This window comes from Rhodanobacter sp. LX-99 (genome assembly GCF_018599185.1).
In the GTDB taxonomy this organism is placed as follows: Bacteria; Pseudomonadota; Gammaproteobacteria; order Xanthomonadales; family Rhodanobacteraceae; genus Rhodanobacter.
This window is the reverse complement of sequence record NZ_JAHFVL010000001.1, coordinates 609,807-665,749: the sequence shown is the minus strand read 5'-3', so window position 1 is coordinate 665,749 and position 55,943 is coordinate 609,807. Positions and strand designations below refer to the sequence as shown.

Below are 55,943 nucleotides of genomic sequence, written 5' to 3'. Positions count from 1 at the left end.
CGATACCTGCAAGCTGACCTTCCTCGGCCACTACACCCAGTTCGTGAACTACGCCTCGGATTCGTTCGTCGGATCGTTCGATTGAGCGCAAGAAAATCGCGCGACGAAGGCCGACAGCTTTTTCGTGTCGATGCGTCTCGCCGTTTGCGATGACCGCGTGCCAAGCTCGCTTCTTCCACGTATCCAGCCGGACAACCCCGCATGGCCAAAGCCAAGACCGCCTATGTCTGCACCGACTGCGGTGCCGAACACCCGAAGTGGCAGGGCTCGTGCGTCGAGTGCGGGGCATGGAACACGCTCAGCGAGATCGTGCTGGCGCCGGCCTCGGCGGCGAAGTCGTCGGTAGGCGCGCAGCGTTCCAGCTACGCCGGCGTGGCCGCGGGCGCACCGCGCGTCACGCCGCTGACCGCGGTGGCGCTGACCACCGAGGCGCGCACGCTGACCGGCATCGGCGAGCTTGACCGGGTGCTCGGCGGCGGCCTGGTGCAGGGTTCGGTGGTGCTGATCGGCGGCGATCCGGGCATCGGCAAATCGACCCTGCTGCTGCAGATGCTGGGCACGCTGGGCGCACACCTGCCCAGCGTGTATGTCACCGGCGAGGAGTCGCTGTCGCAGGTAGCCTCGCGGGCGCAGCGCCTCGGCCTGCCGCTGGAGCCGCTGCAGGCGCTGGCCGAGACCTGCATCGAGCGGATCCTCGAACAGGCGATGGCGACGCGCCCGCGGGTGCTGGTGATCGACTCGATCCAGACCATCTGGACCGAACTGCTCACCGCCGCGCCCGGTTCGGTGTCGCAGGTGCGCGAGTCGGCGGCCAAGCTCACCCGTTTCGCCAAGGAGACCGGCACCTCGGTGTTCCTGGTCGGCCACGTCACCAAGGAGGGCGGCATCGCCGGCCCGCGCGTGCTCGAGCACATGGTCGACGCGGTGCTGTATTTCGAGGGCGAATCCGGCTCGCGCTTCCGCGTGCTGCGCGCGTTCAAGAACCGCTTCGGCGCGGTCAACGAGCTGGGCGTGTTCGCGATGTCGGACAAGGGGCTGCGCGAGGTGCCGAACCCGTCGGCGATCTTCCTGTCCTCGCACTCGGGGCCCACTTCGGGCAGCGCCGTGATGGTCACCCGCGAAGGCACCCGGCCACTGCTGGTCGAGGTGCAGGCGCTGGTGGACCAGTCCTCGCTGGGCAATCCGCGCCGGGTCACCCTGGGGCTGGAACAGAACCGCCTGGCGATGCTGCTGGCCGTGCTGCACCGACATGGCGGCGTGGCGGCCTACGACCAGGACGTGTTCGTCAACGTGGTCGGCGGCATCCGCGTGCAGGAGACGGCGGCCGACCTGCCGGTGCTGCTGGCCGTGCTGTCCAGTCTGCGCGACCGGCCGTTGCCGGAGCATACGGTCACCTTCGGCGAGGTGGGTTTGTCGGGCGAGATCCGCCCGGTGCCGAACGGCGAGGAGCGCCTGAAGGAAGCCGCTCACCATGGCTTCCGCCGCGCGATCGTGCCGAAGGCGAACGCGCCGAAGAAGGGCAGGGTCGGCGAGATGGACGTGGTCGGGGTGGAGCGCTTGAGCGAGGCGATCGACGCCTGCCGCTGAACGCGCGGCTACATGCCGCGGTGCAGGACCAGTTCCAGCACCGCCTTGCTGCCGAAGAACGCCAGCACCAGCGCGGCCATCCCGATCAGGGTCAGGTTGACCGCGCGCGCGCCGCGCCAGCCGTGCCGCCAGCGTCCGTACAGCAACACGCCGAACATCAGCCAGGCCACGATCGACAGCACGGTCTTGTGCGCCAGGTGCTGGCCGAACAGGTCGTCGACGAACAGCACGCCGGTGAGCAGGGTCAGCGTGAGCAGCACGAAGCCGGCGCTGATCAGACGGAACAGCAGGGTCTCGGTCAGCGTCAGCGGCGGCAGCGCGCGCAGCCAGTGGCCGAACTGGCGATGGCGCAACGCGCGTTCCTGGATCGCCAGCAGGATCGCCAGCGCGGCGGCGATCGACAGCACGCCGAAGGCGACCAGGGCCACCGTGACGTGCAGCTTGATCTGCCAGTCCATCGGTTGCGGCAGGGTCGGCGGCGCCAGGAAGCTGTCCAGCGCAATGAGCGCGGCGGTCAGCGGGAACACGATCACGCCGAGTGCGGCGACCGGGCGCGAAGCGTTCACCAGCAGGGTCAGCGCCGAGACGACGAACGCTACCAGCGACAGCGCGGCGAAGAAGTGCAGGTCCAGCGCGCCGCGGTGCATGCCCAGCAGGATCCCGGCGTGGACGAGCACGGCGGCGCCAGCCAGCCCCAGCGCGAGCCGGTTCAGCGGTTTGCCGCCGCTCAGCAGCGGACGGGCCAGCCCCCCCGCGGCGGCGAGGTAGAGCGCGATGGCGATCAGGGCCAGGACGTGGATGGTCATAGCCGCGCAGTGTCGCACAGGGCCGTGCCGGCGTGTATGCGGAGCGGGGCGATCCGTCCGCTATAATCGTGCACTTTCCTGTTTTGCCGGTTCCGTCATGTTCGAGTCGCTAAGCCAACGCCTTTCCACCACGGTCAATCGCCTGCGCGGTCGCGGCCGGCTGACCGAGGAAAACATCCGCGAGGCCTTGCGCGAGGTGCGCATCGCGCTGCTGGAAGCAGACGTGGCGCTGCCGGTGGTGCAGGCGCTGATCCAGCGCATCAAGGTGCGCGCGGTCGGCCAGGACGTGATCAAGAGCCTGTCGCCGGGCCAGGCGCTGGTGAAGGTGGTCAGCGACGAGCTGACCGTGGTGATGGGCACCGCCAACACCGAACTGAACCTGGCCCAGCAGCCGCCGGCCGTGGTGCTGATGGCCGGCCTGCAAGGTGCCGGCAAGACCACCACGGTGGCCAAGCTGGCGCGATTGCTGACCGAGCGCAAGAAGAAAAAGGTGATGGTGGTCAGCTGCGACGTCTATCGTCCGGCCGCGATCGAGCAATTGCGCACGCTGGCCGAGCAGGTCGGGGTGAAGTTCTTCCCGTCCGAGGCGGGCCAGGACCCGGTCACCATCGCCAGGGCCGCCGTCGCGGCGGCCCGTCGCGAAGTGGTCGACGTGCTGATCGTCGATACCGCCGGCCGCCTGCACGTGGACGAGGCGATGATGGCCGAGATCAAGGCGCTGCACGCCGCGATTACGCCGATCGAAACCTTGTTCGTGGTCGACTCGATGACCGGCCAGGACGCCGCCAACACGGCCAAGGCGTTCAACGAGGCGCTGCCGCTGACCGGCGTGGTCCTGACCAAGACCGACGGCGACGCCCGTGGTGGCGCGGCGCTGTCGGTGCGCTACGTCACCGGCAAGCCGATCAAGTTCCTCGGCGCCGGTGAGAAGAGCGACGCGCTGGAGCCGTTCCATCCGGATCGCCTGGCCCAGCGCATTCTCGGCATGGGCGACGTGCTGTCGCTGGTCGAGGAAGTCGAGCGCAAGGTCGATCAGGACAAGGCGCAGAAGCTGGCCCAGAAGGTGATGAAGGGCAAGCGCTTCGACCTGAACGACATGAAGGACCAGCTGGAGCAGATGGGCAACATGGGCGGCCTGGCCGGCCTGATGGACAAGCTGCCGGGCATGTCCGGCCTGCCGGACAGCGTCAAGTCGAAGGTCAACGACGGCGAGATGAACAGGATGATCGCGATCATCTGCTCGATGACCCAGAAGGAACGCCGCCACCCGGACCTGCTGAACGGCTCGCGCCGCGCCCGCGTGGCGCGCGGCTCGGGCACCCAGCCGGCCGACGTCAATCGGCTGCTCAAGCAGTACATGCAGATGGAAAAGATGATGTCCAAGCTGTCCAAGGGCGGCACGAAGGGCCTGATGCGGCAGATGCGCGGCGCCATGAAGGGCATGGGCGGCATGGGCGGGCTGCCGCCGATGCGTTGAAAATCGTCGGAGGCCGTCCGAAGCCGGTCGTCATTCCCGCGAAAGCGGGGACCCATTTTGACTTTCGCGGCCAGCAGCAAGACGGATGACCAGCTTCGCTGTTGTGAAGCTCTTCCCGCTTTCGCGGGAATGACGCCGGTGACGTGGCTGCCGGGTCGCGCAGCTCTTCCCTTTTCCCGAAAAACCGCTAAAATGCCCCGTTTACCGCGCACGTCTCTCGTGTGCCTGCCGCTCATTCGGCAATTCTGGAGTTTTACCATGGTCAAGATTCGTCTTTCGCGCGGTGGCGCCAAGGGCCGTCCGTTCTACCACGTCGTCGTGACCGACCAGCGCAGCAAGCGCGACGGCCGCAACATCGAGAACATCGGCTATTACAACCCGGTCGCGTCGGGCAAGGACAAGCGCCTTGAGCTGAACGTCGAGCGCGTCAAGGAATGGGTGGGCAAGGGTGCGCAGCTGACCGACAAGGTCGCCGCCCTGGTCAAGGAAGCCGGCAAGCAGCAGGCTGCCTGAGTCATGGCTGCAGCCGGTCGGCGCGTCCTGATCGGACGCATCGTCGGGCTGTACGGCGTGCAGGGCTGGCTCAAGATCGAATCCTGGGCCGAGCCGCGCATGCGGATCTTCGACTACCAGCCGTGGCTGCTCAGTGCAGCGCCGGGTGTGGAGACGCAGGTCACCGGGGTGAAGGGTCGCACGCAGGGCAAGGGCATGGTGGCCCAACTGCCCGGAGTGGACGACCGGGAACAGGCGGCGGCGTTGATCGGTGCCGACATCCATGTCGCCCGTGAGCAGCTGCCGCCTCCGGCGGAAGGTGAGTATTACTGGGTCGATCTCGAAGGATTCGAGGTTGTCACCACGGAAGACGTGAAGCTGGGGCGGGTCAGTCACCTGTTCGCCACCGGTGCCAACGATGTCGTGGTGGTGAGGGACGGCGAGCGCGAGCGGCTGATTCCTTTCGTCCAGGGTTCGTATGTGCGGTCGGTGGACTTGTCCGCAGGGCGCATGGTGGTGGACTGGGATCCTGAATTCTGACGTCGCCGGGTTGCGGGACATGAGGACAAGGATCATGCGCATCGATGTCGTCAGCCTGTTTCCCGACTTCATGCGCCAGTGCGCCGCCGTCGGTGTGGTGGGACGCGCGCAGCAACGCGAGCTGCTGCAGGTGGAAACCTGGAACCCGCGCGACTACGCCACCGACAGGCACCGCAGCGTGGACAGCGGCTCGTATGGCGGCGGTCCCGGCATGGTGATGATGATCGAGCCGTTGCGCACGACCCTGGCGGCCATGCGCGCGGCGGCACCGGAACCGGTGCATGTGGTTTATCTCAGTCCGCAGGGAGCGCGGCTGACGCAGGGCAGGGTGGAAGCGCTGGCGAGGCTGCCGCGCATCGCGCTGCTCTGCGGGCGTTACGAAGGTGTGGACGAGCGTCTGCTGGCGCACGAGGTCGACGAGGAGCTCTCCATCGGCGATTATGTGCTGTCCGGCGGCGAGCTCGCCGCCGCGGTGATCATCGACGCGGTGGGGCGCTTGCAGGACGGCGCGTTGAACGACGCGCAGTCGGCCGAGCAGGATTCATTCTCGGATGGCCTGCTGGATTGTCCGCACTATGCGAAACCGGTGCACGATGCACTGGGTGATGTACCGGAGGTGTTGCTGTCCGGTGACCACGCGGCGATCGCCCGCTGGCGCCTCAAGCAATCGCTGGGACGAACCTGGTTGCGCCGCCCGGACTTGTTGTCACAGCGTGGGCTGGATGCTGCATCCCGTGCACTGCTGGAAGAATTCCGCCGCGAACATGCCTCACAAGGGCGAGCGCGGCAAGACGATGCGGCCAGGTGACGGCCGCAGCCCTTGATACCGATTTACGTGAACCGACAGGTGCGCCATGAACAAGATCATTGAACAGTTCGAATCCGAGCAGATCACCCGCCAGCTGCCGGAATTCAGCCCCGGCGACACCGTGGTGGTCAACGTCAAGGTGAAGGAAGGCAACCGCGAACGCGTGCAGGCGTTCGAGGGCATCGTCATCGCCAAGCGCAGCCGCGGCCTGCATTCGGCCTTCACCGTGCGCAAGATCTCGCACGGCACCGGCGTGGAGCGTGTGTTCCAGGCGCACAGCCCGGCCATCGACTCGGTGACCGTGAAGCGCAAGGGCAAGGTGCGCGGCGCCAAGCTGTATTACCTGCGTGGCCTGGAAGGCAAGGCCGCCCGCATCAAGGAAGACATCGCCGCCGCTGCCGCAGTCAAGGCGAACGCGAAGGCTGCCGCTGCCGAGTGATTCGCTCCGTCGCTGCTGCCGTCGCATGAAGAAACCCGCGGAGCGATCCGCGGGTTTTTTGTCTCTGGCACGGGGCGTGTCGCGGTTCGCCGGAAGGCGCTACTCCAGACGTTGCGGCTGCTGCAGGAAGTTGCCCTGCACGAAATCCACGCCGCAGGCGAACAGCAGCGAGGTGCTGGTGGCATCCTCGACCCATTCGGCGATGGTCTGGCGCTTCAATTCGCGTGCCTGCTGGCAGATCTCGGCAATTTTCTTCTGGCTTTCCGGGTGCCGCGGCAGGTCGGCCATGTAGCTGCGATCGATCTTCAGGTAGTCCGCGTCGATGTGGTTGAGCAACTGGAACGAGTTCAGGCCCGAGCCGAACTGCTCCAGAGCGAAGCGGCCGCCGGCTTTCTTCCAGCCGTTGACGAACTCCTGGGCCGGACGCAGCAGGGTCATCACCTTGCTCTCGGTCATCTCGAGCACCAGCTGGCCGCGCTTCAGCCCGGCCTGCTTGAGCCGATCGCCCAGCCATGCCAGCAGCGTGTCGTCCTGCAGCGAGGCGGCGGTGAGCTTGACGAAGAATGTGGTCTGCTGGCCCTGGCCTTCGCGCTCCTGCAGCGCCTTGATGACCTGGTCGAGCACCCAGCGGTCGATCGCACCGGTGAGGTTGTGCTTCTCGGCGATCGGCATGAAGAAGCCGGGCAGCACCTCGCCCTGCGGACCGTTCATGCGCAGCAGGATTTCCGAGTAGTCGCCTTCGGCGTCCTGCAGGCTGATGGTCTGCTGGTGATAGAGCACCAGGCCTTCCCCGGTCAGCGCCTTGCGCAGCAGCTCCAGCCAGTAGCGCTCGCGTTCCTCGTCGGCCTTCTCGCGCGCGGCGGGGTCGTGCAGCTCCACCTGGCTGCCGCCGAGGCTCTGTGCGGTGCGCAGGGCCTGGCTGGCCTGGTTGAGCAGCAGCTCGGTGTTCGCGTTTTTCTCGCCCAGCAGGCTGCCGCCGATGCTGGCGGTGACCGTGATCGAGCGCGAGCCGGCGTCGAAGATCTCGTTGCTGACGCTGTGCTGCAGCTTGGCGATCCACTCCTTGATCGCCTCGTCCGGGCGCGAATCGAGCACCACGCCCAGCGTGTGTTCGGCGAGCATGCCGGCCACATCGTCGGCGCCGAGCAGCATGCGGATGCGGTCGGCGAAGCCGGACAGCAGTTCGTCGGCCTTGCCCAGGCCGATGCCACCTACCAGCGATGCCCAGTTGTCGGGTTCGATCAGCAGCAGCGACTGGCCCTTCTTGCCCTTCGCCGCCGCGGTGACGGCGTCGTCGATCGATTCCAGCATGCGGGCGCGGTTGAACAGGCCGGTGACCGGGTCGCGCTGCAGCTGTTCCAGCACGGCCTGGTCGACCAGTTGCCGGCGGAACACGATCTGCAGGCAGGGTTCGCCCTCGAACGTGGCGGGTGCGAATTCCACCGTGGCGTCGAACTGGCTGCCGTCGGCGCGGCGCGCATGCAGGGTGAGCTGAGACGGCGTCTTCTCCTGCCGTGCGTGGCCGCGCAGCAGGGCCTTGAATTCGTCGGCATGGGTCGAGTCGATCATGTCCAGCACCGGCAGCCCGAGCAGGTCGTCGAAGCTGTCGTAGCCGAACGTTTCCAGGTAGGCGTGGTTGGCCCGCACGTGCATGCCCTCGTGCACGTAGGCGATCGCATCGGTGGAAGAGTCGAGCAGCGCGTCGCAGCGTCGCTCCGATTCGCGCAGCGCGGTCTCCAGGCGGCGCACCTGGCGGCGCGTCTGCAGCGACTCGAATTCGCGCTGCAGCACCGCGATCAGCTGCTTCGGCTGGCTGCGTGAGGCGACGCCGCGGGCGCCGTGCACGAACAGGTCCGCCACGATCTGGTTGTCGATGGCGTTGACCAGGCCCAGCAGCGAGTAGTCGCGGCCGTAGGCGTCGAGCACCTTGACCGCCTCTTCCAGGCTGATGCTGGTGATCGCCGGGTCGAACATCACCACATCCGGTTCCAGCTCGTTCACCGCAGCCTGCATCTGTTCCACATTGGTGGCGCGGGCCGGCCGCACGGCAATGCCGGTATTGCGCAACAGGCTGATGATCTGCTCGGCCTCTTCCAGCGAGCTTTCGACGAAGAGGATCTTGATGACGTAATCTTTTTTCATGGGGCGTGATGCTGTCCGTTGATCATCGCAGGCGGTACGAGGGAGGCTTGTGCGGTCAGCCGCGATCAGTGTTTGTAACGGATTCCGCCAGCAGCCGCCAGCGGAAAAGCCATGAAACAGCGACCGCTGCCCGGATTACAGGGGCCGTTTGGAGGCGTCGCCGCCCACCTCACGCACCAGCCGGGGCACCAGATAGCCCGGCAGGCGGGCGCGCAGCGCCTCCATCAACGCCAGTGCGCGGTTGTCGTTGACCTCGAAGTGCGCGGCGCCCTGCACCCTGTCGAGCTGGTGCAGGTAGTACGGCAGCACGCCGGCGGCGAACAGCCGCTCGGACAGGTCGGCCAGCGTGTCGGCGTCGTCGTTGATCCCGCGCAGCAGTACCGACTGGTTGAGCACGGTGGCGCCGGCCGCGCGCAGGCGGGCGCAGGCGGCATCGACGCTGGCGTCCAGCTCGTTGGCGTGGTTCGCGTGCAGTACCACCACCTTCTGCAGCGGCAGGCCGGCCAGCCAGTTGCTGAAGGCATCGTCGATCCGTTCGGGCAGCACCACCGGCAGGCGGGTGTGGATGCGCAGGCGGACGACGTGCGGCAGCTCGGCCAGGCCGCGGGTCAATTCCTCCAGCTTGTGCGTGGCCAGTGCCAGCGGGTCACCGCCGGACAGGATCAGTTCGCGGATCGACGCGTCCGCCTTCACATGGGCCAGCGCCTCGTGCCATTGCGATGCGGCGGCGATTTCCTCGCCATAGGGGAAGTGCCGGCGGAAGCAGTAGCGGCAGTTGATCGCGCAGCTGCCGCTGGCGATCAGCAGCGCGCGGCCGTCGTACTTGTGCAGGACGCCATGTCCGGCCTTCGAGGCCATGTCGCCGACCGCGTCGAGCGTGAAGCCCTCGGCCCGGTCGTGTTCGGCCCGCTGCGGGAGTACCTGCAGCAGCAGCGGGTCGAGCGGGTCGTTGTGGCGCATCCGCGCCACGAATCCGCGGGGAACGCGCAGGGCGAAGCCGGCGTCGTCCGGCGGCAGCAGGTCGGCACGGCCGCCCAGACCCACGGCCCGCAGCAGTTCCCCGGGATCGGTGATGGCGTCCCGCCACAGTTCGCGCCAGCCGGGTGTGGGCGACGATAGGCGGGCGTGGGGGCTTGCGGTTATCATGGCGGGCCTTGGAGCGGGCGCTGAAGCCCGTGACAGACACCTATTTTAGCCGCCCATCGGGCGAAATTGACTCCGGAGCACTAACGCATGGCGACCCTTGGCCTCAATGACGTCAAAATGGGCAAGAAGATCCTTCATAACGGTGACCCCTGGGTCATCACCGAAGCGGACTTCGTCAAGCCGGGCAAGGGCCAGGCGTTCACCCGCATCCGCATCCGCAACCTGAAGGACGGCCGCACCACCGAGCAGACGCTCAAGTCCAGCGATTCCTTCGAGGAAGCGGATGTCACCGATACCGACATGCAGCTTTCGTTCATCGATGGCATCGGCAAGGATCGGTTGTGGCACTTCATGAACATGGAGACCTTCGAGATGGTGCCGGCAACGCTGGCCGCGATGGGTGACGCATGGAAGTGGCTCAAGGGCGAGGAAGAATGCGTGGTCACGCTGTTCAATGGTGCGGTGGTCGCCGTGCAGCCGCCGAAGTTCGTCGAGCTGAAGATCATCGAGACCGATCCCGGCGTACGTGGCGACACCTCCGGCGGTGGCGGCAAGCCGGCCACGCTGGAGACGGGAGCGGTGGTGCGCGTACCGCTGTTCGTCAATCAGGACGAAGTCATCAAGGTCGATACCCGCACTGGCGAGTACGACAGCCGCGTCAAGTGACGTATCGGCCCGCGCGCTCGCGCGCGGCTTTGCCGATACGTCATCCCGGCGAAAGCCGGACGAGCGCGCAGCGCGAAGAACGTCCGAAGGACGGCCCCGAAGGGGCGAGCGGAGCGAGTCATCCAGTGAAGTACTCGTGCGCAGCACACAAATGCCTTTCGCAATGTTGCAATGGAAAGGCACTGGATGACCAGCTTCGCTGTTGTAAAGCGTCTCCGGCCTTCGCCGGAATGACGATGCTGAGACATGACGATTCTGGGGCGGGCGCCGCAAGGTGTGCCGCCCCATGTCGTATCCATCCTTTGCAGAGTGAGTGAGCGATGAGCCAGACCGCCCCACAGCCCGTCGACCTGATGATCGAAGCACGCTGGGTCGTGCCGGTCGAGCCGCACGCGGTGGTGCTGGAGAACCACGCGGTGGTGGTGCAGGACGAGCGCATCGTGGCGCTGCTGCCGATCACCGACGCGCGGCTTGCCTATGCGCCGCGCGAGCGCGTCGAGCTGGGCGAGCATGCGCTGATCCCCGGCCTGGTCAACAGCCACACGCACAATCCGATGACCCTGCTGCGCGGCCTCGCCGACGATCTGCCGCTGATGGTGTGGCTGCAGCAGCACATCTGGCCGGCCGAGGCGAAGGTGATGGGGCCGGAGTTCGTGCGCGACGGCGTCGAGCTGGCGGTGGCCGAGATGCTGCGCGGCGGCACCACCTGCGCCAACGAGAACTACTTCTTCCCCGACGTGATCGGCGCCACCTACCGCAAGCTGGGTTTCCGCGCGGTGGTCGGCTTGCCGGTGATCGAGTTCCCCACCGCGTGGGCGAAAAGCCAGGACGAATATTTCGAGCGCGCCAGTGACGTGCACGACAGCTTCCGCGGCGACCACCTGGTCGGCACCGCGTTCGCGCCGCACGCGCCGTACACGGTGTCGGACGAGAGCTTCGAGCGCATCCGCATGCTGTCCGACCAGCTCGACATTCCGGTGCACCTGCACACGCACGAGACCGCGCACGAGGTCGAGGACGAAAAGGCCAGGAGTGGCCTGCGCCCGTTCCAGCGTTTGCAGAAGCTGGGTCTGGTCAACGACCGCCTGATCGCCGTGCACATGACCCAGCTGACTGACGGCGAGATCGCCGCCTGCGCTGCCGCCGGCGTGTCGGTGGTGCATTGCCCGGAGTCCAACCTGAAGCTGGCCTCCGGCTTCTGCCCGGCGGAGAAGCTGCGCCTGGCCGGCGTCAACGTGGCGTTGGGCACCGACGGCTGCGCCTCGAACAACGACCTGGACATGTTCGGCGAGATGCGTACCGCCGCGCTGCTGGCCAAGGCGGTCGCCGGCGACGCAGCGGCGTTCGACGCGGCGTTCGCGCTGCGCGCGGCCACGCTCAACGGCGCGAAGGCGATCGGACTGGAAGCGAAGATCGGCTCGATCGAGGTCGGCAAGCAGGCCGACTTCACCGCCGTGCGGCTGAACGAGCTGGAGACTCAGCCGATGTTTCACGTCATCTCGCAGCTGGTCTACGCTACCGGCCGCCACCAGGTCAGCGACGTGTGGATCGCCGGTCGACGCAAGCTGGCCGGGCGCGAGTTGGTCGGCATGGACACCGCCGCGATCCTGGAGCGCACGCGCGCCTGGCGCGAGCGCATTGCCTCGGCCTGACCCGGAGTTTTCGATGAACCGTTACCTGGTCCTGCTGATCCGCCGGCCGCACCTCGACCCGGCCGTGGTGCCGCTGCACCTGGCGTTCCTGGAGGGTTTGCGCGAGGAAGGCCGGGTGGAACTGTCCGGCGGATTCAGCGACAAGTCCGGCGGTGCCTACCTGCTGCATGCAGCCGACCTGGCCGAGGCGACCGCGATCGTGCACGACGACCCGGCCCATGTCAGCGGAGGCTGGGATATCACGGTGTACGAGTGGCAGGTCTGAACTTTTGCGCTCATCCGTGAGCGCAAAAATCAAAAGGCGGCCATCCTTGGCCGCACTCTTCAATCAAAGAGGTTTGTGCTCGTCAATGAGTGCGAAAATCAGGGAGCGGCCATCCGTGGCCGCACTTTTCAATAAACTCGTGTACTCACCCTGGACTCGAACATGATCGCCGCCAACGTCAGCCCCGAGGAAATCGCCCGCTTCGATAGCCTGGCGGCGCGCTGGTGGGATCCCGACGGCGAATCGCGCCCGCTGCACGACCTCAACCCCGTGCGCGCCGCCTATATCGCCGCGCGCGTCGACCTGCGCGGGGCGAAGGTCGCCGACGTCGGCTGCGGCGGCGGTCTGCTCAGCGAGACGCTGGCACGCGCCGGCGCGAAGGTTACCGGCATCGACCTGGGCGCCAAGGTGATCGACGTCGCGAAGCTGCACCTGCATGAGTCCGGCCTCGGCGTCGACTACCGCGTGCAGTCCTCGGCCGGGTTGGCCGCCGCCGAGCCGGAAAGTTTCGACGCGGTGTGCTGCATGGAACTGATCGAGCACGTGCCCGACCCGGCCGCGCTGGTGAACGACCTGGCCGCGATGCTGAAGCCGGGAGCGCGGCTGTTCATGTCCACCATCAACCGCACGCCGGCCGCGTTCGGCGCGGCGATCGTGGGCGCCGAATACGTGATGCGCATGCTGCCGCGCGGCACCCATCACTATGCGCAGTTCCTGAAGCCGTCCGAGCTGAGCCGACTGCTGCGCCACGCCGGGCTGGAGCTGGAGGACGTCTCCGGGCTCGCCTACAACCCGCTCAACCGCAAGGCCTGGCTGAGCCGGATCACCGCGGTCAATTACGTGCTCAGCGCACGAAAACCCGCATGAAGTCGCTACCCGAAAACATCCAGGGCGTGCTGTTCGACCTGGACGGCACCTTGCTCGACAGCGCTCCCGATCTGTACGCCGCCTTGCTGGCGCAGTGCGCGGAACAGGGCACGCCGCCACCGCCGTACGCGCCGGTGCGCGAGGTGGTCTCGCGCGGCGCGCGTGCCGTGCTGCGCTGCGCGTTTGCCGATCGCGGCGAGCCGGCGCTGGAAGCGCTGGTGCCGCGCTACCTGCAGCTGTACCAGGACGTGATGGCGCAGCAGACACGCTCGTTCGACGGCGTCGACGAGCTGCTGGCGCGGATCGAGGCGCATGGACTGCGCTGGGGCATCGTCACCAACAAGGCCGCTTTTCTCACCGACGAACTGGTCGCCCGCATCGGTTGGGCACAGCGCGCCAGCGCGGTGGTTTCCGGCGATACCCTGGCGGTGAAGAAACCCGACCCGGCACCGGTGCTGCTGGCCTGCGAACGCGCCGGCGTGGCGCCTGCGCAAAGCCTGTTCGTCGGCGACGACCGCCGCGACGTCCTGGCCGGCGCCGCCGCCGGCCTGTACACGGTGGCAGTGAGCTGGGGCTATCTCGATGGCGGCGATCCGCATGCGTGGGGCGCCGACAAGGTACTGGACCATCCGGCCGAACTGGCCGAACTGCTGCAGCTGCAGCCGGTCACGGCATGATCGAGCTGATCGAACAAAATGCCGTGCTGCAGGGCTTCATCGACAAGTGGCTGGCGGTGCAGCCGCAGCAGCGCGTCGCGCTGGTATTCGTCGATGGCCGGCGCTATCCCGGCCACATCGCGCTGGCTGCACTGGAGCAGGAACTGCTCGGCGCCGCCTACGGCATCCGCGAGCCGCAGGTGGCCGCGGCCAAGCTCAACTGGTGGGCCGAGGAGCTGGCCGGTGCGCCGGCCAGCGGTGGCCGCCACCCGCTGACCCAGGTATTGTTCGACGACGAGCGCGCGCATGCCATCGCCAGCAACCTGTGGCTGGCCCCCGTGCTGGCGGCCATGGCGCAGCTGGAGCAGGGCACCGCCGCGGATTTTGCCGCGCAGATCGATGCGGCGATGCCGCTGCATGGCGCGCTGGCCGCGCTGGAAACCGCCTGGTGGTACGGCGCCGAGGCGTCGCCGATACGGGCGTCGCGGGTCGCCGTGCTGAATCACCTGCTGCATGCGCTGCTGCGACTGGAGCAGGATGCCGAACGCGACCGCCTGCCGCTGCCGATGGCGCGGCTGGCGCGACATGGCCTGAGCCGCGCGCAATTGCGCAGCCACGGCACGGCGCGGCAGCAGGCGGTCAAGGCGCAGCTGGACGACCTGCTGGCCAGCTGGGCGGAGTCGGCCACGCTGGCCGGGCCGCTCAGCGTGTTCCGCGCGCTGGAATCGCGCCACGCGAGCACGCTGGCGCAGCGCGCGGTGCGGGCCGGCGATGCGCTGGCGGTGTTGCAGGCCGGCCAGTCGCGCACCGGGCTGGCGACCTCGCTGCAGGCGTGGCAGGCCGCACGTGCGTGGCGCCGGTACGTGGCGTAAAACGACCCAGGACGCAGTGTTTCCGTCACATCACTATTGCGCGGCGGCCTGCTTGCCCCAAGATTGTCTGCTTCGCGGCGACCTGTTCGCCGATGTCAGGACTCCTATCATGCCGAACCAGGAAAATACCGCCCGCCTGCTGCCCGACGTCGCCGTGCACGCGCAGCCGCATCTTGCCGGCGCGCTGGACTGGGTCGGCATGGCCGACATCCAGGTGCCGGTGCTGTTCGATGCCGGCGACGGCCAGGCGCAGCGCGCCAGTGCCCGGGTCGGTGCCTTCGTCAACCTGAACCGGCCGGACAAGCGCGGCATCCACATGTCGCGCCTGTACCTGCAGGTCGAGCAGGCGCTGAGCACGCAGACGCTGAGTGCCGACATGCTGCACGCGCTGCTGCGCGGTTTCCTCGACTCGCACAAGGACCTGTCCGACCGCGCCTGCCTCAGCATCCATTTCGAGCACCTAGTGCGCCGCCCGGCCCTGAAAAGCGCCAACAGCGGCTGGCGCGCGTACCCGGTGTGCATCGAGGCCAGCCTCACCGGCGACGAGTTCCTGCTCGAGTTCGGCACCGAGGTGGTCTACTCCTCGACCTGCCCGGCCTCGGCCGCGCTGTCGCGCCAGTTGATCCAGGACCAGTTCGCCAGCGATTTCGATGCCGGCAAGCCGCTCGACCACGCCGCGGTGCTGGCCTGGCTCGGCAGCGAGCATGGCATCGTCGCCACCCCGCACGCCCAGCGCAGCGTGGCGCGCCTGCGCATCCGCACCGCGATCGGCGCGGGCTTCCACCTCATTGGCCTGATCGATCGCGTCGAGCACGCGCTCGGCACGCCGGTGCAGACCGCGGTGAAGCGCGAGGACGAGCAGGCCTTCGCGCTGGCCAACGGCGGCAACCTGATGTTCTGCGAGGATGCCGCCCGGCGCATCCAGAAAGCGCTCGATACCGACGCCGCGCTGAGCGACTTCCACATCCGCGTCGAACACCAGGAAAGCCTGCATCCGCATGATGCGGTGGCGTACGCGAGCAAGGGCGTGGAAGGCGGTTACGGCTCCACGCCGTGACGCCCGCTTCGTAGGGTGGATACCACCGTCCGCCGCTGCCGTCTGCCGAAAGCCGGCGATCGCCTCGATGCAGTCGTGCTTCACGCGAGGTTGGCGTGGAGGCGAGGACCTTGCGTCGACGAGTTCGGCATTCCCGAACAGTCAGTGGACCTCGGGGGAATCTTCCTGGGAGCGGCAGCGGGAAAAATGGAAGTGCTCGGGCACCGGGTCGTGGCCGCCCGTGCACAATGGCTGGCAGCGTAGCAGCCGCCAACCGGTCAGCAGGCTGCCGCGCCACGGGCCGAAGCGGGTGACCGCAATCCGTGCATAATCGGAACAAGTGGGGTGGAAGCGGCAACGCGGGCCAAGCAGGGGACTGAGCCAGCGCTTGTACAAACGCAGCATCCACAGTATCAATCGGGTCAGGACATTCACGGTGCCGGAGCGGCTTGCGACAGGTAGTGGTACAAGTATTCCAGAAGCAAGCTTGCTGGTGTAGGGCACTTGGGCTATAACACCCGGCCGCCAAGGCCAAAAACGGTGAAGGGATATGGCGAAAACAACGCGTAATTCGACCGCTGCCAAGGCGCAGAAGGGCAAGACTTCGGCTGACGTCAAGGCCGGCAAGTCGAAGGCAGCTGGAGGCAAGGCGCGGACCGCGAAGAACGCCGGCAAGGTGCCCGCAAAGACCGGCCGTAGCGCGGCCAGCAAGACTGCGGCGAAGAAAGTCGCGGCCAAGTCGGCCGCTGCCAGGAAACCGGTCGCCAAGTCCGCGGTCAAGAAAGCCGCCGCCAAATCGCCAGCGAAGAAGGCCAGCCCGGCGAAGAAGCCTGTCGCGAAGAAGGCGGCCGTGAAGAAAGTGGCCGTGAAGAAAGTGGCGGTCAAGAAGGCCGTTGCGAAGAAGCCGGCGCCGAAAAAGGCCGCCGTCAAGAAGGCCGCCGTCAAGAAGGTCGTCGTCAAGAACACCAGGCCAAAGGCTGCCGCAGCCCGGAAACCGGCAGCGAAACCGGTGGCAAAGGTGGTCGCCAGGAAATCGCCGCCGGCCAAACCCGTGGCCAGGCATGCCGCGAAACCGGTGGCCAAGCCGGCGACCAGGCCGGCCGCGAAACCCGTTGCCAAGCCGGCACCGGCAGCAGTGGTTGTCAAAAGCGCATCCCCGGCACCCGCCAGCACCCTGTTCAAGGGCAAGGTGGCGAGTGCAACCGCCATGGTGACACCGCGTGCAGCCCCGGCCGCCGCGCATCATGCCTCTTCCCACAAAAATCAGAAAAACTCGTCGTCCTCAATGAATAGACTTGCTTCAAAAAAACTCGATAACGGCATCACCCGCGAAGACGGGCGGTACGCGTTACCTTCCACCAGCAACATCACGTTGCCCAAGGGTTATCACCCCTCGCCGAACGAGGAGTACATGAACCCGATGCATCTGGCCTACTTCCGCAACAAGCTGCGCGACTGGCGCGACCAGCTGGTGGAAGAGTCGCGCCAGACCATGGACAACCTGCGCGAGGAGGTGCGTGACGTCGGCGACGAAGCCGAACGCGCCACCCGCGAGACCGAAAATTCGCTGGAGCTTCGCACCCGCGACCGTTACCGCAAGCTGATCTCGAAGATCGACAAGGCGCTGCGCCGGATCGAGGAAGGCAGCTACGGTTTCTGCGAGGAGACCGACGAGGAGATCGGCATCGACCGCCTCGACGCGCGCCCGATCGCGACGCTGTCGCTGGATGCGCAGGAGCGCCGCGAGCATCTGCAGAAGCAGATGGGGGATTGATTTCTGCGCTCCTCCGCGAGCGCAAGGATCAAGCCCGGCATCCATGCAAAAGCCCCGCTTCGAGCGGGGCTTTTGCATGGAGCGAAGCGAAAGGCGTGCCGCGTCGCTTGCTCACTCCTCAGCTTGCGGCCGCCGCGGCGTAGCCTTTCAACTTCGCCAGCATCGCCGCCAGCCCGTTCGAGCGCGTGGGCGAGAGATGCTTGGCCAGGCCGATCATGCCGATGAAGGTGGGTTCGGTGGCGACGATCTCCGCGGCCGGGCGGTCGGAATAGACGCGCAGCACCAAGGCGATCAGGCCGGACACGATCGCCGAGTCGCTGACCGCCTCGAAGTGCATCTTCGACGCATTGCCGCTGGGCACCAGCCAGACCATCGACTGGCAGCCGTGCACGCGATGTTCCTCCGTCTTCCACGCCTCGGGGAAAGCAGGCAGCTGCTTGCCGAGATCGATCAGGTACTGGTAGCGCTCGGTCCAGTCGCCGAAGAACGCGAATTCCTCGGCGATGTCCTGCTGGGCCTGCTCGGCGCTGATGGTGGCAATGGCGTTCATGCGGACATTATCGCGCGGACAAGCTGAATTCACGAATGCACGCAGGCGTCGCTCAGCCCTTCGCCACACTCCAGCGCGTGCCCTGGGCACTGTCCTCGATCGCGATGTGCATGGCCGCCAGCTCGTCGCGGATCGCGTCGGCGCGCGCGAAATCGCGGGCGGCGCGGGCAGCCTGGCGCTGTTGCAGCAGATCCTCGATGTGCGCCGCGTCGACCGTGCTCTCGCCGCGCCTGAACCAGGCTTCCGCGTCCTGCTGCAGCAGGCCGAGCAGGGCGCCGCCGCCGAGCAGGGCGGCTTTCGCCTCGGCGCTGCCGGACTGGCGCGCGGCATCGGCCAGCACGGACAGCTCGGCCAGCGCCTGCGGCGTGTTGAGGTCGTCGCACAAGGCGGCCTCGACGCGTTCCGGTACCGGCAGTTCGCCGGCCGGCAGGTCGACCCCGGCCAGGTCGCGCAGCACGCGATACCAGCCGTCCAGCGTGCTGGTCGCCTGGGCGATGGCCGCCTCGGACCAGTCCAGCGGCTGCCGGTAGTGGCCGCTCAGCAGGCGCAGGCGCAATGCCTCCGGCGGATGCAGCTGCAGCAGCTCGTGCACCAGCAGCACGTTGCCCAGCGACTTGGACATCTTGCGGCCGTCGAAAGTGAGCATGCCGTTGTGCATCCACCAGCGCGCGAACACCTTGCCGCCGTGCGCGCAGGTGGACTGGGCGATTTCGTTCTCGTGATGCGGGAACAGCAGGTCGACGCCGCCGGCGTGGATGTCGATGGTGTCGCCCAGGTGCGCTGCGCTCATCGCCGAGCATTCGATGTGCCAGCCCGGGCGGCCGAGGCCCCACGGGCTGTCCCAGCCGGGCAGCTCCGGCGTGGACGGTTTCCACAGCACGAAATCGCCGGCGTTGCGCTTGTACGGTGCCACCTCGACGCGGGCGCCGGCGATCAGTTCCTCGGGATCGCGGCCGGACAGCGCGCCGTAGGCGGGGAACGAGCCGACGTCGAACAGCACATGGCCTTCGGCGGCATAGGCGTGGCCGCTGTCCAGCAGGCTTTCGATCATCGCGATGATCAGGCCGATGTGGGTGGTGGCGTGCGGCTCCACGTCCGGCGGCGCCACGCCGAGCCCGGCCATGTCCTCGCGATACGCCTGCGCGAAGCGGCCGGTGATCGCGCCGATCGGCACGCCCTGCTGCTGCGCGGCGGCATTGATCTTGTCGTCGACGTCGGTGATGTTGCGGGCGTACAGCACCTGCGGGTAGTGCCGGCGCAGCAGGCGCACCAGCACGTCGAACACCACCGGCCCGCGCGCATTGCCGATGTGCACGTAGTTGTAGACGGTGGGGCCGCACAGGTACATCGTCACGCGCTCGGGATCGAGCGGGGCGAACGGTTCGGTGCGGCGGGTCAGGCTGTTGTAGAGCGATATCGGCATCGGTGGAATCCGCAACATGGAGCCGTGCAGAGCGTGGCGCGGCCAGCCCGGCATCTTAACAAGGTGTAAGCGGCCGAGTCGCGCAAGTCCCGCCGGGAGCGGGTTCTAAGCGTGTATTCAGCGTGAATTTGCTGGAATGCTGCCAGTACGCGTGCAAACGCGCCTGTGGTTCCGAGATTGGGAGGTCGTGATGACCAAATTGTGGCTTTCCGCACTGGTGCTTGCCGTGATGGCTGCCGGCGTCCATGCGCAGGACGCGCGCTACGCCAATGCCGATGACAACGCCCACTACGGCTGGGCCGACGTGCTGCGCGCGGACCCGGTGCAGGGGGTTACCCGCACCGAAGTGCCGCGACAGGAGTGCTACGAGCAGCCGGTGGTCCGCCGCGAAGGCGGCAACAGCACGGCCGGCACGGTGCTGGGCGCCGTGATCGGCGGCGTGCTGGGCAACACCGTGGGCAAAGGTGACGGGCGCAAGGCCGCCACCGTCGCCGGTGCCGTGGCCGGCGGCGCGGTAGGCAACCGGGTGTCCAGCCGCGGAGGCGAGTATGAGAGCACCCAGACCGAATGCCGCCAGGTCAGCTCGGTCAGCGAGCAGCGCCGGATCATCGGTTACGACGTGGAATACCGCTATCGCGGCGAGGTCTACACGTCGCGCTTGAGCTACGACCCGGGCGAGCGCCTGCGCGTGCGCGTGCGGGTCGATCCGGCCGACTGATCTTCCCTTGCCAGCCAGATGCAGCGCCGCCACCTGTTGGCGGCGCTGTCGTTCAGGGGTTCGATTTTTTTGTTGCATGGCAGCGAAATTGCCGCCATCATGCGCACTCGTCACTCGGAATCCGCATGTCCACAGCCGTCTATACCGCCACCGTACTGACCAGCGCCCGCGCGGCTGCTGGTATGACGTCGCGTGCGCGCCGACCGTTGTATGGACACTCGGCCGGGTAGGCAGTCGCACGCGTTTCATGTGCATCGACGATAAAACCCGGCTCTTGAGCCGGGTTTTTTTGTTTTGATTAAAGGCTGGCCGGCCTGCGTGCCGGGTTTTTTGCTGGTTCGTTTCACGTGGGTCCATCCGCAACACCCCGGTCGTCCATGGCCGGACCACACAATCTGGCGCGAATCCGTTCGCAACACCCCGGCCATCCATGGCCGGACTCTTCAATAAGGCATCGACTTCATGACCATTCGGCATTTCTTGACCACCCAGGATTACAGCCGCGCCGAGATCGACGCGCTGCTGGAGCAGGCTGCCGCGTTCAAGCGTTCGCCGCGCGGCCAGCAGCTCGCCGGCAAGTCGATCGCATTGCTGTTCTTCAATCCCTCGATGCGCACCCGCACCAGTTTCGAGCTGGGTGCGTTCCAGTTGGGCGGCCACGCCATCGTGCTGGCGCCTGGCAAGGACGCGTGGCCGATCGAGTTCGAGGTGGGCAGCGTGATGGACGGCGATACCGAGGAGCACATTGCCGAGGTGGCACGGGTGCTGTCGCGTTACGTCGACCTGATCGCGGTGCGCGCGTTCCCGAAGTTCCAGGATTGGACGGTGGACCGGCAGGACAAGGTGATCAAGGCGTTCGCGCAATACGCCACGGTGCCGGTGATCAACATGGAGACGATTACCCATCCCTGCCAGGAGCTGGCCCACGCGCTGGCGCTGAAGGAGCACCTGGGCGACCTGCAGAACAAGAAGTACGTGCTGACCTGGACCTACCACCCGAAACCGCTGAACACCGCGGTGGCGAACTCCGCGCTGCTGATCGCGACCAAGCTGGGCATGGACGTGACCTTGCTGTGCCCCACGCCCGATTACGTGCTGGACGAGCGCTACATGGCGTTTGGCCGTCTGAACGCCGAACAGAACGGCGGCTCGCTGAAGGTCAGCCACGACATCGAGGAAGCCTACGCCGGCGCCGACGTGGTCTACGCCAAGAGCTGGGGCGCGTTGCCGTTCTTCGGCCGGTGGGAGCAGGAAAAGCCTGTCCGCGAAGCGAGCAGGCACTTCATCGTCGACGAGGCGAAGATGGCGCTCACCAACCACGGACTGTTCAGCCACTGCCTGCCGCTGCGCCGGAACATCAAGGCCACCGACGCGGTGATGGATGCGCCGTACTGCATCACCATCGACGAGGCCGAGAATCGCCTGCACGTGCAGAAGGCGGTAATGGCTTCGCTGATCGGGCAGGGCTGAGCCGTCATGTACACGCCGAAGCATTTCGCGGAAACCCGCGTCGAAGCCCTGCACGGGCTGATCCGCGCGTACCCGTTCGCCACGCTGGTGACCCGCGCGGCCGATGGGCTGGCGGCCAATCACCTGCCGTTCGAACTGGTCGGCGAGGTGCTGCACGGCCATGTCGCCCGGGGCAACGAACTGGCGCGACTGGACGGCGCCGAAGTACTGCTGGTGTTCCAGGGGCCGGACGGCTACATCAGCCCGAACTGGTACCCGAGCAAGCACGAGACCGGGCGCGAGGTGCCGACCTGGAACTACGCGGTGGTGCACGTGCACGGCCGGCTGCGGGTGATCGACGACGCAGCGTGGCTGCGTCGCCTGCTGGAAACCTTGACCGATCACCATGAGGCCGGCCAGCCGCAGCCGTGGAAGATCACGGATGCGCCGGACGACCACATCGAGAAGTCGCTGCGCGCGATCGTCGGCCTGGAAGTCGCGGTCGATCGCATCGAAGGCAAGTTCAAGCTGAGCCAGAACCATCCTGCGCGCAACCGCGCGGGCGTGATCGCCGGGCTGCGCGAGCGCGGCGGCGATGGCGACGCGGAACTGGCCGCGCTGATGACGCAACAGGAGGAATCGATACCGTGAACCACCAGCATCACTATCGCGTCGGCGTGGAATGGACCGGCAACCTCGGCAGCGGCACGGACGGTTATCGCAACTACAGCCGGGAGCACGTGATCCGCATCGACGGCAAGACGGCGATTGCCGGCTCCTCCGATCCCACGTTCCACGGCGACGCCACCAGGCACAATCCCGAGGACATGCTGGTGGCTGCGCTGTCGACCTGCCACATGCTGTCCTACCTGCATATGGCCACCGTGGCCGGCGTGGTGGTGACGGCGTATAGCGATGCCGCCGAAGGCACGATGGCCACCGAAGGCGATGGCGGCCGCTTCATCGAAGTGGTGCTGCGCCCCACGGTGACGATCAGCGCCGCCAGCGACCCGGCCAAGGCCGAGACCGCACACGAGGCGGCGCATCACGCCTGCTTCATCGCCAATTCCGTGAATTTCCCGGTGCGCTGCGAGCCGCGCATCGTCGTCGAATCCGCCTGACCCTCTTCTTTCCAGGATCTGCAAGCCATGAGCAAAGACATCGTCCTCGCCTTTTCCGGCGGCCTCGACACCAGCTTCTGCGTACCCTATCTGCAGGAGCGCGGCTGGGCCGTGCACACCGTGTTTGCCGATACTGGCGGCGTGGACGCCGCGGAGCGCGCCTTCATCGAGAACCGCGCGAAGGAGCTGGGCGTGGCCAGTCACGTCACCGTGGACGGCGGCCCGGCGATCTGGAACGGTTTCGTCAAGCCGTTCGTCTGGGCCGGCGAGGGCTACCAGGGCCAGTACCCGCTGCTGGTGTCCGACCGCTACCTGATCGTCGAGGCCGCGCTGAAGCGCGCCGCGGAGCTGGGCACGCGCGCCATCGCACACGGCTGCACCGGCATGGGCAACGACCAGGTGCGCTTCGACCTGGCGGTGAAGGCGCTGGGCGACTACCAGATCGTGGCGCCGATCCGCGAGATCCAGAAGGAACACACGCAGACGCGCGCCTACGAGCAGAAGTATCTGGAAGACCGTGGCTTCGGCGTGCGCGCCAAGCAGCAGGCCTACACCATCAACGAGAACCTGCTCGGACTGACCATGTCCGGCGGCGAGATCGACCAGTGGCAGGCGCCCGGCGCCGGCGCGGTGGGTTGGTGCAAGCCGCGCGCCGAATGGCCGTCCAAACCGCTGCAGGTGAAGATCGGCTTCGTCAACGGCGAGGCGGTGACGCTGGACGGCGAGGCGATCGCCGGGCACACCATGCTGGCGAAGCTCAACAGCCTGTTCGCGCCCTACGGCGTGGGCCGCGGCCTCTACACCGGCGACACCACGATCGGCCTCAAGGGCCGCATCATCTTCGAGGCACCGGGCCTCACCGCGCTGCTCGCCGCGCACCGCGCGCTGGAAGAGGCGGTGCTCAGCAAGCAGCAGAACCGCTTCAAGCCCGAGGTGGCGCGCAAGTGGGTGGAACTGGTCTACGAGGGCTTCTTCCACGACCCGCTGAAGACCGACCTGGAAGCGTTCCTGGCCTCCAGCCAGTCCACCGTCAACGGCACGGTGACGCTGGAGACGAGCGGCGGCAGCGTCGGTGCGGTCGCCGTCGAGTCGAAGCACATCCTCAATGCCAAGGGCGCCACCTATGCGCAGTCGGCCGACTGGGGCGTGGAAGAGGCCGAGGGCTTCATCAAGCTGTTCGGCATGAGCAGCACGCTGTGGGCCGAGGTCAACCGCGGATGAGCGCACTGCTCGATGCCACGTTGAAACACTTGGAGGCGCTGGTCGGTTTCGACACGCGCAACCCGCCGCGTGCGATCGATACGGGCGGCATCTTCGACTATCTGCGCGCGCAGTTGCCCGGCTTCGAGATGACGGTGACCGATTTCGGCGCCGGCGCGGTGGCCTTGCACGCCGTGCGCGGCGAGCCGAAGTATCTGTTCAACGTGCACCTGGACACCGTGCCGGATTCGCCGGCGTGGACCGCCGACCCGCACGTGCTGCGGGTCACCGCCGATCGCGCGATCGGCCTGGGCGCGTGCGACATCAAGGGTGCAGCGGCGGCGTTGCTGGCGGTGGCGAATGCCAGCGATGGCGATCTGGCGCTGCTGTTCTCCACCGACGAGGAAGCCAACGATGCGCGCTGCATCGCCGGCTTCCTGCGCGAGCCGCGTGCCTATGAGGCGGTGATCGTGGCCGAACCCACGAAGGGTGAAGCCGTGCTGGCGCATCGCGGCATCCAGTCGGTGCTTATGCGCTTCGCCGGCCACGCCGGACATGCCTCGGGCGAACAGAAGCCCAGCGACAGCGCGCTGCATCAGGCGGTGCGCTGGGGCAACGCGGCGCTGGATTTCGTGGCGGCGCAGTCGCACGAGCGCTTCGGCGGGCTGACCGGCCTGCGCTTCAACATCGGCCGCATCGAGGGCGGCATCAAGGCGAACATGATCGCGCCCACGGCGGAAGTGCGCTTCGGCTTTCGCGCGTTGCCGACAATGGATCCGGATCAGTTGCTGACGCGTTTCCGCACCTTGGTGGAGCCGCAGCCGGCGGAGTTCGCCGAGACCTTCCGCGGCGCCTCGCTGCCGGCCGGCGACACGGCGAACGCCGAGGCGAACCGTTTGGTCGCGCGCGACCTCGCCGACGAGCTGGGCATTCCGGTCGGCAATGCGGTGGATTTCTGGACCGAGGCCGCGCTGTTCTCCGCCGCCGGCTACACCGCCTTCGTCTGCGGCCCCGGCGACATCGCCCAGGCGCACAGCGCCGACGAGTGGGTCGCGCTGGAGCAGCTCGAACGCTATGCGCAAACGGTTTATCGAATCATTGAGAAGTCCGGCGAGGGACGGCCGGTTTTTGACTCTGGCGTTCACGGATGAACGCAAGGAATAAACATGGAAACGCATAAGCACACTCGCAAGACCATCGTGCGCCTGCTTTCGAGCATGGGCAGCGCGAAGGAAATCCAGCAATACCTCAAGCGCTTCTCCGAGCTGGACGCCAAGCGTTTCGCCGTGGTGAAGGTCGGCGGCGCGGTGCTGCGCGACGAACTGGCCGACCTCGCCTCGTCGCTGACCTTCCTGCAGCAGGTGGGGTTGACCCCGATCGTGCTGCACGGCGCCGGTCCGCAGCTGGACGAGGAGCTGGCCGCCGCCGGCATCGAGAAGCGCACCATCGACGGCCTGCGCGTGACTTCGCCGAAGGCGCTCGGCATCGTGCGCCGCGTGTTCCAGCAGCAGAACCTGAAACTGGTCGAGGCGCTGCAGTCGATGGATACGCGCGCCACGTCGGTGGCGACCGGCGTGTTCATGGCCGACTACCTGGACCGCGATATTTACGGTCTGGTCGGCAAGGTCCGCAGCATCAACCTGGCGCCGATCGAGGCCAGCCTGCGCGCCAACTCCATCCCGGTGATCGCCAGCCTGGGCGAAACCGACGAAGGGCAGATCCTCAACATCAACGCCGACGTCGCCGCGAACGAACTGGTGCGCGTGCTGCAGCCGTACAAGATCGTGTTCCTCACCGGCACCGGCGGCCTGCTTGACGAAAACGGCAAGCTGATCGATTCGATCAACCTCAGCACCGAATTCGAGCAGCTGATGGCGCAGCCGTGGATCAATGGCGGCATGCGGTTGAAGATCGAGCAGATCGCCGACCTGCTGGCCGACCTGCCGCTGACCTCGTCGGTGTCGATCACCCGTCCGTCCGAACTGGCCAAGGAGCTGTTCACCCACAAGGGTTCCGGCACCCTCGTGCGGCGCGGCGAGAAGGTACTGCGCTTCGATTCCTGGGAAGGCGTGGACCGCGCGCGCATGCGCGGACTGATCGAATCCAGCTTCGGCCGCACCCTGGTGCCGGACTATTTCGAGCGCACCAGGCCGATGCGCATCTACGTCAGCGAGAACTACCGCGCCGCGATGATCCTCGTCGAGGAACATGTCGATAACGAGCGGGGCTTGCCGTATCTCGACAAGTTCGCCGTGCTCGACGACGCGCAGGGCGAAGGCCTGGGCCGCGCGGTGTGGCAGGTGATGCGCGAGGAAAACCCGAAGCTGTTCTGGCGCTCGCGCCACGGCAACCCCGTCAACCACTTCTACTACGCCGAATCGGACGGCTGCATCAAGCAGCCGCGCTGGAAGGTGTTCTGGTACGGCATCGGCGAGCTCGACACGATTTCCCGCTGCGTGGCGCATTGCGCGCAACGCCAGCCGACACTGGTGGATTGAGCCATGGACACGAACAGGAAAACGGCAGGCATCGTCGGCGCGCGCGGCCATACCGGCATGGAGCTGATCCGCCTGATCGCGGCGCATCCCGTGCTGCAGCTGGCCTTCGTCTCCTCGCGCGAACTGGATGGCCAACGCGTGGCCGATCACGTCGACGGCTACGCCGGCGAACTGCGCTATGCCAGCCTGGACCCGGCCGCCGTGGCGGCGCAGGGTGCCGACGTGGTGATCCTGGCGCTGCCGAACGGCAAGGCGGCTCCGTACGTGGCGGCGATCGACGCGGCGAAGCCGGACACGCTGATCCTCGACCTCTCCGCCGACTACCGCTTCGATCCGTCGTGGTACTACGGCCTGCCGGAACTCACCCGCGGGCAGTGGCGGGGCGAGAAGCGCATCAGCAACCCCGGCTGCTACGCCACCGCGATGCAGCTTTCCATCGCACCGCTGAAGGATCTGCTGGCCGCGCCGCCGGTGTGCTTCGGCGTCTCCGGCTACTCCGGCGCCGGCACCACGCCGTCGGACAAGAACGATCCGGACAAGCTGCGCGACAACCTGATGCCGTATGCGCTCACCGGGCACATGCACGAGAAGGAGGCGAGTTTCCGGCTCGGCGTGCCGGTGGAGTTCATGCCGCACGTGGCGCCGCATTTCCGCGGGCTCACCGTCACCACCAACCTGTACCTCACCCGCCCGCTGAAGCGCGAGGAAGTGCTGCAGCGTTTCCATGCCGCCTACGACGGCGAAAAGCTGGCCGTCGTGACCGACGAGGCGCCCTGGGTCAGCCGCATCGCGCACCGCCACCACGCCGAGATCGGCGGCTTCGCGGTGTCGGCCGACGGCAAGCGGGTGGTGATCGTGGCCACGCTGGACAACCTGCTGAAGGGCGCCGCCTCCCAGGCAATGCAGAACATCAACCGCGCGATCGGCGTGGACGAATACACTGCCGTTCCGGTGACTTGACCGTCATTCCGGCGAGAGCCGGAATCCAGTGTCTCTGCTGGACAAGACACTGGATCCCAGCTTGCGCTGGGATGGCGAGCCAGGTGATTGAACCATCTTCCGCAAGCAGGACATCTCCATGACCCAACCCCTCTGGCAAAAATCCGGCATCCAGATCGACGCGAAGATCATGCAGTTCCTCGCCGGCGACGACGTGCTGCTGGATCGCGAGTTCTTCCTGCACGACATCACCGCCAGCAAGGCGCACGTGGAAGGGCTGGCCAACATCGGCGTGGTCAGCGCCGGCGAAGCCGCCGCGTTGAAGCGCGAACTGGATGCGCTGGCCGAGGATTTCACGAGCGGCGCGTTCGTGCTGGACGAGCGCTATGAGGACGGCCATTCGGCAATCGAGGCGCGGCTCACCGAGCGCCTCGGCGACGCCGGCCGCCGCGTGCATACCGGGCGCAGCCGCAACGACCAGATCCTGGTCGCCACCCGACTGTGGCTGAAGGACAAGCTGGCTGCGCTGGAATCGCATTGCCGTGCCATCGCCGAGGTCTGCCTTGAGCGCGCGTCGCAAGAAGCCGTGCCGGTGCCCGGTTACACCCACCTGCAGCGCGCGGTGGTTTCGTCCACCGCGATGTGGTTCGCCGGCTTCGCCGAAGGCTTCATCGACAATGCGCTGCGCGCGCGGCAGACGATGACGCTGATCGACGCCAATCCGCTCGGCACCGCCGCCGGCTACGGCGTGAACCTCAAGCTGGACCGCGCGCACACCACCCGGACGCTCGGCTTCGCGCGCATGCAGCTCAGCCCGATCTACGCGCAGCTGTCGCGCGGCAAGTTCGAGATGGCCGTGCTGGAGGCGATCGGCGGCGCGCTGCTCGACCTGCGCCGGCTGGCCTGGGACCTGTCGTTGTTCACCACCGCCGAATTCGACTTCGTCAAGCTGCCGGCCGAGTACACCACCGGCAGTTCGATCATGCCGAACAAGCGCAACCCCGACGTGATCGAACTGCTGCGCGCCAGCTACGCCAGCGTGGCCGCCGCGCGCACCGAGATCGAACAGCTGCTGTCGCTGCCGTCCGGCTACCAGCGCGACCTGCAGTTTTCCAAGGGCTCGCTGTTCCACGGCGTGCGCCACGGCCTGGGCGCGCTGGAGCTGGTGCCCGACCTGCTGGCACGACTTGAGTGGAACGCGGGCGCCATGCGCGCCGCGATCGAACCGGCGATGTACGCCACCGACGTGGCGATCGAGCAGGCCGCCGCCGGCGTACCGTTCCGCGATGCCTATCGCGCGGCGGCGGAAACCGCGGCATCCGCGGGGCAGGGGCGCACGCCCGAAGGCAGCCTCGCCGCCCGCGTCTCGCCAGGCGCCGGCAACGACTTGCGGCTGGACGAATTGCGGGCACGGCTGGATCAACTCGATCGTTGAAGAGGGCACGACATGGCGGCGGTCAGCACGGCGAACGCGCAGCACTACCACTGGGGTGACGCCTGCGACGGCTGGCACCTGCTGGCCGGCGACGACCTCAGCGTGATCGAGGAACGCATGCCGCCGGGTACCGCCGAGCAGCGGCATCGACATGCGCGGGCGCGCCAGTTCTTCTACGTGCTGGAAGGCGTGGTCACGCTGGAACTGGAAGGCGTGATGCACCGTTTGCAGTGCGGTGAGGGCTTGCATGTGCCGCCCGGTGCGGCGCATCAGGTGCGCAACGACAGCGCGGCGGACGTCCGCTTTCTCGCGGTCTCCGCGCCGAAGAGCCACGGCGACCGCACTCCCGCGCCGCCGGTGGATGGTGTCGCATGAACACGCTGCCCGAACAGGTGCTGCCGCACTGGCGCCGTGCCGTGCTCAAGGTGGGCAGCAACCTGCTCGCCGCCGACGGCGGCGGCCTCACACCGCGCTACGCCGAAGCATTGGCCGTCTTCGTCGCAGCCAGCCATGCCGAAGGCCGCGAGGTGGTGCTGGTCTCCTCCGGCGCGGTGGCGGCCGGGCGCGCACTGCTGCGCCAGCATGCGCGCGACAGCGGCGGCCTCGCCGCGCGGCAGGCGCTGGCCGCGCTGGGCCAGGCGCGGATGATCGCGCTTTGGCAATCGCTGTCCGCGCGGCCGGTGGCGCAGGTGCTGCTGACCCATGACGACCTGCGCAACCGCCGCCGCTACCTCAACGCGCGCGCCACCTTGCGCGAACTGCTGCAGCTCGGCGTGCTGCCGGTGATCAACGAGAACGACACCGTGTCGGTGGATGAGTTGAAGCTCGGCGACAACGACAACCTCGCCGCCATCGTGGCCGCGCTGGTCGACGCCGACCTGCTGCTGATCGCCTCCGACGTCGATGCGCTGTACAGCGCCGACCCGCGGCGCGACCCCGCAGCCATGCCGATCGCGCAAGTGGCCGCGCTGACCCCCGAGATTGTCGCGATGGCCGGCGACAGCGGCAGCGCGGCCGGCACCGGCGGCATGCGCACCAAGCTGCAGGCGGCGGCGAAGGCTGCAGCCGCCGGCATCCCCACCGCCTTGTTCAGCGGGCGCGAGGCGGCCACCGTGCAGGCGCTGCAGCGCGGGCGACTGCGCGGTACGCTGATCGCCGCGGCTTCCACACGATTGCAGGCGCGCAAGTACTGGCTGCGCCACGCACCCGCCGCGCCGGGCCGCATCCGCATCGACGCCGGTGCGGTGAAGGCGCTGGCCGGCGGGCGCGTCTCGCTGCTGCCGGGTGGCGTGCTTGGCGCCGACGGCGAGTTCCACCGCGGCGACCTGGTGGAGATCGTCGACGCGGACGGTGCCGCCGTCGCGCGCGGACTCAGCCAGTACGGCGCCGCCGAGGTACGCCGTCTGGCCGGCCGGCACAGCCGCGAGATCGACGGCGTGCTCGGCTACAGCTACGGCGACGAGGTAGTGCATCGCGACGACCTCGTCAGCATGAATCGCCCGGTCGCGTCCGGGCAGGAGATCAACGCATGAGCACGATCCGCGAACAGGCACTGGCTTGCCGCGACGCCGCCCAGGCCGTGGCGGCGCTGGGCAGCGAGGCGAAGCGCGCGCTGCTGCGCGACATGGCCACGGCGCTGGAGGCGCAGTCCGCCGCGGTGCTGGCAGCCAACGCCGAGGACATGCGCCAGGCCGCGGCGAAGGGCGTGCAGGGCGCCATGCTCGATCGCCTGCGGCTGGACGAGGCACGCGTGGCCGGCATCGCCGGCGCGTTGCGCGAGGTGGCCGAACTGCCCGATCCGGTCGGCGTGACGACCCGCCGCGAGACGCGGCCGAACGGCCTGTCGGTGGAGCGCGTGCGCATCCCGCTCGGCGTGGTCGCGATGATCTACGAGGCGCGCCCCAACGTCACCGCCGACGCCTCGGCGTTGTGCCTGATGGCCGGCAACGCGGTGATCCTGCGCGGCGGCTCCGAGGCGATCCACTCCAACCTCGCCATCGCTGCCGCGCTGCACGCCGCGCTGCGCGCGCACGGCGTGCCCGAGGCGGCGGTAACGGTGTTGCAAGACCTCAGCCGCGAGGCCATGGTCGAACTGCTGCAACTCAGCGACCTCGTCGACCTGGCTATCCCGCGTGGCGGCGAAGGCCTGATCCGCTTCGTCGCCGAGCACGCGCGCGTGCCGGTGATCAAGCACTACAAGGGCGTCTGCCACCTGTACGTGGACCGCGCCGCCGACCTCGACCTTGCGCTGAACCTGCTGCTCGACGGCAAGACCTCGCGCCCCGGCGTGTGCAACGCACTGGAGACGCTGCTGGTGCATCGCGACGTGGCCGCCGCCTTCCTGTCGCGCGCGGTGGCTGCCTTGCGCGAACGCGGCGTCGAACTGCGCGGCGACGAACGCAGCCGCGCCCTGGTACCCGATATGCACACCGCCACGGAAGACGACTACGCCGCCGAATTCCTCGACTTGATCCTCGCCGTGCGCGTGGTCGACGACTTCGACGCCGCCATCGCCCACATCCGCCGCTACGGCTCCGACCACACCGAAGTGATCGCCACCGCCGACCAGGCCGCCGCGCAACGCTTCGTGCAGGCGATCCGCTCCGCGGTGGTGATGGTCAACGCCTCCTCCCGCTTCAGCGACGGCGGCGAACTTGGTCTGGGCGCCGAAATCGGCATCTCCACCACCCGGCTGCATGCCTACGGGCCGATGGGGGCCGAGGCGCTGACGGTGGAGCGCTTCGTGGTGCGCGGGGAAGGGCAGGTGAGGCATCCGCAGAGTCGGGCGTGATGTCGGATGTCCACTTTCGGCCAAGAGCGGACTGTAAACGCAGGAGTTAAGCGGTGGCGAAGCCGTCCGCCTTGAACAAGATGTTAGGGTACGGCAAGGTTTGAACCTTCGACAATTTCAACGCCATTATTTCCGATGCGACAAGTGAAGACATGCTTGTCGGACGGCTTGACCGATCGAGAGAAGAACCTGTGTAGCTCACTTGGCTCGTCCATCTCAATGTGAATGGCAACGGAGTTGATCTTGTTCTTCGCAGACAGTCGTTCCAGGCTGTTTTCAAGTTCAGATTCCTCGTTCTTCTTGTTTATCTCCTGCGTTTCAGTGCCGAAATACTTGATTAGTGCTTTCTCGATGATGCGGCCTTCATCATCCACCTTTATCTCATCGACCATTGAATTTGCGACGCAAAAGTTGATTGGTGCAGTTGGATTCATTCCGATGGACAGCACCTTGAACAGGTTGTAGAAAACAAAGAAGTCATGCTCTTCGTTGGATACTCGGTACAGCATGTCAGACAAGCCACGATGAGCCCCATTAATTGGGCGATCCGAAGGGTTCTTGGTGTAGCCGATGTAATGAACTTCCGTGTTGATTCCAACTTCGATGCCACTGTTTTGCAGGAAGTCGTGAATCGACATAGATACTTTGTGGTTTGGCTTGTAGCGAAATGTTATGAAGCGGTCGGAGACTTCAACGGGCGGTTTAATCGGCCTTAGCGTCTGGGCATCGAATATTTTTGTAGTGACCTTCCGCCGTATTTTTTCGCGTCCCATCTCAACATAGAAGACCAGGTCGTTGCTGAGGAAGGAGTACCTTGGCTTTTTCGACACGCAAAATCGGAGCTTCTTTCTTGCGGCGAGGAAGTATATGAAGCGCTTGTCCAGTTGGCTCTCGACCATTGCCTGCAATTGCTTTAAGTAATCTGTGATTTGTTGCTTCGTATCGAAACCCTGTGGTGGATGAAGAAGCAGGTCATACCATAAACAGGTTGAGTGACTTAGCTCCACATACCAGTCCTTGTCCGATCCTGTGTAAGTTGGTTCGCGCTGTAGAAAGTCGAACATGCCGCGGGTCACGGGAATTAGTCTCCGTAGGTATAACTACCGATTAGACGGACCCTAGGATCCGGTTGTACGATCTCCGATCGCGCCAAGAAACTCTGACGCAACTCCTTGTTCTGGCGGGAGCTTATCTTTGCCGGGTCCGGCCAACAACCAGATGTATAACCGGACGGAGAGCTATGCCCCTCGAGTGGCTGCTTTGAGTCGGAAGCGGACGTTTTCAGGTGGTCATTTAGCCTCAAAGACGACGTTCTTGAGCGCGTGCACATCAATGGCCGGCATGGGGTACGGACGAACAGGCGCCTTTGCGTGAAATGACCCCTCCACAGTTGCCGTTGCCCGCATACCGTACTTCCGGACGTTATGCTCGAATGCACGAATGTCCTTGCGACGATGCGCTTCGTCGCGCACGGATAACTGGATTGCAACGCCCGGACAGCCTGGATCACTGATGTTCGTCACATCCATGCCAACGTAGATGGATCCGTGGACCGATACTTCGGCACCTTCAAACCTCCCCGGATTCGCGTTGATCTCACAAACACTCGTTGGGACAGGCTCAGTTCCGAACACTGATGTTGCGCAAGTGACAAGTAACAGGAAAAGCGCGGCCGCATAGATCATCGGGCGCATAGCCACTCCGATGCTTTCGTTGGGTGTCTCGACCGTAATATCCATTTCAGGTCGATAGCGGGCATAGGCAATCAACGTGCCGGGTGTATCAGCCTTGACTCCACTCTCGCACCGCCTCCGCAAACGCCAGACAATCCGCAAACCGGTTGTACAGCGGCGCCGGCGAGATGCGGATCACGTCGGGTTCGCGCCAGTCGCCGATGATGCCGTGGGCCATCAGGTATTCGAACAAGGCGCGGCCGCGTTCGCGGCCGCCGATGACGCGGATCGACAGCTGGGCGCCGCGGCGTGCGGGTTCGGTGGGGGTTACTACCTGCAGCACGTCGGACAGTTGGGTCTGCACCAGCCATTCGAGGTAGCCGGTGAGCTGCAGCGATTTTTCGCGCAGGCGCTGCATGCCGGCGCGGCGGAAGATTTCCAGCGACACGCGCAGCGGCGCCAGCGCGAGGATCGGTGGGTTGGACAGTTGCCAGCCGTCGGCGCCGGGGGTGGGCACGAACTCGGGGCCCATCTGGAAGCGGGTGGTCTTGTCGTGGCCCCACCAGCCGGCGAAGCGCGGCAGCACTGCCTTGGCATGGCGCTCGTGCACGAACGCGCCGCCGATCGCGCCGGGGCCGCTGTTCAGGTACTTGTAGCTGCACCAGATGGCGAAGTCGGCGCCGCTGTCGTGCAGTTGCAGCGGCAGGTTGCCGACCGCGTGGGCGAGGTCGAAACCGACCGTGCAGCCGTGCCGGTGCCCCAGTTCGGTGGTCGCCTTCAGGTCGAACGCCTGGCCGGTGCGGTACTGCACGCCGGGCAGCATCACCAGCGCGATGCGCGAGCCGTGCTCGGCCAGTGTGCGTTCGATTGCGGCAAGCGAGGTGGTGCCGTTCGGCTCGTCGGGCTGCAACTCGATCAGCGTAGTGGCGGGATCGAAGCCGTGGAAGCGGATCTGCGATTCCACCGCGTAACGGTCGGTGGGGAAGGCGCCGCCTTCGATCAGGATCGCCGGGCGTTCGGCGGTGGGGCGGTAGAAGCTCACCATCATCAGGTGCAGGTTCACGCCCAGGGTGTTCATCGCCACCACTTCGGCGGGCCTGGCGCCGACCACCGCGGCGAGGTCGTCGCGCACGAATTCGTGGTAGTCCATCCACGGCAGGCGGCCCTTGAAGTGGCCTTCGACGCCCAGTTCGCCCCAGTAGTCCAGTTCCGCGTTGACTGCTTCGCGCACCGCGCGCGGCTGCAGGCCGAGCGAGTTGCCGCAGAAGTACACGCTGTCAGAGAGCCGGTTGTCGCGGCCTTCGTGCGGCGGTATCAGGAACTCGTCGCGGAACGCGCGCAGCGGATCGGCGGCGTCCCGGGCGTTGGCCCAGTCGAGGGTGGCTTCGAAACTTGCGGGCATCGGGTATCTCTTTGCAGTGTTGATCCCTCCCCCGCGAAGCAGAGACGGGATCGACGCGGGCTTACTTCAGTTGCGCGGCGATCGCGTCGCAGCCCTTGTCGAAGGCGGCCTTCCAGTCGGCGCCGGCTTCGGTCTGGCTGGGGCGCATGCAGCGTAGCTGGATCGCGTGGCCGTTCTTGAACCAGTAGTGCTCGGTGTAGCTGAAGCCGGTGGCGTTTTCCTGCGCGGTATAGACGTTGCTGTTCGGGCTCGGCGGCACCGCGGCGGCCTTGTAGCCGGGCAGCGCCATGGCCTTCGCGGTGGCTTCGCTGCGGTACTGGTTGAAGCCGTTGACGTCGGCCACCTGCTTCACGGTGACGGTGACGCGGGCGAGGCTGTTCCTGCCGGTGGGCGAGGGGTCGGGCACCTGGAACACGCGGGCTTCGGGGTCGCCCTGGGTTTCCATGATGCCGAGCCAGTTGTCCGGCGTGCTGAAGTGGACACTGCCGTTGGCCATGCTGACGTCGGTGGCGTGCACGACGCCACCGGCCAGCAGGGCGGTGGCGAAGGCGATCGCGAGGGTGGTGGTGCGCAGGAAGCTCATGCGGATTCCTTCGGGAGGGGATCGGGGACAAAGCGGTGGCGGGGCAGGCCCAGCCATTCCAGCGCCGTGCCGTGGAACAGCCGCGCGCGGTCGGCTTCGTCCAGGCCCAGCGCCTCGATGCCGCTGCCGGGTTCCTGCTCCCCCAGCGGGAAAGGATAGTCGGTGCCGAGCATCACCTGGCGGGCGCCCGTCACATCCAGCAGATAGCGCAGCGCCTGGTCGTCGTGCACGCAGGAGTCGAAGTAGAAGCGCTTGAGGTACTCGCGCGGGTTGCGCGGATTGTCGGTGGCGACCAGGTCCGGGCGCATCCGGAAGCCGTGCTCGATGCGGCCGATCGTCGAGGGGAAGCTGCCGCCGCCGTGGGCCAGCATCACGCGCAGCTTCGGCAGCCGCTCCATCACGCCGCCGAAGACCAGGCAGCAGGCGGCGCGCGACTGTTCGGCGGGCATGCCGACCAGCCACGGCATCCAGTATTTCGGCATGCTGGCCATGCCCATCATGTCCCACGGGTGCACCAGCACCGCGGCGCCGAGATCGGCGGCGGCCTCGAAGAACGGGAACAGTTCCGGCGCATCCAGGTTCCAGTCGCCGCAGTGCGAGCCGATCTGCACGCCTTGCAGGCCCAGTTCGTCGATGCAGCGTTCCAGCTCGCGCACGGCCAGCTGCGGCGCCTGCAGCGGCACCGTGCCGATGCCGGCGTAGTGGCGCGGGTGGTCGCGGCAGATGCCGGCCATGTGGTCGTTCAGATGGCGATGCAGCTCCAGCGCCTGGTGGCCCGGCGCCCAGTACGAGAACAGCACCGGCACGGTGGAGATCACCTGCACGTCGACGCCGAAGCGGGCGTAGTCGTCGATGCGCGTCTGCGGGTCGAACGCCGAGTCCCACACTTCGCGGAAGAACCGGCTGTCCTTGTAGATGCGGTGGCGCCCGCCGGTATGGGTCATCACGGGGAAGCGGTCGTCGCCGTACTTGGCCGCCAGGTTCGGCCAGTCGCGGGGCAGGATGTGCGCGTGGGTGTCGATCTTGAGCATCCGCGCAGTGTAAAACCTCCGCACGATGGCGTCGCGTTGCGCCCGCACATGCTGCGGCGCGGCTTACACCGGCGGCGGTTCCGCGGCGGCGGGCTCCGACAGGCCGCGCTTCGTCACGTGGGCCAGCGTATCGACGTTGTCGACCAGGCGGTCGCTGATGCGCGCCAGCAGCTCGAACGCGGCGCGGTCGCCGACGCCCTGCATCGAGGTGACTAGTTCGCGCTGCATGGCGCGCAGCTCGGGCAGGGCGCCCAGCGGCTGCTGTTCGCGCAGCGCCGTGGCGATGGCCTGCACGGCGTCGGCGTTGTGCTGGACGAAACGGCCGATGGCGTCTGCCGCCGGCAGCGTGGCGAGATCGTCGAGGGTGGCTTCCAGCGCCATCGCGGTGCGCGCCAGGCGGTTGCCGTTGGCGAACAGCGCGCGGGCCAGCGCCAGCAGTTCCGGCGGTGTGGCCGGCTCGGTGCGCATGCGGTCGATCGAGGCCTGCGCGTTGGTGCGGGCGGTGCGCGCCGCGGTGCGGGTGTCGTTGCGGTTGCCGCCGCGGTCGGGTTGCGCCAGGGCGCGCAGGTAACTGGCGTAGGCGTCCAGCATCACCGCCAGCGCGGCGCGGGCGCGGCCGCGCTCCCAGGTCGGCCAGGCCACGTAGGCGAGCAGGGCCATGCCGCAGCCGAGCGCGGTGTTGAGCACCCGGTCCGACACCGCCAGGCCGGGACTGACGCCTTCGAACGACAGCAGGATCACCACGGTGCCGGTCAGCGTCGCCACCGCGATGCCGTAATGCGCGCCGGCCAGGTAGCGGAACGCCATGCACAGCACCGCCATCAGCGCCAGGTGCGCCCATGGTTCGTCCGGCGTGATGTGCAGCAGCACCGTGGTGAGCACCAGCCCCAGCACCGTGCCGAACACGCGCAGCAGGCCGAAGTTGAAGGTGGCGGCGAAGTCCGGGCGCAGCACGATCGCCGCGGTCATCGGCAGCCAGTAGCCGTGCGGCAGGTGCAGCAGGCGCGAGATCCACAGCGCCGCGCTGAGGCAGACCGCCATGCGCACGGCGTGGCGGAACGCCACCGAACGCGGCGTGAGGTTGGCGCGCAGGGTGGCCCAGGTGGAACTGCTGCGAAGCGAATCGGGCAGCCGGGTTTCCGCTGCGCTGGCGCGCAGTTCGCCGCGGCTGCCGGCCCAGTCGGCGTTGCGCACCGCGGCGGCCAACTGGCCGGCCAGCGCATGGATGTGCGCGGCCAGGCCGTCGGCGTCGCCGCCGCCGTCGAGCAGGGCGCGCTCGCTGGCGCGCAGGGTCTGCAGCGCGCGGTCGGCCCGCTCGGGCGGGTCGCCCTGCTGCAGTGCCTCGGCGATCGCCGCCAGCACGCGCGCGGCGTCGTCGCGGAACATCGCGTGGATGGCCGGGTTGGCGTGCAGCTCGTTCATCGCGGTGAGCTCCAGCCGGATCCGCTCGGCCAGCTCCAGCAGCACGCCGAAGGCTTCCATGGCGCGGCCGTGCGCGCGATGACGGCCCAGCAGGGTGCGCTGCAGGCTGGTCATCGCCTCGGTCAGCGCCGGCACCTCGGCATCGTCATGCGCCTGCTCGCGGGCCAGTGCGGCCAGCCCGGCGTATACCCGCGCCAGCTCGATGCGCTCCGGCCAGTAGCGCTGCAACGGCCACGCCGCCAGCGAGAACGCGGTGAGCAGCATGCCGCCGGCGAAGATCAGCGCGGCGCCGCCGAGCGCGTGGCTCAGCGAGGCCGGCGTCGATGCGGTGATCACCAGCAGGATCATGCTGGTCATGCCGACCCGCGCGGTATCCGCGCCGAACACCACCAGCATGCCGCCGAAGAAACCGCAGGCGGCAGTGGCGAGAAGGATCGGCAGCAACTGGCCGCCGATCAGGAAACCCACCAGCGCGGCGAGGCCGGCCGCCAGCGACGCCAGCAACAGTTGCCGCATGCGCTGGCGATACGGTCCGGGCTGGTCGGAGAACATCGTGTCCAGCGCGCCGGCGGCCACGCCCAGGCCGATCTGCGGATGGCCGGTGGCCATGCCCACGGCCAGCGGCAGGATCACCGCGGCGGTATTGCGCAGCACCACCCGCAGCGGCACGTCCGGCCGCTTGATGTCGGTCAGGCTCTCGATCGCATGGGCGCGCAGCGAATAACCGGTGGGGGGCATCGAGGTTCCTGGTCGCACTTGTGAGTTCAGTGCAGAACGCAACTTCCGTTCGCACCCGGATCAGGTCCAGGGCAGGTCCTGAGCGTAGCGCAGCGGAGTCGAAGGAAGGTCCTTCGACTAGGGTCCTGCGGACCCATGCTCAGGATGAACGGTAACCGGAACTCGAAGCTCAGGCCCTGCCGGCGAACTCGCCGGTGAGCGTGTTCACCCACACCTTCTCGTCGTTGCTGATGTACTCGGGCACCTGGATTTCGATGCCGGTGTCGAGCTTGGCCGGCTTGGTGCGCTTGGTGGCGCTGGAGCCCTTCATTTCCGGGGCGGTGTCGACCACGGTCAGCACCACGCTGGTCGGCACCTGCAGGCCAACCGGCGCGTCGTCGATCAGCTGCACGTAGTAGCCCTCGACGCCTTCGACGATGTAGCCGGCGTTGTCGCCCACCAGTTCCGGCGACAGCGGGTACTGGGTGTAATCCTCGGCATCCATGAACACGAACGCGCCGTCGTCCATGTAGGAAAAATTGGCGGCGCGGCGCACCAGGTCCATTTCGCGCAGGTCGTCGTCGGCACGCAGGCTGAGGTCGTACTTGCGGCCGCCGGGGATCGAGTACATGGTGAAGCGGAAGGTCACGTTGCCGCCACGCGCGGTGGGTGCGCTGCGCTCGATGTCGCGCACCTGGTAGACGGTGCCGTCGTGTTCGACCACGTTGCCTTTCTTGACGTCGGAAGCTTTCATGGGTGTAGAACCGGGATTCGTGATTGGGGATTCGGGATTCGGAAAGAGCGAGGAGTGCGGGATGCGGGCTTTTCGAATCCCGGGCTACTTCGCCGCCAGCCGCACCGCGCCGTCGAGGCGGATCGTCTCGCCGTTGATGTAGCGGTTGCCGAGGATGAAGGCGACCGTGGAGGCGAACTCCGCCGGCTGGCCCAGCCGCGAGGGGAACGGGATCGAGGCGCCGAGCGACTGCTGCACGGCCTCGGACATGCTGTCGACCATCGGGGTCCAGAAGATGCCCGGCGCGATGGTCGCCACGCGGATGCCGAAGCGCGCCAGCTCGCGCGCCATCGGCAGGGTCATGCCGACCACGCCGCCCTTGGAGGCGGAGTACGCGGCCTGGCCGATCTGGCCTTCGTAGGCGGCGACGCTGGCGGTGTTGATGATCACGCCGCGCTCGCCGTCCTCGCCCGCCTCGTTGCCCTGCATCAGCGCCGCGCCGGCCTTGGCCACGTTGAAGCTGCCGACCAGGTTCACCATCACCGTGGTGGCGAAGTTGCCCAGCGGCATCGGGCCTTCCTTGCCCAGCACGCGGCCGGCGCCGAGGATGCCGGCGCAGTTCATCACCACGTTCAGGCCGCCCATCGCGTGGTGCGCGGCGGCCGCGTTGGTGGCCACGCCGTCTTCGGAGGTGACGTCGGTGCGGAAGAAGCGCGCCGCGTCGCCCAGCTCCTTCGCGGCGGCCTGGCCTTTGTCGTCGTTGACGTCGAACAGCGCGACCTGGCCGCCGTGGGCGACGAGGTGCTGCGCCACCGCGTGGCCGAGACCGGAGGCGCCGCCGGTGATGATTGCCTTGACCTGATCGAGCTGCATGGGGAATCCTTGATGGCCGGTGCCGAAAAGCCGCCATGGTAGCCGACCGGCACATGCGGCTGCAGGCTGAACGCGAAACTTGTGGTGGCGGCGGATTCACGCCGCGTTGGGGTAGCGCTGGCCATCGTGGCCTCGAACCGCCGGAACGAACCGGTCAGTGCCGGGAGCGGCCGGGCGGTTCCAATTCCATCGAGTGTGGGGGAACAACGTATGAAGAAGCTGCTGAGTCTGTCTGCCGTATTGGGTGCGATGCTGATGCTGGCCAGCGGCTCCGTGCTGGCGCAGGGGCACGGCCATGGCCGGGGTCACGGGAACGGGAACGGAAACGATCGCTACGACCAGGACGATGGCGATCGCGGCCATGGGCGCGATGACGATCGTGGCCGCTATGTGCGGTACGACAATGATGATGACCAGGGTCATGGCCGCGGCCACGCCTACGGCCACTACAAGAGCTGGCACGATCGCGGCCGCCACGAGGGCTGGTACAAGCGCGGCGGTTACCTGCCGGTGGAATACCGCACCCGCTACGTGGTGACCGACTGGCGCCGCGACCGCCTGCGCGAACCGCCACGCGGCTATCACTGGGTGCGCAGCGACAACGGCGACTTCCTGCTGGTGGCGATTGCCACCGGCGTGATCGTCGACCTGCTGCTCAACCAGTAAGCCGCTTCGTCGGCACGACGGCGCGTCCGCACCGCGGGCGCGCCGTTTTCATGCGCGCGGTTCAGCCCAGCAGGGCGCGCAGCGCCGGCGTGTCGGCGAGTGCCGGAAACGGCGTCACCGCCGGCGGGGGAGTCGCGGCTGGCTGCAGTTCCTTCTGCCATACCCCCACGTCCCACCATTGCCCCAGTTTGTAGCCGCACTGGCGCCATACGCCGGCGGAAGCGAAGCCCATCGCCTGGTGCATCGCCACGCTGGCCGTGCCGGGCAGGGTGATCACGCCGACCGCCTGGGTGATGCCCTGCAGCCGCATCACGTCCAGCAGCACGCCATAGAGGCGGCGCGCGATGCCGCGGCGCTGCGCGTCGGCATGCACGTAGATCGAGGTCTCGGCGATCCAGTCGTAAGCGGCGCGCTCGCGGAAGCGCCCGGCATAGGCGTACGCGAGCACCTCGCCAGCTTCGTCCCACACCAGCCACGGATAGTGCTGCAGGCGTGCGCGGAGACGTTCGCGCATCGCATCCACGCCGGGCAGTTCGGTCTCGAAGGTGGCCACGCCGGCGCTGACCGAGGGGGCGTAGATCGCGTGGATGGCGGCGGCGTCTTCGTCGCGGGCGGTGCGGATCATCGGGCGGTGGCCTTCAGCATTTCTCGTATTTCCAGTGGCGCCGCTTGCCTTCGGCCAGCCACTCCAGGGTGGTGGCGAGGCGCTTCTGGCGGGTGGCGTCGGTTTTCGCCTCGGCGATCCAGTCGACGTACTCGCGCTGCGCGCCGGGCGGGAAGCTTGCCCATGCCTGGCGCGCGGCGGCGTGCTGCCGCTTGGCGAGCAGGACGGACAGGTCGTCCGGCAGCGCCGGTGCGGGTTTCGCGGCGGCCTTCGGGCGCGCCTTCTTCACGCCGGCCTCGTTCAGCGCCATTGCCTTCTTCAGGTGGGCGGCGAGCTGCCTGTCCGAGGGCAGGTCCTTCAGCGTGGCGAGTTTGCCGAACTGGCCCATGCCTTCCTCGTCGCTGCCGCCGGTGACTTCCTTCGACAACCAGAAACCGAAGCTGCAGTGCTGCTTGAACGCGGCCATCATGCACATCGGCGCGTCCTTGTAGCTGAAGAACGGCATGCTCCACTTCAGGCTTTCCTCCACCTCGGGGCAGGCCTCGTGCACCCGCGCGCGCAGGTGTTCCAGGATCGGCCGGGCGAAGCCGGCGGATTTCGCGATGTAGGCGTCGATGCGGGGATCGTGGTTCGCCATCACCTCACCTCACAGCTCGCGGATGAAGTAGCGGTCGCAGCCGTGGTGGCCGGTGCCGCCCATCGCGCTGCACAGGGCGGTAAAACCGCTGCGCTTGTACAGCGCCTGCGCCGCATCCATGCCGGTCAGCGTTTCCAGGTAGCAGCGCTTGAAGCCGTGCGCGCGCGCCGCGTCGAGGCAGCGCTGCATCATCGCCGTGCCCGCGCCGATGCCGCGCGCCGTGGGCAGGAAGTACATCTTGCGCAGCTCGCACACGTCCGGCTCGCCGCCTTCCAGCGGTGCGATGCCGCCGCCGCCGATCACCACACCGTCGCGCTCGACCACGAAATAGCTGCAACGCGGTTGCGCGTAGGCCTGGTACATCGTGTCGACTTCGATGTCGTGGATCGCGAAGCCGGGACCGTCGGCGCCGAACTCGGGCATCACGCTGCGGATGATCGCGGCCATGGCCGCGTTGTCGGACGGTTCGATCGGGCGGACAAGGAACGTGTCGGTCATGGGGTCATGTCGGGGGTGCGGTAGGGAACGCCGGCCTTCATCACGAAGACCGGTTTCTTCAGGGCGTCGATCTGCGTGCTGGGATCGCCGCTGAACGCGGCGAGGTCGGCTGCCAGGCCGGGTGCGATGCGGCCGAAGTGCTGCGACTGGCGCAGGATCTTCGCCGCCACGTCGGTGGCCGCGTGCAGCGCCTGCGCCGGAGTCATGCCGTCGCGTACCATCGCCGCGGGTTCGCGCCAGTTGGTGCCGTGCGCGAACACGCCCACGTCGCTGCCGTTGCCGATGGTGACGCCGACTTTCAGCGCGGTGCGGAACGCGCGCTCGGCTTCCTTCATGGCAGGCGTGGGTTCGGACTTGCCCGGCACGTAGTGCTGGAAATACTCCGAGGTGGCGTCGACGGCGGTGAGCGTGGGTTCATAGGCCACGCCCTTCTGCTTGAGCAGGCGGAAGGTCGCCTCGCTGGCGCCGTAGCCGTGTTCGATGGTGTCCACGCCGGCTTCGACCGCCATCCGCACGCCGGCATCGCTGGCCGCGTGCGCTGCGACCGGGCGGCCGATCTGGTGCGCCGTGTCGACGATCGCCTTCAGTTCCGCCGGGTTGAGGGTGGGCGCGGTTTCACCGCCCGGCCCCACCCGATAGTCCGCGTACAGCTTGATCCAGTCGGCGCCGCGGGCGGCCTGCTCGCGCACGGCGGCGATGGCCGCATCCACGCCGCTGACCGGCTGCGCGCCTTGCGGCAGGTCGAGATCCGGGCGGAAGCCGCGCGGCCCCGGTCCATAGCTGGCGGTGGCGACGATGGCGCGCGTGGCGACGAACATCCGCGGCCCCGGGATCAGCCCTTCGTTGATCGCGCGCTGGATCGACACGTCGGCAAAGCCCGCGCCCTCGGTGCCGAGGTCGCGCAGGGCGGTGAAGCCGGCCATCAGCGTGGCTCTGGCGTGGGCGGCGGCTTCCAGCGTGCGGTAATCCTGCGGTTCGGTCAGCACCTGGTCGTTCCACAACGTTTCGTTGTACGGATGCAGGAACAGGTGCGAGTGCAGGTCGATCAGGCCGGGGGTGAGCGTGGCGCCGGGCAGTTCGACGCGTTGCGCGCCGGGCGGTGCCTGGATCGACGAGGCCGGGCCCACCGCGGCGATCGCGCCGTCGTGCACCAGCACCGCCCAGCCGCCGTGCGCGGCGTCGCCGCTGCCGGTCCACACGCGCTCGGGCAGCAACAGCCAGTCGCCCTTGGGCGTGGTCGCGCCCACGGGCAGGGAGCACAGCAGGAGCAGCAGGACCGCCGCCGTTTGCCACCAGGTCGTCAGGCTTGCGCGCATCGCTTCGTCCGGTCAGCCGAAGCGTCGATGATAGCGAGCTTTCAGCCCGCGGCGGTACGCGCGCGGGTGACCCGGCTGGCGGTTTCCTTGTGCAGCTGCGCGGCCAGCCAGGCGCCGGTGGCGATCAGCAGATCGAGGTCGATGCCGGTCTCGATGCCCATGCCGTGCAGCATGTAGACCACGTCCTCGCTGGCCACGTTGCCGGTGGCGCCCTTCGCGTAGGGACAGCCGCCGGTGCCGGAGACGGCGCTGTCGACCACGCGCACGCCTTCCTCCAGACAGGCCAGGATGTTCGCCAGCGCCTGTCCGTAGGTGTCGTGGAAGTGCACGGCCAGCGCCGCCATCGGCACTTCCTGCGCCACCGCGTGCAGCATCGCGCGCGCTTTCGCCGGCGTGCCCACGCCGATGGTGTCGCCCAGCGAGATCTCGTGGCAGCCCAGCTCGTGCATCCGGCGCGCCACGCGCACCACGTCGGCCACCGGCACCTCGCCCTGGTACGGGCAGCCGAGCACGGTGGAGACGTAGCCGCGCACCCGCACGCCGTCAGCCCGGGCCTGGTCCATCACCGGGATGAAGCGCTCGATCGACTCGTCGATCGATGCGTTGATGTTCCTGCGGTTGAACGCTTCCGACGCGGCGGTGAACACCGCGATGTCCGTGGCGCCGACTTCGCGCGCGCGCTGGTAGCCCTGCAGGTTCGGCACCAGCACCGGGTAGCTCACGCCCGGTACCTTGCGGATGCCGCGGAACACCTCGGCCGCATCGGCCAGCTGCGGCACCCACTTCGGGCTGACGAAGCTGGTCGCCTCGATCGTCTTGAGGCCGGTGGAAGACAGCCGGTCGATCAGCGCGATCTTCACCTCGGCCGGCAGCAGGGTCTTCTCGTTCTGCAGGCCGTCGCGGGCGCCGACTTCGACGATGCGGACGTGATTGGAAGCGTTCATGGGAAAACTCCGGAGGACATGATGTCCTTCTCCCACCGGGAGAAGGTGCCCCGAAGGGGCGGATGAGGGTTCGGGGCTTGCATGGATGTCTGTACGAAGCCCGTACCCTCACCCCAGCCCTCTCCCAGGGGAGAGGGGTTCAAAAAAGCTCAGTCGGCGAAACGCACCAGTACGGCGTCCGCCTCGACGAACTCGCCTTGCGTGGCGTTCACGCTTTCGATGGTGCCGGTACGTGGCGCCTTCAAGGCCAGTTCCATCTTCATCGCCTCCATCACCAGCAGTTCCTGGCCGTGTTCCACCACATCGCCGGCCTGCGCCTTCACCAGCACGATGCGGCCGGGCATCGGCGCGATGACCTGGTTGCCGCCGGCCGCGTCCTTCGGTTCCCAGGCGAACGCGGCGGCGCGGCTGAAGTGGTGGCGCTGGCCATGTGCGTCGTGCAGCAGCACGCGTTGCGCGTCGGCGCGCAGCGGCACGCGCAGGGATTCGCCGTCGAAGCGGGCGCTGAGGCTGTTGTCGGCCACGCGCGCGCCGCGCACTTCGCAGTGGGTCTCGCCGTGGCGCAGCCGGTAGTCGCCGCCGTGGCCGTGCGCTTCGACTTCGAAACGCCGTTCGCGAGAGGTCAGTGCCACGATGCGCTTGCCGGCATGGCCGATGCGCCAGGCGTCGGCGCGCGCCCAGGGCGAGTGCGGATCCACCGGAGCGCCCCGGACGTGCAGCTCGTCGTGCAGCAGCGCGGCGGTGGCGGCGGCAAACAGCGTGCCGTCGGAAGGCGTGGCATCGCCGACCAGGAACTCGCCCAGATGGCGATCCAGGTAGCCGGTGTCGATGCGCCCCTCGACCACCGCCGGGTGCCGCGCCAGCCGTTCGAGGAAACCGATGTTCGATTTCGGGCCGACGATCTCGCTGGCCGCCAGCGCCTCGCGAAGCCGCTGCAGGGCCTGCGGCCGGTCCTCGTCCCACACGATCAGCTTGGCGATCATCGGGTCGTAGAAGATCGTCACGCTGTCGCCTTCGATCACGCCGCCGTCGAGGCGCACGTGGCGCGATGGCGCGGGTAGGCGCAGGGTTTGCAGCTTGCCGGAGCCGGGCAGGAAGTTCTGGTCCGGGTCTTCCGCGTACAGGCGCACCTCGATGGCATGGCCGTGCGCGTGCACCTGATCCTGCGTCAGCGGCAGCGGCTCGCCGGCGGCGACGCGCAGCTGCCACTCGACCAGGTCCAGGCCGAGCGTCATCTCGGTGACCGGATGCTCGACCTGCAGCCGCGTGTTCATCTCCATGAAGAAGAATTCGCCCGGACTTCCATCGGCCTGCCGCGCCACGATGAATTCCACCGTGCCGGCGCCGACGTAGTTCACCGCCTTTGCGGCGGCGACGGCGGCTGCGCCCATTGCCCGGCGGCGGGCGTCGTCGAGGAACGGCGAGGGGGTTTCCTCCAGCACCTTCTGGTAGCGGCGCTGGGCCGAGCATTCGCGTTCGTTGAGGTGGATCACGTTGCCGTGGGTGTCGCCGAACACCTGGAACTCGATGTGCCGCGGGTGCTCGACGTAGCGCTCCAGGATCATCCGCGCATCGCCGAAGGAACTGGCGGCTTCGCGCTGCGCCGAGGCCAGCGCGTCGGCGAATTCGCTCGCGCTGCGCACGATGCGCATGCCCTTGCCGCCGCCGCCGGCGGCCGGCTTGATCATCAGCGGGAAGCCGGTTCTGGCGGCCTGCTCGGCGAGGTGGGCGGCGTCCTGGTCGGCGCCGTGGTAGCCCGGCACCAGCGGCACCGCGTGCTGTTCCATCAGCGCCTTGGCGGCGGCCTTGGAACCCATCGCGTCGATGCTTTCCGGGCGCGGCCCGATGAAGGCGATGCCGGCGTCGGTACACATGCGGGCGAAATCGGTGTTCTCCGAGAGGAAGCCATAGCCGGGATGGATCGCCTGCGCGCCGGTTCGCTTCGCCACCTCGAGGATCGCATCGCCGCGCAGGTACGAATCGGCCGGACGCGGGCCGCCGATCGGCCACGCCTCGTCGGCCAGCCGCACGTGTTGCGCGTCGCGGTCGGCTTCCGAATACACCGCGATGGCGTGGATGCCGAGGCGGCGGCAGGTGCGGATCACGCGGCAGGCGATCTCGCCGCGGTTGGCTATCAGTACGCGTTCGAACATGCGGAATCCCTGGAACCGTTCGTGTCGATGCAAAGCCGTCAAAGCTAGCAGATCGGGATGTTGCCGCCGCTGCGCGGCGCAGCATGGCGGAACCTACTTGGCCTGGCCGACCCACGCCGGCGCACGCTTGTCGAGGAAGGCGCCCAGGCCGTGCTGGCCTTCCGGCGACACGCGCAGGCGGGCGATCAGTTCGGCGTTGGCGCCGTCGATGCGCTCGGCCTGTGCCGGGTCGATGCCGCCGATGCGCAACGCCAGCTGTTTCGCTTCGCGCTGGGCCAGCGGGCCGGCCTTGGCGAGCAGATACAGCTGGCGCTCGATCGCTTCGTCCAGCTCGCTGGCGGATACCACCGCATGCAGCAGGCCGATGCGTGCCGCGGTGGCGGCGTCGAACACCTCGCCGGTGATGAACAGCCGGCGCGCCTCGCGCAGGCCGATCGCGGCGATCACGTACGGCGAGATCACCGCCGGCACCAGGCCCAGCTTCACTTCCGACAGCGCGAACTTGGCGGTGTCCACGCCGACCGCGATGTCGCAGCAGGCGACCAGGCCCACGCCGCCACCGTAGGCGGCGCCGTTGACACGGGCGATGGTCGGTTTGGACAGGAACTGCAGGTGGCGCATCAGCCGCGCCAGGCGCAGCGAGTCCTCGCGGTTTTCCTGCTCGCTGGCGCCGGCCATGCCGCGCATCCAGTTCAGGTCGGCGCCGGCCGAGAAACAACTGCCGTTGCCGCTCAGCACCACGGCGCGCACGGCCGGGTCAGCGTCGGCGGCCGCCAGCGCGTCGGTGAGCGCGGCGATCAGCGTGTCGTCGAACGCGTTGTGGATTTGCGGGCGGTTCAGGGTGAGCCAGGCGACCGTGCCGCGACGCTCGCTCAGGATGGAATCGGTCATCGGTCGTGCCTGTGGCAAATAACGCGATGATAAACCGGGCGTGGTGCAGCGGGCCGAGTCTAGGTCTATAATGCGAACTATTCTTATTTGAGAATCCAGCCTGTGCGTCTGTCCGATTTGCCCAAGGGTGCCCCTGCCGTGGTCGACCGCGTCGACGATGCGCACGCGGCCGACCCGATCGCGCAGCGCCTGCGCGACCTGGGCTTCGTCGACGGCGAGCCGGTGCGTGTGGTGGCGGTGGGGCCGATGGGCGGCGACCCGCTGCTGATCCAGATCGGTTTCACCCGCTTTGCCCTGCGTCGCGCCGAGGCGGCCCGGATCAGCGTGCGGACCGGGGTGGCGGCATGAGCGCTTCGACCCTGCGCATCGCCCTGGTGGGCAACCCGAACTGCGGCAAGACGGCCCTATTCAACCTGCTCACCGGCGGCCGGCAGAAGGTGGCGAACTACGCCGGCGTCACGGTGGAGCGCAAGGAAGGCCGCTTCACCGCGCCGTCGGGCCGTGTACTGCAGATCCTCGACCTGCCGGGCGCCTACAGCCTCGACGCGAACAGCCCGGACGAGCAGATCACCCACGATGTCTGCGCCGGCAACTACCCGGGCGAGGTGCCGCCGGACCTGATCGTCTGCGTCGCCGACGCGACCAACCTGCGCCTGCACCTGCGCTTCGTGCTGGAGGTCAAGCGCCTCGGCCGGCCGGTGGTGCTGGCGCTGAACATGATGGACACCGCGCGCCAGCGCGGCATCGTCATCGACGTGCCGGAGCTGCAGCGCCGGCTGGACCTGCCGGTGGTGGAAACCGTCGCGGTGAAACGCGGCGGCGCGCGGGGACTGATCGAACGGGTCGACGGCGAGGTGCCGCCGGCGGCGCCGGCGCAGGTGGGCGACGCGGCCGGCCGCGCCGACCTGCACGCGCAGGTGCGTGAATTGCTGGCGGCAACGGTGACGATGCCGCGCGCCACCGCGGAACTCGACGATGCGCTGGACCGCTGGACCCTGCATCCGGTGTTCGGACTGGCCATCCTGGCGGTGGTGATGTTCCTGGTATTCCAGGCGGTGTACTCGATCGGCAAGCCGATGACCGACGCCATCGGCGACGGCTTCGGCTGGCTGGGCGGGCACGTTGCCGCATGGATGCCGGCCGGGCCGCTGCAGAGCCTGGTCAACGACGGCCTGTTCGGCGGCCTCGGCACGGTGCTGGGTTTTCTGCCGGAAATCCTGGTGCTGTTCCTGTTCATCATCGTGCTGGAGGAGTCCGGCTACCTGCCGCGCGCGGCGTTCCTGCTCGACCGGCTGATGCTGTCGGTGGGGCTGACCGGGCGCTCGTTCATTCCGCTGCTGTCGAGCTTCGCCTGCGCGATCCCCGGCATCATGGGCACGCGCAGCATCCAGGATCCGCGCGACCGGTTGGCCACGATCCTGATCGCGCCGCTGATGACCTGCTCGGCGCGGCTGCCGGTGTACGCACTGCTGATCGGTGCCTTCATACCGATCCGCTACGTGTTCGGCGTGTTCAACCTGCAGGGCGTGGTGCTGTTCGCGCTGTACCTGGCCGGCATCCTCGGCGCGATGCTGGTGGGCTGGGTGATGAAACACATCCGCCGCGACAAGAGCGAGCACGCGCTGCTGATGGAGCTGCCGTCGTACCGCATGCCCAAGCTGCGCGACGTGGCGATCGGCCTGTACGAGCGCGGCATGATCTTCCTGAAGCGGCTGACCGGCGTGATCCTCGGCCTGACCGTGCTGATGTGGTTCCTCTCCACCTTCCCGGGCGCGCCGGAGGGCGCGACCCAGCCGGCGATCGAGTACAGCTTCGCCGGCTACATCGGCCGGGCGTTGCAGTATGTCTTCGCGCCGATCGGCTTCAACTGGCAGATCAGCCTGGCGCTGATCCCGGCGTTTGCCGCGCGCGAAACGGCGGTGGCGGCGCTGGCCACCGTCTACCTGGTCGGCGGCGAGGCGGCCGGCGGGCTGGGCCATGCGCTGGCCGGGCAGATCCCGCTGGCCAGCGCGCTGTCGCTGCTGGTGTGGTTCGCGTATGCGCCGCAGTGCATGTCCACGCTGGCGATCATCAAGCGCGAAACCGATTCCTGGCGCAACGTGGCGATCTCGTTCGGCTACATGTTCGTGATGGCCTACGCCGCGTCGTTCATCGTCTACCAGGTGGCGAGGATGCTGGCATGAGTACCGGCCTGCTGCTGCAGTACGTGGTGGTCGGCCTGGTCGTGCTGGCCAGCGTGCTGATCGTGTTCCGCAAGCTGGCACCGAAGCTCGCCAACCGCTGGCTGGCGGCCGCGTCGATCCGCTGCAGCCGCCCCGGGCGCGCCGCGTGGGTGCGCGCGTTGGGCCGTCGCCTGCAGCCGAAAGAGGCGACCGGCGATTGCAGCGATGGCTGCAGCACCTGCGGCGCCTGCGGCCCGAAGCCGCCGGCGGCGGCGCGGACGGAGCCGATGCCGCTGGAGTTCCGGCCGCGGCAGTGACGCCATCCGGCGTCGCGTGGGGCGGGCATGAAAAAGCCGGCTTGCGCCGGCTTTTCGTCAACTCGAATCGCGCCCCGGCTTACGCCAGTTCGCGGATCTTCGCGTTGAGGCGGCTCTTGTGGCGGGCGGCCTTGTTCTTGTGGATCAGGCCGCGGGCGGCGTAGCGGTCCATCACCGGCTGGGCGGCGGCGAACGCGGCGACGGCGGCAGCCTTGTCCTTGGCCTCGACGGCCTTGACGACCTTCTTCAGGGCGGTGCGGACCATGGAGCGGGCGCTGATGTTGCGCAGACGGCGCTGTTCGGACTGGCGCGCGCGCTTCTTCGCGGACTTGATGTTGGCCAAGGTAGAACTCCGGAATGCAGGGTTGAGGGTGGAAAAAGACGCCAATTATGCGGTCGATTCGCCGGTGCGTCAATCATTTAGGCGGCCACGCCGAGGGCCGGCATGGGCGCGTGGCGGTCGTCGTGCCGCTATTCTGCCATATCCGCGCTGTCATCCTGCCCGCGCGGGCTGTCAAACTACGCGCCCCGCGTGATCGACGCCGAAGGTAACGAACCGCCACATGAAGTCACCCAGCATGCTCCGCGGGCTGCTCTCGTTCAGCAGCATGACGATGGTTTCGCGGGTGCTCGGCTTGGTGCGCGACATGTCGATCAATGCCGCGTTCGGCGCCAACGGCGCCACCGATGCGTTCTGGGTGGCGTTCCGCATCCCCAACTTCATGCGCCGGCTGTTTGCCGAGGGCTCGTTCTCCACCGCCTTCGTGCCGGTTTTCACGGAAGTGAAGGAAAAGGGCACGCATGCGCAGCTGAAGGACCTGATGTCGCGGGTGTCGGGCACGCTGGGCGGCGTGCTGCTGCTGATCACCGCGTTGGGGATCATCTTCGCGCCGCAGGTGACCGTGCTGTTCTCGCCCGGCGCGATCGACGAGCCGCAGAAGTTCGGACTCACCGTCGAACTGCTGCGGCTGACCTTCCCGTTCCTGCTGTTCGTGTCGCTGACCGCGCTGTCCGGCGGGGCGCTGAACAGTTTCCATCGCTTCGGCCTGCCGGCGCTGACCCCGGTGATCCTCAACCTGTGCATGATCGCCGGCGCGCTGTGGCTGTCGAAGCGGCTGCAGACGCCGATCATGGCGATGGGCTGGGCGATCCTGGCGGCCGGCATCCTGCAGCTGCTGTTCCAGCTGCCGGCGCTGCGCGGGCTGGACCTGCTGACCCTGCCGCGCTGGGGCTGGAGCCACCCGGAGGTGCGCCGGATCATGCGGCTGATGGTGCCGACCCTGTTCGGTTCGTCGGTGGCGCAGATCAACCTGCTGTTCGACACGGTGATCGCCTCGCTGCTGGTGGTCGGCTCGCAGAGCTGGCTGTCGCAGGCGGATCGTTTCCTGGAACTGCCGCTGGGCGTGTTCGGCGTGGCGCTGGGCACGGTGATCCTGCCGTCGCTGTCGCGCCATCACGTCACCACCGACACCGCCGGTTTCTCGCGCGCGCTGGACTGGGGCCTGCGCGTCACCCTGCTGATCGCGGTGCCGGCGATGTTCGCGCTGATGCTGCTGGCCGGGCCACTGGTGGCGACGTTGTTCCAGCACGGCCACTGGACCGCGCACGACACCCACATGGCAACCCTGTCGATCACCGCGCTGAGCTTCGGCCTGCCGGCGTTCGCACTGGTGAAGGTGCTGCTGCCGGCGTTCTACGCGCGCCAGGACACGCGCACGCCGGTGCGCGCGGGCGTGGCTTCGCTGCTCGCCAACATGCTGCTGAACGTGGTGTTCCTGGCGCTGCTGTTCGAGCTGTGGGCGCCGGCCGAGCTGAAGCAGCTGGCCTGGCTGGACGGCCTGGCCCGGCTGCCCGGCCTGCACATGGCGCTTGGCATGGCCAGCGCGGTGGCCGCCTACGTGAACCTGTGGCTGCTGTGGCACTGGCTGAAGAAGGCCGGTGTCTACCAGCGCCAGCCGGGCTGGTCGCGGCATCTGCTGCGGCTGGCCGCGGCCTGCGCGGCGATGGTGGCGGTGCTGTTGCTGGGCCGCTGGCTATGGCCGAACTGGACCCACGGGGTGTCGGTGCTGACCCGGCTGTGGCATCTGGCCGTGCTGGTGCTGGCCGGCGGGGCCAGTTATGTCGCCGTGCTGTTTGCCGGCGGCTTCCGCCTGCGCGACCTGCGCGGTGCGTGAACCCGCCTGAGGCTCTTATCGCGGGCAGCCGGGCCGTTATACTCACGCGATGATGAGACTTTCCAGGGATGTCGCAGGCCCCTGCCTGGCGCCGCGCGGCAGCGTCATCGCGGTCGGCGCGTTCGATGGCCTGCACCGCGGTCACCAGGCCTTGCTGGCCCAGGTGCGCGAGCGCGCGCAGGCGCTCGGCTGCAGCCCGGTGGTGGTGAGCTTCGAGCCGCTGCCGCGCGCGTTCTTCTCGCCCGAACCGGTGCCGCGGCTGTCCAGCGTGCGCGAGAAGCTGCGCGGTTTCGCCGCTGCCGGCATGGAGCACACCTTGCTGTTGCGCTTCAACCGGGCGCTGACCGCGATGTCGGCCGAGGATTTCGTGCGGCGCGTGCTGGTCGAACGGCTGGCCGCGCGCGAAGTGTGGGTGGGCGGCGATTTCCGCTTCGGCCACAAGCGCGGCGGCGACATGGCGCTGCTGGAGCGGATGGGCGCGCAGCTCGGCTTCACCGCCTGCAGCATGCCGATGGTGCAGCTCGACGGCACCCGTGTCTCGGCCAGCCGGGTGCGCGCCCTGCTCGCGGCGGGCGAGTTCGCCGGGGCCGAGTCGCTGCTGGGCCGGCCGTTCGTGATCGAAGGCAAGGTGGAGTACGGCAACCAGCTCGGCCGCACGCTGGGTTATCCCACCGCCAACATCCACCTGTCGCAGCGGGTCAGCCCGATCCAGGGGATCTTCGCGGTGCGCGTGGGGCTGGGCGAGGGCGAGTGCAGCTGGCCGGGCGTGGCCAGCCTTGGCGTACGCCCCACCGTGAACGAGGTCGCCGAGCCGCTGCTGGAAGTGCACCTGTTCGACTTCGAGGGCGACCTTTACGGCCAGCGCATGGCGGTGCAGTTCGTCGCCAAGCTGCGCGACGAGCAGAAATTCGACGGGCTGGAGCCGCTCAAGGCGCAGATGGCGCTGGACTCGCGCCGGGCGCGCGAGCTGCTGGGCATGAACCCGCGGCTGGCCGAGGCCTGAGATCATGAGCAGGCTCTGAAGACGCGGGCATTACGGCACGGGTCGAAATCGACTAACTTTCCCTTCTTTGCCTGCCATCCGGCGGGCGGCAACAGCTCAGTGACGGCATCCACGCAATGACCCACGATTACAAAAGCACGATCAACCTGCCGCAGACGGCGTTCCCCATGCGCGGCGACTTGCCGAAGCGCGAGCCGGGCTGGCTGGCGGAGTGGGCCCGGGTCGATCGCTACGCGCAGATCCAGCAGAAAACCGCCGATCGCGACAGCGTGTTCGTGCTGCACGACGGTCCGCCGTACGCGAACGGCCCGATCCACATCGGCCACGCGGTCAACAAGATCCTCAAGGACATCGTGGTCAAGTCCAAGCTGCTGGCCGGCCATCGCGCGCCGTACGTGCCGGGCTGGGACTGCCACGGCCTGCCGATCGAGATAGCGGTGGAGAAGAAGTACGGCAAGCCGGGCGACAAGCTCGACGCCGCCGCATTCCGGCAGAAGTGCCGCGAGTACGCGACCGAGCAGGTCGACACCCAGCGCGCCGACTTCAAGCGGCTCGGCGTGCTCGGCGACTGGGACCACCCGTATCGCTCGATGGATTTCCGCTTCGAGGCCGACATGCTGCGCGCACTGGCGCGCATCGTTTCCAACGGCCACGTGGTGCGCGGCGCCAAGCCGGTGTACTGGTGCTTCGACTGCGCCTCGGCGCTGGCCGAGGCGGAGATCGAATACGGCGACAAGGTTTCGCCTGCGGTCGACGTGGCGTACGACGCGGTCGAGCCGAACGCGCTGCTGGCGAAGTTCGGCGTGGACGCCGGCGATGCCATCGCCGCCATCCCGATCTGGACCACCACGCCGTGGACCCTGCCGGAAAGCCAGGCGGTGTCGCTCGGCGCCGATCTGGAATACGCGCTGATCGAAGGCCCGTCGCGGAACGGCAGGCGCGTGCTGCTGGTGATCGCCGCTGCGCTGGTCGACAAGGTCACTGCACGCTATTCCCTTCTCCCTGTGGGAGAAGGTGCCCGGAGGGCGGATGAGGGTACGGGCGGAGCGAATCATTCCGGTTCCACCGAACCCTCACCCCCAGCCCCTCTCCCGGGGGGAGAGGGGAGCCGCGTACTCGGCCGTGCGTCGGGCAGGGCGCTGGAAGGCCTGAAACTGCACCATCCGTTCTACCCGCGCGAGGTGCCGGTGATCCTCGGCGAGCACGTCAGCGCCGAGGACGGCACCGGCGCGGTGCACACCTCGCCCGACCACGGCGTCGAGGATTTCGTGGTGGCGCGCGAATACGGCATCGGCCTGCTCAACTACATCGAGCCGCGCGGCACCTATCGCATCGACACTCCCGTTGCCGATGGCCTCGGCCTGGGCGGCATGCATATCTGGAAGGCGAACGACGCCATCGTCGACCTGCTGCGCCAGCGCGGCGTGCTGCTGGCGTTCGCGAAGATCGAGCACAGCTACCCGAACTGCTGGCGGCACAAGACGCCGGTGATCTACCGCACCACGCCGCAGTGGTTCATCTCGATGGAGCAGGCGCAGCTGCGCGAGACGGCACTCACCTCGATCAGGAACGTGCGCTGGGTGCCGGGCTGGGGCGAGGAGCGCATCGCCGGGATGGTGGCCGGCCGCCCGGACTGGTGCATCAGCCGCCAGCGCACCTGGGGCGTGCCGATCGCGCTGTTCGTGCACAAGGCCACGCAGGAGCCGCACCCGGATTCGGTCGCGTTGCTGGAGCAGGTCGCGCAGAAGGTGGAGCAGGGCGGCATCGACGCATGGTTCGCGCTGGACGCGGCCGAGCTGCTCGGCGCCGACGCGAACGACTACGAGAAAGTCACCGACGTGCTCGACGTCTGGTTCGATTCCGGCGTGACGCACTACGCGGTGATCGGCCAGCGCCCGGAACTGCAGCAGGGCACGGCGTCGCACTGCAAGGTGATGTACCTGGAAGGCTCCGACCAGCATCGCGGCTGGTTCCAGTCGTCGCTGCTGACCTCGTCGGCGATCCACGGCCGCGCGCCCTACGACGAAGTGCTCACGCACGGTTTCGCGGTGGACGCGAACGGCCGCAAGATGTCCAAGTCGCTGGGCAACGTGGTGGCGCCGCAGAAGGTGATGGACACGCTGGGCGCTGACGTGCTGCGGCTGTGGGTGGCCTCGGCCGACTACCGCAACGAGATGACCGTCTCCGACGAGATCCTCAAGCGCGTCTCCGACACTTACCGGCGCATCCGCAATACCGCGAAGTTCCTGCTCGGCAACCTGGACGGCTTCGATCCGGCAAGGCATCTGGTCCCGGTGGAAGACAGCCTGCTGCTGGACCAGTGGGCCGTGCAGCAGGCGTACGACGTGCAGCAGGCGGTCACCGCCGCGTACGAGCGTTACGACTACCCCGAAGTGGTGGCGCGCATCCAGAACTTCTGCACCAACGAACTGGGCGCGCTGTACCTGGACATCACCAAGGACCGGCTCTACACCATGCCGACCGACAGCCGCGGCCGGCGCAGCGCGCAGAGCGCGATGTACCGCATCGCCGAAGCGCTGGTGCGCTGGCTGGCGCCGATCCTCAGCTTCACCGCCGAGGAAATCTGGCAGGCCATGCCGGGCGAGCGCGGCGACAGCGTGCTGTTCGAAACCTGGTACGGCGGCCTGGCCGCCACCCAGAACTCGCCGGAACAGCGGCGCTGGTGGGCCGACTTGCTGGCGATCCGCGACAGCGCTTCGCGCGTGCTCGAAGGCATGCGCAAGGCCGAGCGGATCGGCGCGGCGCTGGAAGCGAAGCTGGTGGTCCATGCCGAC

At 67.7% G+C, this 55,943-nt stretch carries 56 protein-coding genes (2 of these 56 cut by a window edge); 34 read left to right on the top strand and 22 right to left on the bottom strand.

What is annotated here, in order from left to right:
- Window positions 1-85, top strand: partial view of a replicative DNA helicase gene (locus tag KK131_RS03215; protein WP_214555254.1) — the 3' portion only. Its footprint begins 1,310 nt before the window's first position; only the last 85 of its 1,395 coding nucleotides appear in the window; its start codon lies beyond the left edge, outside the window; it ends in the stop codon at window positions 83-85.
- A gap of 116 nt (window positions 86-201) precedes the next feature.
- A complete protein-coding gene (radA, locus tag KK131_RS03210) occupies window positions 202-1,587 on the top strand; it encodes a DNA repair protein RadA (RefSeq protein WP_214555252.1) in 1,386 nt (461 codons plus the stop codon).
- An 8-nt stretch (window positions 1,588-1,595) separates the two neighbouring features.
- Here the strand turns inward: radA and ccsA are convergent, their stop codons facing one another.
- On the bottom strand, window positions 1,596-2,393 hold the full coding sequence (gene ccsA / locus KK131_RS03205; RefSeq protein WP_214555250.1) for a cytochrome c biogenesis protein CcsA: 798 nt from the start codon (window positions 2,391-2,393) through the stop codon (window positions 1,596-1,598).
- A 97-nt stretch (window positions 2,394-2,490) separates the two neighbouring features.
- Here ccsA and ffh point away from each other — a divergent pair, with 97 nt between their 5' ends.
- From ffh to rplS, 5 genes are all read left to right on the top strand, one after another.
- Window positions 2,491-3,870, top strand: coding sequence for a signal recognition particle protein (ffh, locus tag KK131_RS03200; RefSeq protein WP_214555249.1), 1,380 nt, complete (start codon window positions 2,491-2,493; stop codon window positions 3,868-3,870).
- A 258-nt stretch (window positions 3,871-4,128) separates the two neighbouring features.
- A complete protein-coding gene (gene rpsP / locus KK131_RS03195; protein WP_056386481.1) occupies window positions 4,129-4,383 on the top strand; it encodes a 30S ribosomal protein S16 in 255 nt (84 codons plus the stop codon).
- A gap of 3 nt (window positions 4,384-4,386) precedes the next feature.
- A complete protein-coding gene (gene rimM, locus KK131_RS03190) occupies window positions 4,387-4,902 on the top strand; it encodes a ribosome maturation factor RimM (RefSeq protein WP_214555248.1) in 516 nt (171 codons plus the stop codon).
- 34 nt (window positions 4,903-4,936) lie between these two features.
- Window positions 4,937-5,710, top strand: coding sequence for a tRNA (guanosine(37)-N1)-methyltransferase TrmD (trmD, locus tag KK131_RS03185; protein WP_214555247.1), 774 nt, complete (start codon window positions 4,937-4,939; stop codon window positions 5,708-5,710).
- Between the two features lie 46 nt (window positions 5,711-5,756).
- A complete protein-coding gene (rplS, locus tag KK131_RS03180) occupies window positions 5,757-6,149 on the top strand; it encodes a 50S ribosomal protein L19 (RefSeq protein ID WP_214555245.1) in 393 nt (130 codons plus the stop codon).
- Window positions 6,150-6,248: 99 nt separating this feature from the next.
- Here the strand turns inward: rplS and KK131_RS03175 are convergent, their stop codons facing one another.
- Both KK131_RS03175 and epmB read right to left on the bottom strand, forming a co-directional pair.
- Window positions 6,249-8,291 (bottom strand): GGDEF domain-containing phosphodiesterase, encoded by a 2,043-nt coding sequence (locus tag KK131_RS03175; protein WP_214555243.1) that lies wholly within the window; start codon window positions 8,289-8,291, stop codon window positions 6,249-6,251.
- Window positions 8,292-8,426: 135 nt separating this feature from the next.
- The gene (epmB, locus tag KK131_RS03170; RefSeq protein ID WP_214555242.1) at window positions 8,427-9,437 is read right to left on the bottom strand and encodes an EF-P beta-lysylation protein EpmB; all 1,011 of its coding nucleotides are present in this window, start codon (window positions 9,435-9,437) and stop codon (window positions 8,427-8,429) included.
- 87 nt (window positions 9,438-9,524) lie between these two features.
- On the opposite strand from epmB, the gene efp reads away from it, so the two are divergent.
- The 7 genes from efp to folE2 all read left to right on the top strand — a co-directional run bounded on the left by efp (window position 9,525) and on the right by folE2 (window position 15,472).
- Complete coding sequence (efp, locus tag KK131_RS03165) at window positions 9,525-10,103, top strand: elongation factor P (RefSeq protein ID WP_214555240.1); 579 nt, start codon at window positions 9,525-9,527, stop codon at window positions 10,101-10,103.
- A 320-nt stretch (window positions 10,104-10,423) separates the two neighbouring features.
- Window positions 10,424-11,755: a TRZ/ATZ family hydrolase gene (locus KK131_RS03160; protein ID WP_214555238.1), complete on the top strand. Its 1,332-nt coding sequence runs from the start codon at window positions 10,424-10,426 to the stop codon at window positions 11,753-11,755.
- A 13-nt stretch (window positions 11,756-11,768) separates the two neighbouring features.
- On the top strand, window positions 11,769-12,020 hold the full coding sequence (locus tag KK131_RS03155) for a YciI family protein (protein ID WP_214555236.1): 252 nt from the start codon (window positions 11,769-11,771) through the stop codon (window positions 12,018-12,020).
- A 162-nt stretch (window positions 12,021-12,182) separates the two neighbouring features.
- Window positions 12,183-12,887, top strand: coding sequence for a bifunctional 2-polyprenyl-6-hydroxyphenol methylase/3-demethylubiquinol 3-O-methyltransferase UbiG (gene ubiG / locus KK131_RS03150; RefSeq protein WP_214555234.1), 705 nt, complete (start codon window positions 12,183-12,185; stop codon window positions 12,885-12,887).
- The gene (gene gph / locus KK131_RS03145; RefSeq protein WP_214555232.1) at window positions 12,884-13,564 is read left to right on the top strand and encodes a phosphoglycolate phosphatase; all 681 of its coding nucleotides are present in this window, start codon (window positions 12,884-12,886) and stop codon (window positions 13,562-13,564) included. Before ubiG ends, gph begins: the two co-directional genes overlap by 4 nt.
- Window positions 13,561-14,415 (top strand): squalene/phytoene synthase family protein, encoded by an 855-nt coding sequence (locus KK131_RS03140; RefSeq protein ID WP_214555230.1) that lies wholly within the window; start codon window positions 13,561-13,563, stop codon window positions 14,413-14,415. Before gph ends, KK131_RS03140 begins: the two co-directional genes overlap by 4 nt.
- Window positions 14,416-14,524: 109 nt before the next feature.
- Entirely contained in the window at window positions 14,525-15,472 is a 948-nt protein-coding gene (folE2, locus tag KK131_RS03135; RefSeq protein ID WP_214555228.1) for a GTP cyclohydrolase FolE2, read from the top strand.
- 141 nt (window positions 15,473-15,613) lie between these two features.
- Here the strand turns inward: folE2 and yidD are convergent, their stop codons facing one another.
- Entirely contained in the window at window positions 15,614-15,856 is a 243-nt protein-coding gene (gene yidD, locus KK131_RS03130) for a membrane protein insertion efficiency factor YidD (RefSeq protein WP_214555225.1), read from the bottom strand.
- 145 nt (window positions 15,857-16,001) lie between these two features.
- On the opposite strand from yidD, the gene dksA reads away from it, so the two are divergent.
- Complete coding sequence (gene dksA / locus KK131_RS17605) at window positions 16,002-17,225, top strand: RNA polymerase-binding protein DksA (protein WP_250887136.1); 1,224 nt, start codon at window positions 16,002-16,004, stop codon at window positions 17,223-17,225.
- Between the two features lie 118 nt (window positions 17,226-17,343).
- Here dksA and KK131_RS03120 read toward each other — a convergent pair whose 3' ends face one another.
- Together KK131_RS03120 and cysS are read right to left on the bottom strand one after the other, a co-directional pair.
- On the bottom strand, window positions 17,344-17,775 hold the full coding sequence (locus KK131_RS03120; protein ID WP_214555223.1) for a SufE family protein: 432 nt from the start codon (window positions 17,773-17,775) through the stop codon (window positions 17,344-17,346).
- Between the two features lie 52 nt (window positions 17,776-17,827).
- Window positions 17,828-19,198 (bottom strand): cysteine--tRNA ligase, encoded by a 1,371-nt coding sequence (gene cysS, locus KK131_RS03115; RefSeq protein WP_214555221.1) that lies wholly within the window; start codon window positions 19,196-19,198, stop codon window positions 17,828-17,830.
- Between the two features lie 190 nt (window positions 19,199-19,388).
- Here cysS and KK131_RS03110 point away from each other — a divergent pair, with 190 nt between their 5' ends.
- The 12 genes from KK131_RS03110 (at window position 19,389) to KK131_RS03055 (ending at window position 31,349) form a co-directional block, all read left to right on the top strand.
- The gene (locus KK131_RS03110) at window positions 19,389-19,916 is read left to right on the top strand and encodes a glycine zipper 2TM domain-containing protein (RefSeq protein WP_214555220.1); all 528 of its coding nucleotides are present in this window, start codon (window positions 19,389-19,391) and stop codon (window positions 19,914-19,916) included.
- 462 nt (window positions 19,917-20,378) lie between these two features.
- Complete coding sequence (locus KK131_RS03105) at window positions 20,379-21,386, top strand: N-acetylornithine carbamoyltransferase (RefSeq protein ID WP_214555219.1); 1,008 nt, start codon at window positions 20,379-20,381, stop codon at window positions 21,384-21,386.
- A gap of 6 nt (window positions 21,387-21,392) precedes the next feature.
- Window positions 21,393-22,016: an FMN-binding negative transcriptional regulator gene (locus KK131_RS03100; protein WP_214555218.1), complete on the top strand. Its 624-nt coding sequence runs from the start codon at window positions 21,393-21,395 to the stop codon at window positions 22,014-22,016.
- Window positions 22,013-22,486: an OsmC family protein gene (locus KK131_RS03095; RefSeq protein WP_214555217.1), complete on the top strand. Its 474-nt coding sequence runs from the start codon at window positions 22,013-22,015 to the stop codon at window positions 22,484-22,486. Before KK131_RS03100 ends, KK131_RS03095 begins: the two co-directional genes overlap by 4 nt.
- Window positions 22,487-22,513: 27 nt before the next feature.
- Complete coding sequence (locus tag KK131_RS03090) at window positions 22,514-23,707, top strand: argininosuccinate synthase (protein WP_214555214.1); 1,194 nt, start codon at window positions 22,514-22,516, stop codon at window positions 23,705-23,707.
- The gene (locus KK131_RS03085) at window positions 23,704-24,837 is read left to right on the top strand and encodes an acetylornithine deacetylase (RefSeq protein ID WP_214555213.1); all 1,134 of its coding nucleotides are present in this window, start codon (window positions 23,704-23,706) and stop codon (window positions 24,835-24,837) included. Before KK131_RS03090 ends, KK131_RS03085 begins: the two co-directional genes overlap by 4 nt.
- Before the next feature lie 15 nt (window positions 24,838-24,852).
- Window positions 24,853-26,184 carry an acetylglutamate kinase gene (locus KK131_RS03080; RefSeq protein ID WP_214555211.1) on the top strand — a complete coding sequence of 444 codons (1,332 nt, stop codon included), beginning with the start codon at window positions 24,853-24,855 and terminating at the stop codon, window positions 26,182-26,184.
- Window positions 26,185-26,187: 3 nt separating this feature from the next.
- On the top strand, window positions 26,188-27,144 hold the full coding sequence (gene argC, locus KK131_RS03075; protein ID WP_214555209.1) for an N-acetyl-gamma-glutamyl-phosphate reductase: 957 nt from the start codon (window positions 26,188-26,190) through the stop codon (window positions 27,142-27,144).
- 118 nt (window positions 27,145-27,262) lie between these two features.
- Complete coding sequence (gene argH, locus KK131_RS03070) at window positions 27,263-28,558, top strand: argininosuccinate lyase (protein WP_214555207.1); 1,296 nt, start codon at window positions 27,263-27,265, stop codon at window positions 28,556-28,558.
- 12 nt (window positions 28,559-28,570) lie between these two features.
- The gene (locus tag KK131_RS03065) at window positions 28,571-28,933 is read left to right on the top strand and encodes a cupin domain-containing protein (protein ID WP_214555205.1); all 363 of its coding nucleotides are present in this window, start codon (window positions 28,571-28,573) and stop codon (window positions 28,931-28,933) included.
- Entirely contained in the window at window positions 28,930-30,090 is a 1,161-nt protein-coding gene (proB, locus tag KK131_RS03060) for a glutamate 5-kinase (RefSeq protein ID WP_214555203.1), read from the top strand. The genes KK131_RS03065 and proB overlap by 4 nt, the downstream gene beginning before the upstream one ends.
- The gene (locus KK131_RS03055) at window positions 30,087-31,349 is read left to right on the top strand and encodes a glutamate-5-semialdehyde dehydrogenase (RefSeq protein ID WP_214555202.1); all 1,263 of its coding nucleotides are present in this window, start codon (window positions 30,087-30,089) and stop codon (window positions 31,347-31,349) included. The genes proB and KK131_RS03055 overlap by 4 nt, the downstream gene beginning before the upstream one ends.
- 83 nt (window positions 31,350-31,432) lie before the next feature.
- On the opposite strand, the gene KK131_RS03050 is transcribed toward KK131_RS03055, so the two are convergent.
- The 8 genes from KK131_RS03050 to KK131_RS03015 all read right to left on the bottom strand — a co-directional run bounded on the left by KK131_RS03050 (window position 31,433) and on the right by KK131_RS03015 (window position 39,783).
- Entirely contained in the window at window positions 31,433-32,425 is a 993-nt protein-coding gene (locus KK131_RS03050; protein WP_214555201.1) for a hypothetical protein, read from the bottom strand.
- Between the two features lie 213 nt (window positions 32,426-32,638).
- Window positions 32,639-33,088, bottom strand: coding sequence for a hypothetical protein (locus KK131_RS03045; protein WP_214555200.1), 450 nt, complete (start codon window positions 33,086-33,088; stop codon window positions 32,639-32,641).
- A gap of 43 nt (window positions 33,089-33,131) precedes the next feature.
- A complete protein-coding gene (gene kynU, locus KK131_RS03040; RefSeq protein ID WP_214555199.1) occupies window positions 33,132-34,424 on the bottom strand; it encodes a kynureninase in 1,293 nt (430 codons plus the stop codon).
- Window positions 34,425-34,485: 61 nt separating this feature from the next.
- Entirely contained in the window at window positions 34,486-35,007 is a 522-nt protein-coding gene (locus tag KK131_RS03035; protein WP_214555198.1) for a hypothetical protein, read from the bottom strand.
- Window positions 35,004-36,038 carry an amidohydrolase family protein gene (locus KK131_RS03030; protein WP_214555196.1) on the bottom strand — a complete coding sequence of 345 codons (1,035 nt, stop codon included), beginning with the start codon at window positions 36,036-36,038 and terminating at the stop codon, window positions 35,004-35,006. Before KK131_RS03030 ends, KK131_RS03035 begins: the two co-directional genes overlap by 4 nt.
- A 63-nt stretch (window positions 36,039-36,101) precedes the next feature.
- On the bottom strand, window positions 36,102-38,198 hold the full coding sequence (locus tag KK131_RS03025; protein WP_214555194.1) for an FUSC family protein: 2,097 nt from the start codon (window positions 38,196-38,198) through the stop codon (window positions 36,102-36,104).
- A gap of 169 nt (window positions 38,199-38,367) precedes the next feature.
- The gene (yeiP, locus tag KK131_RS03020) at window positions 38,368-38,931 is read right to left on the bottom strand and encodes an elongation factor P-like protein YeiP (RefSeq protein WP_214555192.1); all 564 of its coding nucleotides are present in this window, start codon (window positions 38,929-38,931) and stop codon (window positions 38,368-38,370) included.
- Window positions 38,932-39,015: 84 nt separating this feature from the next.
- Window positions 39,016-39,783, bottom strand: coding sequence for an SDR family NAD(P)-dependent oxidoreductase (locus KK131_RS03015; RefSeq protein WP_214555191.1), 768 nt, complete (start codon window positions 39,781-39,783; stop codon window positions 39,016-39,018).
- 210 nt (window positions 39,784-39,993) lie between these two features.
- Between KK131_RS03015 and KK131_RS03010 the strand changes: the two genes are divergently transcribed.
- A complete protein-coding gene (locus tag KK131_RS03010) occupies window positions 39,994-40,449 on the top strand; it encodes an RcnB family protein (protein ID WP_214555189.1) in 456 nt (151 codons plus the stop codon).
- Between the two features lie 61 nt (window positions 40,450-40,510).
- On the opposite strand, the gene KK131_RS03005 is transcribed toward KK131_RS03010, so the two are convergent.
- From KK131_RS03005 to KK131_RS02975, 7 genes are all read right to left on the bottom strand, one after another.
- Entirely contained in the window at window positions 40,511-41,074 is a 564-nt protein-coding gene (locus tag KK131_RS03005) for a GNAT family N-acetyltransferase (RefSeq protein ID WP_214555187.1), read from the bottom strand.
- Window positions 41,075-41,087: 13 nt separating this feature from the next.
- The gene (locus KK131_RS03000) at window positions 41,088-41,690 is read right to left on the bottom strand and encodes a YdeI/OmpD-associated family protein (RefSeq protein ID WP_214555186.1); all 603 of its coding nucleotides are present in this window, start codon (window positions 41,688-41,690) and stop codon (window positions 41,088-41,090) included.
- A 9-nt stretch (window positions 41,691-41,699) separates the two neighbouring features.
- Complete coding sequence (locus KK131_RS02995; RefSeq protein WP_214555185.1) at window positions 41,700-42,188, bottom strand: GNAT family N-acetyltransferase; 489 nt, start codon at window positions 42,186-42,188, stop codon at window positions 41,700-41,702.
- Window positions 42,185-43,504 (bottom strand): amidohydrolase family protein, encoded by a 1,320-nt coding sequence (locus KK131_RS02990; RefSeq protein WP_214555184.1) that lies wholly within the window; start codon window positions 43,502-43,504, stop codon window positions 42,185-42,187. Before KK131_RS02990 ends, KK131_RS02995 begins: the two co-directional genes overlap by 4 nt.
- 41 nt (window positions 43,505-43,545) lie before the next feature.
- A complete protein-coding gene (locus KK131_RS02985; RefSeq protein WP_214555183.1) occupies window positions 43,546-44,448 on the bottom strand; it encodes a hydroxymethylglutaryl-CoA lyase in 903 nt (300 codons plus the stop codon).
- 149 nt (window positions 44,449-44,597) lie between these two features.
- Complete coding sequence (locus KK131_RS02980; protein WP_214555181.1) at window positions 44,598-46,601, bottom strand: biotin carboxylase N-terminal domain-containing protein; 2,004 nt, start codon at window positions 46,599-46,601, stop codon at window positions 44,598-44,600.
- A 93-nt stretch (window positions 46,602-46,694) separates the two neighbouring features.
- Entirely contained in the window at window positions 46,695-47,492 is a 798-nt protein-coding gene (locus tag KK131_RS02975) for an enoyl-CoA hydratase-related protein (protein WP_214555179.1), read from the bottom strand.
- A gap of 102 nt (window positions 47,493-47,594) precedes the next feature.
- On the opposite strand from KK131_RS02975, the gene KK131_RS02970 reads away from it, so the two are divergent.
- From KK131_RS02970 to KK131_RS02960, 3 genes are read left to right on the top strand one after another with little or no spacing between them, the layout of a single operon-like run.
- Window positions 47,595-47,840, top strand: a complete 246-nt coding sequence (locus KK131_RS02970) for a FeoA family protein (protein ID WP_214555177.1) — start codon at window positions 47,595-47,597, stop codon at window positions 47,838-47,840.
- Entirely contained in the window at window positions 47,837-49,675 is a 1,839-nt protein-coding gene (locus KK131_RS02965) for a ferrous iron transporter B (RefSeq protein WP_214555175.1), read from the top strand. The genes KK131_RS02970 and KK131_RS02965 overlap by 4 nt, the downstream gene beginning before the upstream one ends.
- A complete protein-coding gene (locus tag KK131_RS02960; protein WP_214555174.1) occupies window positions 49,672-49,971 on the top strand; it encodes a DUF6587 family protein in 300 nt (99 codons plus the stop codon). The genes KK131_RS02965 and KK131_RS02960 overlap by 4 nt, the downstream gene beginning before the upstream one ends.
- 79 nt (window positions 49,972-50,050) lie before the next feature.
- On the opposite strand, the gene rpsT is transcribed toward KK131_RS02960, so the two are convergent.
- Complete coding sequence (gene rpsT, locus KK131_RS02955) at window positions 50,051-50,314, bottom strand: 30S ribosomal protein S20 (RefSeq protein ID WP_008435251.1); 264 nt, start codon at window positions 50,312-50,314, stop codon at window positions 50,051-50,053.
- A 220-nt stretch (window positions 50,315-50,534) separates the two neighbouring features.
- Between rpsT and murJ the strand changes: the two genes are divergently transcribed.
- The 3 genes from murJ to KK131_RS02940 all read left to right on the top strand — a co-directional run.
- Entirely contained in the window at window positions 50,535-52,145 is a 1,611-nt protein-coding gene (murJ, locus tag KK131_RS02950) for a murein biosynthesis integral membrane protein MurJ (protein WP_214555173.1), read from the top strand.
- A 49-nt stretch (window positions 52,146-52,194) separates the two neighbouring features.
- Entirely contained in the window at window positions 52,195-53,148 is a 954-nt protein-coding gene (locus tag KK131_RS02945; protein ID WP_214555172.1) for a bifunctional riboflavin kinase/FAD synthetase, read from the top strand.
- 116 nt (window positions 53,149-53,264) lie between these two features.
- Window positions 53,265-55,943 carry the 5' portion of an isoleucine--tRNA ligase gene (locus tag KK131_RS02940; RefSeq protein WP_214555171.1) on the top strand. The gene runs 285 nt beyond the window's last position, so the window shows 2,679 of its 2,964 coding nt (coding positions 1-2,679); it begins with the start codon at window positions 53,265-53,267; its stop codon lies off the right edge, out of view.

Coding starts and splice junctions, on each gene's coding strand:
- radA (WP_214555252.1), top strand. CDS start 202: ATGGCCAAAGCCAAGACCGCCTATGTCTGCACCGACTGCGGTGCCGAA.
- ccsA (WP_214555250.1), bottom strand. CDS start 2,393: ATGACCATCCACGTCCTGGCCCTGATCGCCATCGCGCTCTACCTCGCC.
- ffh (WP_214555249.1), top strand. CDS start 2,491: ATGTTCGAGTCGCTAAGCCAACGCCTTTCCACCACGGTCAATCGCCTG.
- rpsP (WP_056386481.1), top strand. CDS start 4,129: ATGGTCAAGATTCGTCTTTCGCGCGGTGGCGCCAAGGGCCGTCCGTTC.
- rimM (WP_214555248.1), top strand. CDS start 4,387: ATGGCTGCAGCCGGTCGGCGCGTCCTGATCGGACGCATCGTCGGGCTG.
- trmD (WP_214555247.1), top strand. CDS start 4,937: ATGCGCATCGATGTCGTCAGCCTGTTTCCCGACTTCATGCGCCAGTGC.
- rplS (WP_214555245.1), top strand. CDS start 5,757: ATGAACAAGATCATTGAACAGTTCGAATCCGAGCAGATCACCCGCCAG.
- KK131_RS03175 (WP_214555243.1), bottom strand. CDS start 8,291: ATGAAAAAAGATTACGTCATCAAGATCCTCTTCGTCGAAAGCTCGCTG.
- epmB (WP_214555242.1), bottom strand. CDS start 9,437: ATGATAACCGCAAGCCCCCACGCCCGCCTATCGTCGCCCACACCCGGC.
- efp (WP_214555240.1), top strand. CDS start 9,525: ATGGCGACCCTTGGCCTCAATGACGTCAAAATGGGCAAGAAGATCCTT.
- KK131_RS03160 (WP_214555238.1), top strand. CDS start 10,424: ATGAGCCAGACCGCCCCACAGCCCGTCGACCTGATGATCGAAGCACGC.
- KK131_RS03155 (WP_214555236.1), top strand. CDS start 11,769: ATGAACCGTTACCTGGTCCTGCTGATCCGCCGGCCGCACCTCGACCCG.
- ubiG (WP_214555234.1), top strand. CDS start 12,183: ATGATCGCCGCCAACGTCAGCCCCGAGGAAATCGCCCGCTTCGATAGC.
- gph (WP_214555232.1), top strand. CDS start 12,884: ATGAAGTCGCTACCCGAAAACATCCAGGGCGTGCTGTTCGACCTGGAC.
- KK131_RS03140 (WP_214555230.1), top strand. CDS start 13,561: ATGATCGAGCTGATCGAACAAAATGCCGTGCTGCAGGGCTTCATCGAC.
- folE2 (WP_214555228.1), top strand. CDS start 14,525: ATGCCGAACCAGGAAAATACCGCCCGCCTGCTGCCCGACGTCGCCGTG.
- yidD (WP_214555225.1), bottom strand. CDS start 15,856: ATGCTGCGTTTGTACAAGCGCTGGCTCAGTCCCCTGCTTGGCCCGCGT.
- dksA (WP_250887136.1), top strand. CDS start 16,002: ATGGCGAAAACAACGCGTAATTCGACCGCTGCCAAGGCGCAGAAGGGC.
- KK131_RS03120 (WP_214555223.1), bottom strand. CDS start 17,775: ATGAACGCCATTGCCACCATCAGCGCCGAGCAGGCCCAGCAGGACATC.
- cysS (WP_214555221.1), bottom strand. CDS start 19,198: ATGCCGATATCGCTCTACAACAGCCTGACCCGCCGCACCGAACCGTTC.
- KK131_RS03110 (WP_214555220.1), top strand. CDS start 19,389: ATGACCAAATTGTGGCTTTCCGCACTGGTGCTTGCCGTGATGGCTGCC.
- KK131_RS03105 (WP_214555219.1), top strand. CDS start 20,379: ATGACCATTCGGCATTTCTTGACCACCCAGGATTACAGCCGCGCCGAG.
- KK131_RS03100 (WP_214555218.1), top strand. CDS start 21,393: ATGTACACGCCGAAGCATTTCGCGGAAACCCGCGTCGAAGCCCTGCAC.
- KK131_RS03090 (WP_214555214.1), top strand. CDS start 22,514: ATGAGCAAAGACATCGTCCTCGCCTTTTCCGGCGGCCTCGACACCAGC.
- KK131_RS03085 (WP_214555213.1), top strand. CDS start 23,704: ATGAGCGCACTGCTCGATGCCACGTTGAAACACTTGGAGGCGCTGGTC.
- KK131_RS03080 (WP_214555211.1), top strand. CDS start 24,853: ATGGAAACGCATAAGCACACTCGCAAGACCATCGTGCGCCTGCTTTCG.
- argC (WP_214555209.1), top strand. CDS start 26,188: ATGGACACGAACAGGAAAACGGCAGGCATCGTCGGCGCGCGCGGCCAT.
- argH (WP_214555207.1), top strand. CDS start 27,263: ATGACCCAACCCCTCTGGCAAAAATCCGGCATCCAGATCGACGCGAAG.
- KK131_RS03065 (WP_214555205.1), top strand. CDS start 28,571: ATGGCGGCGGTCAGCACGGCGAACGCGCAGCACTACCACTGGGGTGAC.
- proB (WP_214555203.1), top strand. CDS start 28,930: ATGAACACGCTGCCCGAACAGGTGCTGCCGCACTGGCGCCGTGCCGTG.
- KK131_RS03055 (WP_214555202.1), top strand. CDS start 30,087: ATGAGCACGATCCGCGAACAGGCACTGGCTTGCCGCGACGCCGCCCAG.
- KK131_RS03045 (WP_214555200.1), bottom strand. CDS start 33,088: ATGGATATTACGGTCGAGACACCCAACGAAAGCATCGGAGTGGCTATG.
- kynU (WP_214555199.1), bottom strand. CDS start 34,424: ATGCCCGCAAGTTTCGAAGCCACCCTCGACTGGGCCAACGCCCGGGAC.
- KK131_RS03035 (WP_214555198.1), bottom strand. CDS start 35,007: ATGAGCTTCCTGCGCACCACCACCCTCGCGATCGCCTTCGCCACCGCC.
- KK131_RS03030 (WP_214555196.1), bottom strand. CDS start 36,038: ATGCTCAAGATCGACACCCACGCGCACATCCTGCCCCGCGACTGGCCG.
- KK131_RS03025 (WP_214555194.1), bottom strand. CDS start 38,198: ATGCCCCCCACCGGTTATTCGCTGCGCGCCCATGCGATCGAGAGCCTG.
- yeiP (WP_214555192.1), bottom strand. CDS start 38,931: ATGAAAGCTTCCGACGTCAAGAAAGGCAACGTGGTCGAACACGACGGC.
- KK131_RS03015 (WP_214555191.1), bottom strand. CDS start 39,783: ATGCAGCTCGATCAGGTCAAGGCAATCATCACCGGCGGCGCCTCCGGT.
- KK131_RS03010 (WP_214555189.1), top strand. CDS start 39,994: ATGAAGAAGCTGCTGAGTCTGTCTGCCGTATTGGGTGCGATGCTGATG.
- KK131_RS03005 (WP_214555187.1), bottom strand. CDS start 41,074: ATGATCCGCACCGCCCGCGACGAAGACGCCGCCGCCATCCACGCGATC.
- KK131_RS03000 (WP_214555186.1), bottom strand. CDS start 41,690: ATGGCGAACCACGATCCCCGCATCGACGCCTACATCGCGAAATCCGCC.
- KK131_RS02995 (WP_214555185.1), bottom strand. CDS start 42,188: ATGACCGACACGTTCCTTGTCCGCCCGATCGAACCGTCCGACAACGCG.
- KK131_RS02990 (WP_214555184.1), bottom strand. CDS start 43,504: ATGCGCGCAAGCCTGACGACCTGGTGGCAAACGGCGGCGGTCCTGCTG.
- KK131_RS02985 (WP_214555183.1), bottom strand. CDS start 44,448: ATGAACGCTTCCAATCACGTCCGCATCGTCGAAGTCGGCGCCCGCGAC.
- KK131_RS02980 (WP_214555181.1), bottom strand. CDS start 46,601: ATGTTCGAACGCGTACTGATAGCCAACCGCGGCGAGATCGCCTGCCGC.
- KK131_RS02975 (WP_214555179.1), bottom strand. CDS start 47,492: ATGACCGATTCCATCCTGAGCGAGCGTCGCGGCACGGTCGCCTGGCTC.
- KK131_RS02965 (WP_214555175.1), top strand. CDS start 47,837: ATGAGCGCTTCGACCCTGCGCATCGCCCTGGTGGGCAACCCGAACTGC.
- KK131_RS02960 (WP_214555174.1), top strand. CDS start 49,672: ATGAGTACCGGCCTGCTGCTGCAGTACGTGGTGGTCGGCCTGGTCGTG.
- murJ (WP_214555173.1), top strand. CDS start 50,535: ATGAAGTCACCCAGCATGCTCCGCGGGCTGCTCTCGTTCAGCAGCATG.
- KK131_RS02945 (WP_214555172.1), top strand. CDS start 52,195: ATGATGAGACTTTCCAGGGATGTCGCAGGCCCCTGCCTGGCGCCGCGC.